General features: G+C 34.5%; 45 protein-coding genes (1 of these 45 running past the window's edge). 27 read left to right on the top strand and 18 right to left on the bottom strand.

Annotation, left to right across the window (positions count from 1 at the left end; genetic code table 11):
• From KO493_RS00695 to KO493_RS00670, 6 genes are all read left to right on the top strand, one after another.
• On the top strand, positions 1-1,033 hold the end of the coding sequence (locus KO493_RS00695) for a translocation/assembly module TamB domain-containing protein (RefSeq protein WP_216066035.1). Its footprint begins 3,365 nt before the window's first position; 1,033 of the gene's 4,398 nt are visible here — the last part of the coding sequence; the start codon falls outside the window, past its left edge; its stop codon occupies positions 1,031-1,033.
• Positions 1,034-1,179: 146 nt separating this feature from the next.
• Positions 1,180-2,166 carry a 6-phosphofructokinase gene (gene pfkA / locus KO493_RS00690; RefSeq protein WP_216066034.1) on the top strand — a complete coding sequence of 329 codons (987 nt, stop codon included), beginning with the start codon at positions 1,180-1,182 and terminating at the stop codon, positions 2,164-2,166.
• A 17-nt stretch (positions 2,167-2,183) separates the two neighbouring features.
• Positions 2,184-3,188, top strand: coding sequence for a type I glyceraldehyde-3-phosphate dehydrogenase (gene gap, locus KO493_RS00685; RefSeq protein WP_216066033.1), 1,005 nt, complete (start codon positions 2,184-2,186; stop codon positions 3,186-3,188).
• A gap of 81 nt (positions 3,189-3,269) precedes the next feature.
• Complete coding sequence (locus KO493_RS00680) at positions 3,270-4,130, top strand: N-acetylglucosamine kinase (RefSeq protein WP_216066032.1); 861 nt, start codon at positions 3,270-3,272, stop codon at positions 4,128-4,130.
• 27 nt (positions 4,131-4,157) lie between these two features.
• Positions 4,158-4,367 carry a hypothetical protein gene (locus KO493_RS00675; RefSeq protein ID WP_216066031.1) on the top strand — a complete coding sequence of 70 codons (210 nt, stop codon included), beginning with the start codon at positions 4,158-4,160 and terminating at the stop codon, positions 4,365-4,367.
• A gap of 78 nt (positions 4,368-4,445) precedes the next feature.
• Entirely contained in the window at positions 4,446-5,378 is a 933-nt protein-coding gene (locus KO493_RS00670) for an ABC transporter ATP-binding protein (protein WP_216066030.1), read from the top strand.
• A gap of 1 nt (position 5,379) precedes the next feature.
• Here the strand turns inward: KO493_RS00670 and KO493_RS00665 are convergent, their stop codons facing one another.
• Entirely contained in the window at positions 5,380-6,420 is a 1,041-nt protein-coding gene (locus KO493_RS00665; RefSeq protein WP_216066029.1) for a GMP reductase, read from the bottom strand.
• Positions 6,421-6,571: 151 nt separating this feature from the next.
• Here KO493_RS00665 and KO493_RS00660 point away from each other — a divergent pair, with 151 nt between their 5' ends.
• A complete protein-coding gene (locus KO493_RS00660) occupies positions 6,572-7,960 on the top strand; it encodes a response regulator (RefSeq protein ID WP_216066028.1) in 1,389 nt (462 codons plus the stop codon).
• Positions 7,961-7,983: 23 nt separating this feature from the next.
• Here KO493_RS00660 and KO493_RS00655 read toward each other — a convergent pair whose 3' ends face one another.
• Both KO493_RS00655 and KO493_RS00650 read right to left on the bottom strand, forming a co-directional pair.
• Positions 7,984-8,367 carry a Rid family detoxifying hydrolase gene (locus KO493_RS00655; protein WP_216066027.1) on the bottom strand — a complete coding sequence of 128 codons (384 nt, stop codon included), beginning with the start codon at positions 8,365-8,367 and terminating at the stop codon, positions 7,984-7,986.
• A 29-nt stretch (positions 8,368-8,396) separates the two neighbouring features.
• Positions 8,397-11,165 carry a putative LPS assembly protein LptD gene (locus tag KO493_RS00650; protein WP_216066026.1) on the bottom strand — a complete coding sequence of 923 codons (2,769 nt, stop codon included), beginning with the start codon at positions 11,163-11,165 and terminating at the stop codon, positions 8,397-8,399.
• A 200-nt stretch (positions 11,166-11,365) separates the two neighbouring features.
• Between KO493_RS00650 and KO493_RS00645 the strand changes: the two genes are divergently transcribed.
• From KO493_RS00645 to bshA, 10 genes are all read left to right on the top strand, one after another.
• The gene (locus KO493_RS00645) at positions 11,366-12,496 is read left to right on the top strand and encodes an N-acetylmuramoyl-L-alanine amidase family protein (protein ID WP_216066025.1); all 1,131 of its coding nucleotides are present in this window, start codon (positions 11,366-11,368) and stop codon (positions 12,494-12,496) included.
• 51 nt (positions 12,497-12,547) lie between these two features.
• A complete protein-coding gene (locus tag KO493_RS00640) occupies positions 12,548-13,483 on the top strand; it encodes an MlaD family protein (protein WP_216066024.1) in 936 nt (311 codons plus the stop codon).
• Positions 13,484-13,489: 6 nt separating this feature from the next.
• Positions 13,490-14,797 carry a (Fe-S)-binding protein gene (locus KO493_RS00635; protein WP_216066023.1) on the top strand — a complete coding sequence of 436 codons (1,308 nt, stop codon included), beginning with the start codon at positions 13,490-13,492 and terminating at the stop codon, positions 14,795-14,797.
• A 169-nt stretch (positions 14,798-14,966) separates the two neighbouring features.
• Positions 14,967-15,758 carry a (Fe-S)-binding protein gene (locus KO493_RS00630; RefSeq protein WP_216066022.1) on the top strand — a complete coding sequence of 264 codons (792 nt, stop codon included), beginning with the start codon at positions 14,967-14,969 and terminating at the stop codon, positions 15,756-15,758.
• A 42-nt stretch (positions 15,759-15,800) separates the two neighbouring features.
• A complete protein-coding gene (locus KO493_RS00625; RefSeq protein ID WP_216066021.1) occupies positions 15,801-16,286 on the top strand; it encodes an ABC transporter ATPase in 486 nt (161 codons plus the stop codon).
• A 140-nt stretch (positions 16,287-16,426) separates the two neighbouring features.
• Positions 16,427-17,644 (top strand): imelysin family protein, encoded by a 1,218-nt coding sequence (locus KO493_RS00620; RefSeq protein ID WP_216066020.1) that lies wholly within the window; start codon positions 16,427-16,429, stop codon positions 17,642-17,644.
• Positions 17,645-17,739: 95 nt separating this feature from the next.
• Positions 17,740-19,146, top strand: a complete 1,407-nt coding sequence (locus tag KO493_RS00615; protein WP_216066019.1) for a di-heme oxidoredictase family protein — start codon at positions 17,740-17,742, stop codon at positions 19,144-19,146.
• Position 19,147: 1 nt separating this feature from the next.
• Positions 19,148-20,209 (top strand): imelysin family protein, encoded by a 1,062-nt coding sequence (locus KO493_RS00610; RefSeq protein WP_216066018.1) that lies wholly within the window; start codon positions 19,148-19,150, stop codon positions 20,207-20,209.
• Between the two features lie 174 nt (positions 20,210-20,383).
• Positions 20,384-23,299 (top strand): glycoside hydrolase family 3 N-terminal domain-containing protein, encoded by a 2,916-nt coding sequence (locus KO493_RS00605; RefSeq protein WP_216066017.1) that lies wholly within the window; start codon positions 20,384-20,386, stop codon positions 23,297-23,299.
• 51 nt (positions 23,300-23,350) lie between these two features.
• Positions 23,351-24,490, top strand: a complete 1,140-nt coding sequence (gene bshA / locus KO493_RS00600; RefSeq protein WP_216066016.1) for an N-acetyl-alpha-D-glucosaminyl L-malate synthase BshA — start codon at positions 23,351-23,353, stop codon at positions 24,488-24,490.
• Positions 24,491-24,574: 84 nt separating this feature from the next.
• On the opposite strand, the gene KO493_RS00595 is transcribed toward bshA, so the two are convergent.
• The 4 genes from KO493_RS00595 to KO493_RS00580 form a co-directional block, all read right to left on the bottom strand.
• Entirely contained in the window at positions 24,575-25,312 is a 738-nt protein-coding gene (locus KO493_RS00595) for a hypothetical protein (RefSeq protein WP_216066015.1), read from the bottom strand.
• A 194-nt stretch (positions 25,313-25,506) separates the two neighbouring features.
• Positions 25,507-25,878, bottom strand: a complete 372-nt coding sequence (locus tag KO493_RS00590; protein ID WP_216066014.1) for a VOC family protein — start codon at positions 25,876-25,878, stop codon at positions 25,507-25,509.
• A 108-nt stretch (positions 25,879-25,986) separates the two neighbouring features.
• Complete coding sequence (locus tag KO493_RS00585; RefSeq protein ID WP_216066013.1) at positions 25,987-26,955, bottom strand: hypothetical protein; 969 nt, start codon at positions 26,953-26,955, stop codon at positions 25,987-25,989.
• A gap of 139 nt (positions 26,956-27,094) precedes the next feature.
• Positions 27,095-27,550, bottom strand: coding sequence for an outer membrane beta-barrel protein (locus KO493_RS00580; protein ID WP_216066012.1), 456 nt, complete (start codon positions 27,548-27,550; stop codon positions 27,095-27,097).
• A gap of 128 nt (positions 27,551-27,678) precedes the next feature.
• Between KO493_RS00580 and KO493_RS00575 the strand changes: the two genes are divergently transcribed.
• Positions 27,679-30,591: an FAD-binding and (Fe-S)-binding domain-containing protein gene (locus KO493_RS00575; protein WP_216066011.1), complete on the top strand. Its 2,913-nt coding sequence runs from the start codon at positions 27,679-27,681 to the stop codon at positions 30,589-30,591.
• Positions 30,592-30,593: 2 nt separating this feature from the next.
• Here the strand turns inward: KO493_RS00575 and KO493_RS00570 are convergent, their stop codons facing one another.
• A complete protein-coding gene (locus KO493_RS00570) occupies positions 30,594-31,439 on the bottom strand; it encodes a UDP-2,3-diacylglucosamine diphosphatase (RefSeq protein ID WP_216066045.1) in 846 nt (281 codons plus the stop codon).
• A 188-nt stretch (positions 31,440-31,627) separates the two neighbouring features.
• Between KO493_RS00570 and aroC the strand changes: the two genes are divergently transcribed.
• Positions 31,628-32,689, top strand: a complete 1,062-nt coding sequence (aroC, locus tag KO493_RS00565; RefSeq protein WP_216066010.1) for a chorismate synthase — start codon at positions 31,628-31,630, stop codon at positions 32,687-32,689.
• Between the two features lie 167 nt (positions 32,690-32,856).
• Here aroC and KO493_RS00560 read toward each other — a convergent pair whose 3' ends face one another.
• Positions 32,857-33,159: a HigA family addiction module antitoxin gene (locus KO493_RS00560; RefSeq protein ID WP_216066009.1), complete on the bottom strand. Its 303-nt coding sequence runs from the start codon at positions 33,157-33,159 to the stop codon at positions 32,857-32,859.
• A gap of 323 nt (positions 33,160-33,482) precedes the next feature.
• Here KO493_RS00560 and KO493_RS00555 point away from each other — a divergent pair, with 323 nt between their 5' ends.
• Positions 33,483-34,808 (top strand): dicarboxylate/amino acid:cation symporter, encoded by a 1,326-nt coding sequence (locus tag KO493_RS00555; RefSeq protein ID WP_216066008.1) that lies wholly within the window; start codon positions 33,483-33,485, stop codon positions 34,806-34,808.
• A gap of 187 nt (positions 34,809-34,995) precedes the next feature.
• Positions 34,996-35,817, top strand: coding sequence for a sulfurtransferase (locus tag KO493_RS00550; protein ID WP_216066007.1), 822 nt, complete (start codon positions 34,996-34,998; stop codon positions 35,815-35,817).
• Between the two features lies 1 nt (position 35,818).
• On the opposite strand, the gene KO493_RS00545 is transcribed toward KO493_RS00550, so the two are convergent.
• From KO493_RS00545 to KO493_RS00525, 5 genes are all read right to left on the bottom strand, one after another.
• Positions 35,819-36,235, bottom strand: coding sequence for a thiol-disulfide oxidoreductase DCC family protein (locus KO493_RS00545; protein ID WP_216066006.1), 417 nt, complete (start codon positions 36,233-36,235; stop codon positions 35,819-35,821).
• Positions 36,232-38,397 (bottom strand): endonuclease MutS2, encoded by a 2,166-nt coding sequence (locus KO493_RS00540; protein WP_216066005.1) that lies wholly within the window; start codon positions 38,395-38,397, stop codon positions 36,232-36,234. The genes KO493_RS00545 and KO493_RS00540 overlap by 4 nt, the downstream gene beginning before the upstream one ends.
• A gap of 88 nt (positions 38,398-38,485) precedes the next feature.
• Positions 38,486-39,355 (bottom strand): zinc-dependent peptidase, encoded by an 870-nt coding sequence (locus tag KO493_RS00535; RefSeq protein WP_216066004.1) that lies wholly within the window; start codon positions 39,353-39,355, stop codon positions 38,486-38,488.
• A gap of 78 nt (positions 39,356-39,433) precedes the next feature.
• Positions 39,434-40,015, bottom strand: coding sequence for a tRNA-(ms[2]io[6]A)-hydroxylase (locus KO493_RS00530; RefSeq protein ID WP_216066003.1), 582 nt, complete (start codon positions 40,013-40,015; stop codon positions 39,434-39,436).
• Positions 40,016-40,063: 48 nt separating this feature from the next.
• Positions 40,064-42,598 carry a DUF559 domain-containing protein gene (locus KO493_RS00525; RefSeq protein WP_216066002.1) on the bottom strand — a complete coding sequence of 845 codons (2,535 nt, stop codon included), beginning with the start codon at positions 42,596-42,598 and terminating at the stop codon, positions 40,064-40,066.
• A gap of 201 nt (positions 42,599-42,799) precedes the next feature.
• Between KO493_RS00525 and KO493_RS00520 the strand changes: the two genes are divergently transcribed.
• From KO493_RS00520 to KO493_RS00510, 3 genes are all read left to right on the top strand, one after another.
• The gene (locus KO493_RS00520; protein ID WP_216066001.1) at positions 42,800-44,488 is read left to right on the top strand and encodes a histidinol-phosphatase HisJ family protein; all 1,689 of its coding nucleotides are present in this window, start codon (positions 42,800-42,802) and stop codon (positions 44,486-44,488) included.
• Positions 44,489-44,886: 398 nt separating this feature from the next.
• Positions 44,887-46,848 (top strand): M1 family metallopeptidase, encoded by a 1,962-nt coding sequence (locus KO493_RS00515; RefSeq protein ID WP_216066000.1) that lies wholly within the window; start codon positions 44,887-44,889, stop codon positions 46,846-46,848.
• Between the two features lie 49 nt (positions 46,849-46,897).
• The gene (locus KO493_RS00510) at positions 46,898-47,809 is read left to right on the top strand and encodes a patatin-like phospholipase family protein (protein ID WP_216065999.1); all 912 of its coding nucleotides are present in this window, start codon (positions 46,898-46,900) and stop codon (positions 47,807-47,809) included.
• Between the two features lie 231 nt (positions 47,810-48,040).
• On the opposite strand, the gene KO493_RS00505 is transcribed toward KO493_RS00510, so the two are convergent.
• The 3 genes from KO493_RS00505 to KO493_RS00495 all read right to left on the bottom strand — a co-directional run bounded on the left by KO493_RS00505 (position 48,041) and on the right by KO493_RS00495 (position 52,485).
• Positions 48,041-48,562, bottom strand: coding sequence for a hypothetical protein (locus KO493_RS00505; protein WP_216065998.1), 522 nt, complete (start codon positions 48,560-48,562; stop codon positions 48,041-48,043).
• 9 nt (positions 48,563-48,571) lie between these two features.
• A complete protein-coding gene (locus KO493_RS00500; RefSeq protein ID WP_216065997.1) occupies positions 48,572-50,146 on the bottom strand; it encodes an FMN-binding glutamate synthase family protein in 1,575 nt (524 codons plus the stop codon).
• A 293-nt stretch (positions 50,147-50,439) separates the two neighbouring features.
• The gene (locus tag KO493_RS00495) at positions 50,440-52,485 is read right to left on the bottom strand and encodes a hypothetical protein (RefSeq protein WP_216065996.1); all 2,046 of its coding nucleotides are present in this window, start codon (positions 52,483-52,485) and stop codon (positions 50,440-50,442) included.
• A gap of 211 nt (positions 52,486-52,696) precedes the next feature.
• Here KO493_RS00495 and KO493_RS00490 point away from each other — a divergent pair, with 211 nt between their 5' ends.
• From KO493_RS00490 to KO493_RS00480, 3 genes are all read left to right on the top strand, one after another.
• Entirely contained in the window at positions 52,697-54,229 is a 1,533-nt protein-coding gene (locus tag KO493_RS00490) for a hypothetical protein (RefSeq protein ID WP_216065995.1), read from the top strand.
• A gap of 79 nt (positions 54,230-54,308) precedes the next feature.
• Positions 54,309-56,645: an ATP-dependent helicase gene (locus tag KO493_RS00485; RefSeq protein WP_216065994.1), complete on the top strand. Its 2,337-nt coding sequence runs from the start codon at positions 54,309-54,311 to the stop codon at positions 56,643-56,645.
• Positions 56,646-56,728: 83 nt separating this feature from the next.
• Positions 56,729-57,349 carry an L-threonylcarbamoyladenylate synthase gene (locus tag KO493_RS00480; protein ID WP_216065993.1) on the top strand — a complete coding sequence of 207 codons (621 nt, stop codon included), beginning with the start codon at positions 56,729-56,731 and terminating at the stop codon, positions 57,347-57,349.
• A gap of 178 nt (positions 57,350-57,527) precedes the next feature.
• On the opposite strand, the gene KO493_RS00475 is transcribed toward KO493_RS00480, so the two are convergent.
• On the bottom strand, positions 57,528-57,671 hold a 144-nt coding region (locus tag KO493_RS00475), incomplete at its 5' end, for a transposase (RefSeq protein WP_216066044.1).

Genomic DNA, 57,671 nt, shown 5'->3' with positions numbered 1-57,671 from the left:
TTTAGATGTGACCGAAGATGCAGAAGTGCAGCTTATTATCGATAAAAGCACAGGCCACTCTTTAAAAGGTAGAGGGCGAGGAGGTTTACTTGTTGAAATTAACACCAATGGTAAATTTGATATGTGGGGGGATTTTTCTGTGTTTGAAGGCGTTTACAATTTTGCGTATGGTGGTTTAGTTCAAAAAGAATTTATAGTGCAACCTGGTGGAACCATAGCTTGGGAAGGAGATCCTTTAAAAGCCCAAATTGATATGTTGGCAACATATAGAACTAGAGCTAACCCATCTCCTTTATTAGATACACCAATTAATAGGAGTATTCCTGTTGAACTAAACATAGCTTTAGTTGGTGATTTAGAGCAGCCAGAACCAGAATTTAGTTTTGAGTTTCCTAATGTAAATTCAACTGTAAAATCCGAGTTGAATTATAGATTGCAATCTAAGGAAGATAAACAAAACCAAGCCTTATATTTATTGTCTACCGCATCGTTTTCTTCTGGTTTAAGTGATCTTAATTTTTCAGGAACAATTGCTGAAAGGTTAAATGGTATTATTAATGGATTATTTACTGGTGGTGATAGTAAGTTAAATATTGGATTAAATTACGAATCTGGACAAAACAGACCTGATTATCAAACCGATGATCGCTTTGGGGTAACTTTACAAACTCAAATTAGCGACCGCGTTATAATTAATGGAAAGGTAGGGGTTCCTGTAGGAGGAAGTGGTGCGACACAATCTGTTGTTGCAGGTGATGTTGAAATTGCTTTTCTTCTAAATAAAGATGGGAATTTAACGGCAAATGTGTTCAATCGAGAAAATAGCATTAGAAATTTTGGAGAAAAAATTGGATATACTCAAGGTATAGGCGTGGCATATAGCGTAGATTTTGATACCTTTAGAGAATTGATTCAGGAAATTTTACGAAAATCTGACGCTATAGAGATTGAAGATGAAGATGAAAATGCGATAGATAAAAAAGAAAATGCCTTGCCTAATTACATTTCTATTAAAGGGAATTCCAATAATTAAGGGGAGTAATAAAAGTCATTTTTGAGATTCTAATATTTTTGTGGTTAACTAAAACGTTGTAGTTTTAATTGTATGCTAAAATGTGATTTATGTTATAGAAATATGGTTTTTGTTTCTTAATTTTACAAGAACAAATAAGAAAATGAATGCCAAATACAATTAAAAAAGTAGCCGTTTTAACCTCGGGAGGAGATTCCCCAGGTATGAACGCAGCTGTACGTTCTGTAGTTAGAACTTGTGCTTATCACCAAATAGAATGTCTTGGTGTTTACCGTGGCTATGAAGGTCTTATTGAAGGTGACTTTTTAGAGCTAGATGCTAGAAGTGTAAAAGGGATTATTAATAAGGGAGGAACCATGTTAAAATCTGCACGATCTAAAAATTTTAGAACTAAGGAAGGGCGTAAGCAAGCTTATAAAAGCTTAAAAGATAAAAATGTAGACGGCCTTGTGGTTATTGGAGGAGATGGATCTTTCACAGGAGCACTTATTTTTAATCAAGAATTTAATTTCCCTGTTATGGGAATTCCAGGAACGATCGATAATGATATTTTTGGAACAACACATACTTTAGGTTTTGATACCGCTTTAAATACGGTGGTTGATGCTATAGATAAAATTAGAGATACAGCAAGTTCACATAACAGACTGTTTTTTGTTGAAGTTATGGGGCGTGATGTTGGGCATATTGCATTAAATTGTGGTATTGCTGGTGGTGCTGAGGAGATTTTAATACCTGAAGAAGATTTAGGATTAGAACGTTTGGTCGAATCTTTAAATAAAAGTAGAAAGTCTGGAAAATCTTCTAGTATTGTTATCGTTGCGGAAGGTGATAAAATAGGTAAAAATATTTTTGAACTAAAAGACTACGTTGATGAGAATATGGAAGGTTATGATGTAAGAGTTTCTGTTCTTGGCCATATGCAACGTGGAGGTGCACCATCTTGTTTCGATCGTGTATTAGCGAGTCGAATGGGAGTAAAAGCTGTTGAAGCTATGCTAGATGGAGAGAGTAATTTTATGGTAGGACTTAAAAATGGTAAAATGGAATTAACACCATTAGATAGTGCTATAAAAGGTAAAACAAAAATAAATTTAGAATTATTGCGTGTCTCAGATATCATGAGCACTTAACATTTATATATACGATTATGTCAAAATTAAAAATTGGAATTAACGGATTTGGTAGAATAGGTAGAATTGCTTTTAGAGTTGCAGTTACTAGACCTGATATTCAAATAGTAGGTATTAATGATTTGTTAGATGTTGATCATTTAGCTTATTTATTAAAATATGATTCTGTACACGGGCAATTTGATGGAACTATTGAAACTAAAAACGGAAATTTAGTAGTAAACGGAAATGAAATTAGAATTACTGCTGAACGTAACCCAGAAGATTTAAAATGGGATGCTGTTGAAGCAGAAGTTGTTTTAGACTGTACTGGTATTTTTACAACTTTAGAAGGTGCACAAAAGCACATTACTGCTGGAGCTAAAAAAGTAGCTATTTCAGCACCATCTGCAGATGCACCAATGTTTGTAATGGGAGTAAACCACAAGCAAATTACTGCTGCTGATACCATTGTATCTAACGCATCATGTACAACTAACTGTTTAGCGCCTTTAGCTAAAGTAATTAACGATAAATTTGGAATTGTAGAAGGTTTAATGACTACCGTTCACGCTGCAACAGCAACACAATTTACTGTTGATGGACCATCTAAGAAAGATTTCAGATTAGGTCGTGCTTCATTAAATAATATCGTACCTGCTTCAACTGGGGCTGCTAAAGCTGTAGGTAAAGTAATTCCTGAATTAAACGGAAAATTAACTGGTATGGCTTTTAGAGTACCAACTGTAGATGTATCTGTAGTAGATTTAACTTGTCGTATCGAGAAGAAAGCTTCTTGGGATGAGATTAAAGCTGCTTTAAAAGAAGCTTCAGAAAATGAATTAGAAGGAGTTTTAGGATATACTGAAGAAGGTGTAGTTTCTCAAGATTTCGTGTCTGAGCCAAAAACAAGTACATTCGATGCTAACGCAAGTATGGCATTAAATGATGGTTTCATTAAATTAGTATCTTGGTATGATAATGAGTTCGGTTATTCAACTAAATTAGTTGATTTAGCACAACACATTGCATCCGTAAAATAATTTATATTTTTTAATAATAACTCCACAGAGTTATTGTGTATCTAGCACAGTATTTTGTGGAGTTTTTTTATACCTAAACTTATGATTTTAATTGTTGATAGTGGCTCTACAAAATCTGATTGGATAGCAGTAGATAGTAATGGAAACCAATTGTTAGAAAAAATTCGTACGAAGGGGCTTAATCCTGCTATTTTACCAGAAAAGAAACTTTTTAAGATAATTAAAGGAGCCAAGGAGTTAAAAAAACATAAGGGAGAAGTCACTCATGTATTTTTCTATGGTGCAGGTTGTGGTACAGAAAACCCTAGAAACTTACTAAAAGGTGTATTGCAAGACATATTTGTTAATGCTCAAATTGAAGTAAATGAAGATACTTTAGCAGCGGTTTATGCGACCATAAATACACCAACTGAAGCTGCTGTAGTTTGTATTATGGGAACAGGGTCTAATTGTAGTTATTATGATGGGCAACACCTTCATCAACGTGTAAACTCATTAGGTTATATCTTAATGGATGACGCTTCTGGAAATTATTACGGTAAACAATTAATTAGAGACTATTATTTTAATCATATGCCTGTTACTGTTAAACATGCGTTTGATACGAAGTTTAATTTGGAATCAGATTATATTAAATACAATATTTATAAACAACCAAATGCTAATGCTTACTTGGCAAACTTCGCAGAGTTTATGTTTTTAAATAAAGATTCAGAATACATCGTTAACTTGATTAAAGACGGTATTCGATTATTTGCGAAAAACATGATTTTTCAATTTAAAGAAGAGCTTAAAACCGTACCTGTTCACTTTGCGGGATCAATAGCCTTTTTTGCTCAAGATGAAATTAAAGCAGTAGCAGAAGAAATGGGCTTTAAAGTTGGAAACTTTGAACGTAGACCCATAGAAGGTTTAGTTCCTTTTCATACCAAAGATTTATAAGACTGTATCTTAAAAAAATCTTTCAATATGCTGGCACCTCATATCGCGCTTTATGTTTCAAATAAAGAAGATAAAGGTCAAGTTATTGAAAGTATTCAAAATGGTGACCTAGATATTAATTTTAGCAAACTCAACGGTGCTTTATTCTCCGAAATTACTTTAAATAAATTCATTCAAGAAGAAGTTCGTCACGAACAGTTTGACGTTGAAACCATTCATAAAAATAGTTTAAAATAAGCTTCTGAAGGGGAGCGAAAAAAAGCGCTTCTTAAACATATTATTAGTCTAAATCCTGAATATATTATTGTAGATAATGTGTTTGATAGTTTAGATGTTGAATCTCAATCAGCTATTTCTCAAACACTGTTTCAACTTAGTAAGACAGTGGCCATTGTTCAAATTTTATCGCGTAAGCGTGATTTACTAGCTTTTATAGAAAATATTTTTCAGTTAAAAAATAAAATTTTCGAAAGGGTTAAATACATTGAAACTACTTCAGCACATACCAATTTAATAAAAGATTTACCAAAACCTGAAAAATTAGTTGCGGCAGATTTCAATTCTTTAGTCAAATTTAATATGGTTACTATTAAATATGGCGCACGTGTTATTGTAAAAGACATTTGTTGGGAAATTAAACCAGGAGAGTTCTGGCAGTTAATAGGTCCTAATGGATCAGGTAAAAGTACACTTATCACCTTAATAACAGGAGACAACCCCAAAGCCTATGGACAAGATATTGTTCTTTTCGGAATGCAGAAGGGAAGTGGTGAACGTGTTTGGGATATTAAAAATAATATTGGTCATTTTTCAGCCGAAATCTTGCGCGGATTTCGACGTTTAGATTCTATAGAAAAAATGATACTTTCAGGGTTTTATGATTCTATTGGTTTGTATACATTTCCAACGGAAAGACAAAAATTTATAGCTCATGATTGGTTGAAGTTAATTGGCTTATTTGAAGTTAAACACAAAGATTTTCTTTCTTTATCGGTTGGGCAACAGCGCTTGGTGTTAATAGCACGGGCTATGGTAAAACACCCGCCTTTGCTTATCTTAGATGAACCGACGAATGGATTGGATGATGCCGATGCGCAGATATTTTCAGAATTTGTTAATAAAATTGCTTCAGAAAGTAACACAGCTATTCTTTATGTTTCACATCGAAAAGAGGAAACACTTTTAAATCCAGATTATATTTTTCAGTTAAAACCAAGTATATTAGGGTCTACTGGCAATGTGTTTTAAATTAACTATTATAAACCCTGTTTTCCTGTTCATTCACTCTAATAAAAGTAGTACGTTTAGTCAGTTCTTTTAGTCGTGAAGCGCCAACATAAGTACAGGTACTTCTCAGGCCTCCTAAAATATCTTGAATGCTGTTTTCAACCGGCCCTTTGTAAGGTACTTCCACCGTTTTACCTTCACTTGCACGATATTCAGCAACACCACCAACGTGTTTTTCCATAGCAGTGGCAGAGCTCATGCCATAAAACTTTTTAAAAACTTCTCCGTTTTTTTCAATAATCTCACCGCCACTTTCATCATGACCAGCTAACATTCCGCCTAACATTACAAAATCTGCTCCAGCACCAAAAGCTTTTGCAATATCTCCAGGTGTGGTACACCCACCATCACTAATAATCTGCCCCCCTAATCCGTGTGCAGCATCTGCACATTCAATAATTGCTGAAAGTTGTGGGTAACCAACTCCCGTTTTTACACGAGTTGTACACACAGAACCAGGTCCGATACCTACTTTTACAATATCTGCTCCTGAGATTAATAACTCTTCTACCATCTCACCTGTAACCACATTTCCTGCTATAATAATCATATTTGGAAACTGTGTTCTAGTCTTGCGAACGAATGCTGTAAAATGTTCCGAATAGCCATTGGCTACATCAATGCAAATAAATTTTAATTCAGGAAAAACTTTAAATACTTCAGATAATTTTATAGTATCTTTTTCACTTGTACCAGTGCTTACGGCAATATAGTTTTCGATACCGGTTGGAGCATTAGAGATAAAGGCTTTCCAATCGTCTATAGAGTAATGTTTGTGAATAGCAGTAAATAGATGCTTTTTAGATAAAGCTAAGGCCATTTCAAAAGTACCTACGGTATCCATATTAGCAGACATTATTGGAACTCCAGACCATGTAAAAGGACTATGAAGAAATTTGAATTCTCGCTCCAGGCTTACTTCAGAGCGACTTTTTAAAGTAGACCTTTTAGGTCTTATCATAACATCCTTAAATCCTAATTTAATATCGTATTCAATTCTCATTTGTTCTATTGTATGAAGTTATTAACCTAAAATAAATTTAACAAATTTTAGCATATAGCGTCAATTTAATAGGCTTAAATCGTTTTGTTTATTTATAAATTATAGATATGTTTGTTAAAAGCCATGCTGTATGAAGGGTTCCCCAAAATTCTTGAAATCTATTAAAAGTAGATATAAACTATCTTTTCTGATTTCTTTAAGTATTATATCTATTCTCGTTATTGGCTTTCTCTTTCTCGAAAAAAAAATATACATAGAAAGTGCTGCAGGAGTATTGTTCTTAATTGCTGTTTTTCAGGTGTTCGGACTTCAATATTTTTTTAAAAATCAATTAAAAAATGATGTGATAAAGTCTAATTTAGAATTTCGTGTTGATGAATTAAAACGAAATTTGGATGTTGCTGAAACAGTAGCCGATCAAAAATCTATTTATTTGGCCAATATGAGTTATGAAATCCGTACGCCATTAAATACGGTTCTTGGTATGTTAAACATGTTGAAGCAGTCAAATTTAGAGGCTGACCGATTGGCTGAAGTTGAAATTGCTGAATATTCGTCGCTTCATATTTCTCAACTGGTAAATATGATTGCTGATAATGCTGTTGTTGAACGCGGAAAATTTAAGCTAGATCTTAAAGCAATCGATTTAAAAGCCGATTTGCTGAAACTATTAAAAGTTTTCGAATTTCAAGCGTTAGAGAAAGGTTTGGATTTTGATTATAAATTTTTGTCGGAAAATAATGATAAATTTTTAATGCTAGCTGATTCCGCTAAAATTCAACAAGTATTAATTAACTTAATTAATAATGCCATTAAATTCACTAATTCAGGGAAAATTAATGTTACAATAGACCAAACTATAGGTACTGATGACAGTCTTTTTCTAACTTTTTATATAAAAGACACTGGCGTTGGAATGAGCACCGAGGAAGTTAAATTTTTATTCAATAATAAGAACGACCTTTCTAAATCTAATTTATTGCGAGATTATCGAGGTGGAGGCATCGGACTTTCAGTTTCACATCAACTCGTTGAACTTATGGGGGGTGAATTAAAAATAGAAAGTAAGGAGAATGAAGGTTCTACTTTTTATTTTAGTTTACAGTTAAAGAAAACGCTAAATATTAAAAGCGATTTGGTTGAAACAAAACCTATTATATTAAACAGGTTAAATGTATTGGTTGCTGAAGATAATAGAACAAATCAAAAGGTAATAAAAGCGCTTTTGGAGCGCCATGGTGCCGATTGTACTTTCGTTAAAAATGGATTGGAAGCTGTAGAATTGTATAAAATTTTAGATTTTGATATAATTTTTATGGACATTTACATGCCAGATATGGATGGTTATGAAGCGACTCGACTTATAAAAACTACCGATAAATATGCTGAAAGAAACACGCCAATTATTGCGGTTTCGGCTAGCGCTTTTGAGGAAGATATTATAAAAGCAAAAGAAGCAGGCATTGATGATTTCTTAGCAAAACCAATCGAAGTTGATAAACTTAAAGAGTTATTGGTAAGTTATTCTAGTATTAAATAATTAAAAGAGTAACTACTTTGCTGTTATGACTTGATAGCAATAACACTAATTTCCACATTTACATTTTTTGGTAAACGAGCCACTTGAACAGTTTCACGTGCTGGTGCAGTCTCATCATCAAAAAAACTGCCATAAACTTCGTTTATTTTTTGAAAGTCGTCCATGTTACTTATAAAAATAGAAGATTTAATAACGTTCGAAAAATTCATATCAGCAGCTTCCAAAATAGCACCAACATTTTTCATGACTTGCCTTGTTTCAGATGTTATATCTTCCAAAATAAGTGCTCCAGAAGTTGGGTGAATCGCAATTTGACCGGATGTATATAAAGTGTTTCCAGTTAATATGGCTTGATTATATGGCCCAATAGGGGCAGGGGCGTTTGGAGTAGTAATAATTGTTTTCATATGGAAGTGATTAACAGTTATAAAACGTATTATAAGTTGATATCCGGTTGTCTACGTTTTTCGTATTTAAGATCTTGTAAGATACTAGATTTAATACCAATAAAGAAATTCCATGATTTGTAATCTCCAAATGGTGTCCAGCTAAAATTCATACGCCAACTTAATAAATCACGTTCAAAACGTAACTGTGTTGGTGTAAAACCTAGGTTTTTAAAGTCGTAACCAGATGACGCTCCTATGGTCCAATTCTCTGATAATTGTATATCTCCAGAAAACATCAAGGAATGTGATGATATTTCATTTTGCCTTTTCGAATTGGAATAGTTTACTGCATATGCAAGCCTTAAACTCCAAGGTATTTTATGGTGATAAAATTCATTTGGTTTTTCTTCTTTCTCCTTATCTGTAGACTTTTGTTCTTTAGCAAAATCTTCAGAAACACCAAACAAATCATCATCACGTCCACCACCACGTAAATTTTCATCAATGTTTTTATCGGTTAAACCATCTTTAGCAGCACCTTTACCTTTGTTCGAAAGTGACCAACTAGCTGTTAAATTACCGCTTGTTAACCTAAATAAACTACCGCCGTTATCTATATTGAATTTTTCAATTCGATTATTGTTGTTATCAAGAGCGTAAGGATCTAGTGTGGCTCCAAAGTTAATGCTAAGTTGGTTTTTAAAAAGTTGTGTACCACCACTCATACGTACTGGACTCCATTTTAGGGAATCTCCAGCAACATTATAAGATGTTGAGAAATTTAAGTTGTTTAATAATACGACTTTTTTTGCCTCTGTTGCAGTACTGTCTCTATCACGTACTTTTGCTTCTAAATTGTTAGAAAGCGTTAAACCTACGGCACTTGAAAATGTTTGATTAGGCTGACCAAAAATACTATTTTCAAATCGGGTATATTCAACGTCGGCACTTGTGTTACCATCGGCATCAACAACCTCATAAGAGTCATAATAATTATCAAAAGAAGGATTGATGTTATAACTCACAGATGGTCTCATAACATGCCTAATAGCCTTAATTCTCCGGTCTTGCCCTTCCTTTTCAAAATTAAACATACCATAAACAGTTGTTCCCATGCTAGTACTAAAATTGTAAGTTCTATAGGAATCAAAACCATTAACGGTTTCTTCAACTTCTTCTTCGTTTACAGAATCGTAGTATTTGTTTACCGTTTTAAATGTCCAAACTTCATTATAACTTGACCCTGCGCTTAAGCTAAAATATTTAAATAATTTGAAATTTGTCGTTAAAGGTATAGTGTGCTGAAATCCAGCTCTAGCTTCGTCCCACATTTCCTTTTTGAAAAATAAAGAATCTGTTGTCTCAATTCTATTTTCCCCTCTTAAATTGTATTGTAAGTTAATATTTTGAATTAAACCTTTCTTTGATCCTGATTTTGAGGCAAACGGATACATTCGGCCCACACTACCTTGAAATGTAGGTAAGGTCATGTTTATAACTTCGGTTTGTGAATTTTGTGAATGTGTTGCAGTAACACTATAATTTACTTGTGGCTCACCTTGGAAAGTTTTTGAATATGAAACCGAAGATGATAATGTATTATTTAAACGATTACTTACATTAACTTGGTTGTTTGATATTTGGTAATATTGACTACTACCTAAGTTAACGGAAGCTGAAAATCGAGAGCTTGGATTGGCCTTAGCGTCTTGACTATGGGACCAACGTAAGTTGTATATTTTACTACTAGAATAATCAGGAAAACCACGTTCGCTTATTATAATGTTTTCATAACGAAAGCCAAAACTACCTCTGTATCGGTAACGTTTTGCGTAGTTGCTTTCTAATCGAGCTGCATAACTACCATTTGTATAATAATCCCCTAATACCGTTAAATCGATATAATCACTTACAGCAAAATAATACCCCCCGTTTTGTAAAAAATAACCGCGGTCATTTTGTTCTCCGAAAGTTGGAATAATAACTCCTGAAGTTTGCTTTTCACTTTGCGGAAAAAAACCAAAAGGTAAGCCTACAGGTGTTGGTACGTTATAAATAAAAATATTAGCCAAGCCGGTTACAATCTTTTTCCCCGGTACTATTTTAGCCTTTCTTAATTTTATGTAATAATCAGGATCTTCAAGGTCCTCGGCAGTAGTGTACTTAGCATCTTTTACAAAATAAACAGAATCGTTTTCCTTTTTAGTAATTTTAGCAATTACGGTGCCTTCCCCTTGTTCGGTTTTAGAGTTGTAAATAAGGGCCTTTTTAGATTTCGTATTAAAAAGTATGGAGTCTGGTTCAACTACATTAGTGCCTTGAGTAAATACTGGTTTTTGCGTATAACCTCCTATTGAATCAGTTATACCTTTAGCATAAACCGTATTTTTAACATAATCAATAGTAATATCACCAGCCAGAATGTTCATGTCTCCATAAACAATTTTAGCTTGGTTATATAAATATAATTTATGTTCTTTTTGATTGAATGTTGTGGAATCTTCGGCGTGATAAGTAACCGTATGTTCTAAAAAATCTTTTTTAGGAGTTATGGAGTCTGTTAATGTAGAATCTTGAGATTTTTCGGAAACTTCAGTTGTGGCAAGGCTATCGGTTGAGAGTAGAAAGGAATCCCTTTCGGCTGGATCGATAACTTTTCGGTCAATCTTTCGTTCCTTATTAGGAATGTCTTGAGCGAAGCTAAACGTGTTGATAAACACTGTAAAACTTAGTGCAAAAAGTATTTTAAAGTTGTTTGTACGCAACGCTTTTAAATGTATTTTTGTAACGGATTGGCTCAGTTTTTGAAAAGCCAAAATTACATATATTTTTTTGGGATTGATTTAATTATCAATTAAAAATTAAAAATTAAAAAAGTTGCTCAATACATTTGAGCAATAAATTTTGATTAATAATTGTTAAAGCTAAATAAAAGACATTGTATTTGAGTTTATTAGATATTAAATTATTATTTATTTGCTTATTAATACCAGTTAGTGAAAATAGGATTTATCAGATGAAAACGCATAAAATATTACATTTCGTATTTATAATTATAGGTTTAACATGTACCTCTTTTGCTCATGCAGATAACGATAAACCCGTTAAAAAGTTTGTTGTTGTTTTAGATGCTGGTCATGGTGGCTCCGATTCTGGTAATACAGGGAGTGGTTATTTAGAAAAGGAGATCGCCTTAAAAGTGGTGCTTAAAGTTGGTAAACTATTAGAGAAAAACTCAGATATTAAGGTTATTTACACCAGAAAGAGCGATAAATTTATTGATCTGTTTGTTCGCGGAAAAATAGCAAACGAGGCAAACGCCGATTTATTTGTATCTGTTCATTGTAATGCACATGGCTCTTCAGCACACGGAACAGAAACTTTTGTGCTAGGTACTCATAGAAATAAAACAAATTTTGAAGTGGCAAAAAAGGAAAACTCCGTGATATTTATGGAGGATGACTATGAGAAGAACTATGCCGGCTTCAACCCTAATTCTCCTGAATCTGTGATGAGTATTTTATTAAGTCAGGAAGAATATTTAGATCAAAGTATCATGTTAGCTAGTCTAATTCAAAATGCTTTTACAAATAATTTAAAAAGAAAAAATCGCGGAGTAAAACAAGCTGGTTTTATTGTATTACATCAAACTGTAATGCCAAGTGTTTTAGTTGAAATTGGTTTTTTAAGTTATAAAAAAGAAGGTGCTTATTTGAACTCATCAAAAGGCCAACAGCAAATTTCGGACGCTATTTTTAAAGCCATTTTAGAATACAAAAAAGGATTGGATAAAAGTGTTCAGGGCTATATACCTGTAGAAAATGTGATAGAAGAAACTTCTTCACAAGTCATGGAAAGTAAAGAGATACCTGAAAATAACACAAACATTGTATTTAAAGTACAAATAGCAGCAAGTTCTAAATTTATAGAAAGTAAGCCTTATAATTTTAATGGGTTGCAATCAATATCAAGTATAAAAACGGCAGGCTTATATAAGTATTATTACGGTAATACTTCTAGTTATGAGAAGATTAAGAGCTTTCAATCTGAAGCTAAGAAGAACGGATACCCTTCAAGCTTTATTGTTGCATTTAAAGATGGGAATAAAGTCCCTTTGAGCGAAGCTTTAAAATCAATAAGCAATTAGAGCAGTTCTTCATAAATATATACTAAATTTGTTGCACCAAATACATTAATTTTGAAGATATCAAGAGAAGTAAAAACAGCCATACTGGTAATCGTAGGAATCGTCCTTTTTATTTTTGGATTCAACTTTCTAAAAGGACACAATTTACTCGACTCCTCAAAAACCTATTATACGGAGTTTAAAAATGTAGAAGGTTTAGTGCCATCAACACCAGTAACCATTAGTGGTTTAAATGTAGGTAAAGTTTCAGATATAAGTTTTAAAAATGACGGATCAGGAAATTTGGTTACAGAACTTTTAATTGAAAGCGATTTTGTGTTTTCAAAAAATAGTACTGCCGAACTTTACGACACTGGACTACTTGGTGGTAAGGCAGTTGCTATAATTCCGGCTTTTGATGGCGCAGAAACGGCACAGAGCGGTACGATTCTAAAAAGTCGCGTAAAAGAAGGCATGATTGATTTGGTTGGCGAAAAACTAGAACCGATACAAGAACAGGCTAAAAAAATGATTACCAATATGAACGTCTTAATTGGTAGCTTAAATGAAGTTTTGAATCCTGAAGCTAAAGCAAGTCTAAAAACAAGCATTGCAGAACTAAGTCAAACCATGAGTGGCCTTAAAAAAACGTCACAATCCTTAAATCAAATTGTTTCTGGTAATCAAACCCATTTAAATCATGTGTTAGCCAATGCAGATGAAATTACTGCCGATTTAAAAGGCGTATCCAATGCACTTGCAGGCTCTAATATTGTTGGAGATTTAGAATCAACTCTTAAGCGGTTTGATATGTTAATGAATAACTTACAAAACGGCAAAGGGAGCATGGGTAAATTATTGAAAGATGAGGCTTTATATAATAATCTTGAAGCAGCGACTAGCGAATTAGAGGAACTTATTAGAGATATTAAACTTCACCCAAACAGGTATACTAGAATCTTATCTAAAAGAGAAATTCCATACCAAGAAAACGAAGAAACTAACTAATTTCATATGCAGTATTTGCCAAACATAATATTCGCTATTGCCCTAATTTTGGGTTTTGGGTATTTTGCAAAAAATGTAAAAAAGCTCATCCGTAATATCAAATTAGGTCAGGATGTAGATGTTAGTGATAACAAATCAGAACGTTTTAAAAACATGGCACGCATTGCCTTAGGGCAAAGTAAAATGGTGCGTCGTCCAGTTTCTGGATTTCTCCATGTTATTGTTTACGTGGGCTTTATTATTATAAATATTGAAGTTTTAGAAATTATTATCGATGGTCTTTTTGGTACACATCGTATATTTTCATCACTAGGAGCGGCTTATGGATTTTTAATTGGTTTTTTTGAAATTCTAGCCGTATTGGTTTTTGTTTCTGTCACTATTTTTTGGTTAAGAAGAAACGTTATTAAAGTAGCTCGCTTTTGGAAAAGCGAAATGACCAGTTGGCCAAAAAACGACGGAAATTTCATTCTGTATTTCGAAATGGTACTTATGACGTTGTTTTTAGTCATGAATGCAACCGATGTGCATTTTCAAGCTATGAATTCAGGAAATGTTATCAGTCAATTTATAGCACCTCTATTTGGCGGCCTTACCGAAACAACCTTACACTTTATTGAAAGAGGCGCATGGTGGTTACATATTTTAGGAATTTTAGTATTCTTAAACTACCTGTATTTTTCAAAACACCTGCATATTTTATTGGCCTTTCCAAACACCTATTATGGTAAATTAAAACTTAAAGGTGAATTAAACAATTTAGAAGCGGTTACCAATGAGGTAAAAATGATGATGGATCCTAATGCAGATCCTTTTGCTGCTCCAGAAGAAGGAGCCGAAGAAGATGTACCTGCTAAATTTGGAGCCAGCGATGTTCAAGATTTAAATTGGGTCCAATTATTAGGTGCTTATACCTGTACCGAATGTGGTCGTTGTACATCGTCATGTCCTGCAAATTTAACCGGAAAAAAATTATCACCTCGAAAAATCATGATGGATACCAGAGACCGTCTAGAAGAGGTTGGTAAAAATATCGATGCCAATAACGGCGAATTTAAAGATGATGGCAAGCAGTTATTAGGCGATTACATCACAAATGAAGAACTTTGGGCTTGCACGACCTGTAATGCATGTGTAGAGGAATGCCCTGTAAGTATCGACCCCTTATCCATAATATTAGAAATGCGTCGTTATTTGGTTATGGAGCAATCGGCAGCACCAACAGAACTCAATAATATGATGACTAATATTGAGAATAATGGAGCCCCTTGGCCATACAATCAAATGGATCGATTAAACTGGAAGAACGAATAAATTAGTAATTTGGGCGTTACCCGAAAAGGGTCGGGCTTTCCGCTATATCTTTTTTGCTTTTCATGGCAAAAAAGGATGCCGCTACAATCCCTAACGCACAAGCCAACATAAAACAATATGCCTACAAGGTTTTAAACATAGTAGGTGTTAAACTTTTAAACTCAAAAAGATGAGCGATTTACTCAAAGTGTCAACCATGGAAGAATACATGGCTCAAGGGAAACAACCAGAAATATTATTTTGGGTGGGTTCTGCGGGTAGTTTTGATGATAGAGCTAAAAAAATAACAAAAGCCTTTGTTAAAATTCTAAACAAGGCGCATGTAGATTTTGCCGTACTTGGAACCGAGGAAAGTTGTACAGGAGATATCGCTAAACGTGCAGGAAATGAGTTTTTATTCCAAATGCAAGCCGTTACCAATATTGAAGTTTTAAATGCTTACGAGGTTAAAAAAATAGTAACCTGTGACCCTCATTCATTTAATTGTTTAAAAAATGAATATCCAGGATTAGGAGGTCATTATGAAGTTGTTCATCATACACAATTTATAAATGATCTTATCACTTCTGGCCGATTAAAGGTAGATGGTGATCTTTACAAAGGAAAGAAAATCACTTTTCATGATCCCTGCTATTTAGGCCGTGCTAACAATGAATACGATGCGCCAAGAAACGTTTTAAAAGAAACGAAAGCCGATATTGTAGAAATGAAAAGGCATAAACGTACCGCATTATGCTGTGGAGCTGGTGGAGCACAAATGTTCAAAGAACCCGAAAAAGGAGATATGGATGTTAATGTGCTTAGAACCCAAGATGCACTGGAAACCAAACCAAACATTATTGCAACTGGTTGCCCATATTGCAACACGATGATGACCGATGGTGTTAAGGTAAAAGAAAAAGAAAACGAAGTACAAGTTTTGGATATTGCAGAACTTATCGCAAACGCCCAAGGTCTATAATTTCAGAAGTAAAAAAATAGTAAACGTAATTATTCATATACCATGTTAGTAGATTTTAACACATTACCAGAAGAATCTAGAGTTTGGATTTATCAAGCAAACCGTTCGTTTTCTGAACAAGAACTTGAAGAAATTCAAGAAAAATTAAATGTGTTTATTCAAAATTGGACCGCTCATGGTAGTGATTTACATGCTGGATATACCATCAAATACAAACGTTTTATCGTTCTAGGACTTGATCAAGGCGTTGCCAAAGCCACTGGGTGTTCTGTTGACAGTTCTGTACATTTTATTCAGCAATTAGAAAAAGATTATAATGTTGATCTTATGGATAAAATGAACGTATCCTATAAACAAGGGGAGTACGTGGCCTATAAAACACTTACCGATTTCAGAAAAATGGCCAAGAACAAGGCTGTTTCAAAAAACACTATTGTTTTTAATAATTTGGTAGCAACAGTTGCAGAATTTAAAGAAAACTGGGAAGTTCCTGCTAGCGAAAGCTGGCATGCGCGTTTTGTTAAATAGAAATAATAGCTTCACATAAGTTGACTTTATAAAATATTCTTAACTTTTTATTAAGATTTAATCTAAATAAGTTTTGTTTTTTCATAAAAGAAAATATATTTGCACCTCTATTTTTAAGAAGTCTAAATAAAAACAATCAAATGAAACTTAATTTAACCAAACCATTTCAACTATTAATTCTTGTACTATTTGTCACATCATGTTCTAGTGATGATGATGGAATTAACAATTCAAACAGCACCAAAAAAACTGAATTTATTGAAACTTATGCTAAAATAGCATCGGCCAACTATAAAGATACATACGAAACTGCGGTTGTCATGCAATCAAAAATTGATGCCTTTATCGCTTCACCAGATGCCACAACTTTAGAAGCTGCCAGAGATGCATGGTTGTATGCTAGAGATTTTTATGGTCAAACTGAAGCTTATAGAGAAGCTGATGGTCCTATTGATAATGAAGATTTATTAGGAACAGAAGGTCAAATTAACGCATGGCCATTAGATGAAAGCTTTATTGATTATGTTGCTAATGGAGCTGGAGGTACTGTTCAAAATGGGTTAATAGGGGATACTAGCTTCGACTTAACAGAAGAAAATATTATTAACAAGAATGAATCAGGAAAAGACGATAATATTTCAACAGGGTGGCACGCCATTGAGTTTTTACTATGGGGACAAGATTTAAACTACGATCCCATTAATGGAACTTACGATAATTATTCAGTTTCTGGAGAAAGACCTTTTACAGATTACACCACAGAAAATTTTTCTGAAAGAAGAAAAACATACCTACAAATTGTAACAGATTTATTAATTAAGGATTTAAAAGATTTAAATGATACTTGGGCTACAGGTGGGTCATACCGTATGACTTTTGAAGCTTTAAATAAAGATGAAGCTTTAACAAATATTTTGAATGGTATCGGTTTCATTTCGAATGGAGAAGTGGCTGCAGAAAGAATATATCCTGCAATTGATGAAGGTCAAGAGAATGAACATTCTTGTTTTTCAGATAATACAAACCAAGATATGTGGGCAAACGTTAACGGTATAAATAATATTATAGTAGGAAGCTATACAACGGAAAACGGAACAGTAATAACGGGGTTATCATTAATCGATCTTGCCGCTGAAGTAAATTCGGAAGTTGCAAATAATTTAAAAGATAGTGCATCTCAAACCATTATTAAATTGAATACCTTACTTGGTTTAGGTAAAAATTTCGATGAAATTATTAGTGAGGAAACTTTAGGGTCTGATGGTCCCGCTGGACAATTGGCAATAGCATTAATCGCGCAGAGTAAAGAAATTGCCGAGTCTGCAAATACCTTGGGTATTTCTATAACTATAAACTAGAAATTATACAATCAAATTTTTTTTAAAATTCAAAAAACTGAAGTCATCAGGTGTGGCTTCAGTTTTTAGATTTAAATATTTTATCATAAAAACATATGAAATACGCATTATGTATTTTGTTTATAGCCTTATTTTCTTGTCAATCAGACGGGTTTTCTGAACAAGAATATATCGATTTAACTTACGAATTAGATGAAGAAAATTTAGTTTCTCATTTATCGATTGAAGGCTATACGGCCGATAAAGCATTTGGAAGAGGTATTCCAGAATTATCAGATTTAGAACTTTCTTTCTTTGGTATTGGAAACGCCATGTTCGATCAAAGTTGGGTCTCTTCACCAGCAACCACAACCTCAAGAGATGGCTTAGGGCCGCTTTTTAATGCAAGAGCCTGTAGTGGCTGCCATTTAAGAGATGGTAGGGGGAAACCGCTTTTGGAAAATGGCGCCGATTCCGAAGGGTTTTTAATCCGGCTAAGTCATGGAAATAACCAAATCACGGGACCAATTTCATTGTTTAATTATGGTGGTCAATTACAAGATGATTCCAACTTAGGAATTCAGAGTGAAGGACAAATAGAAGTTGATTTTGAAATTATTACAGGTAATTACCCCGATGGATCTCCTTTTGAATTGAGACAACCAAAGTATCGTATTGTTAATGAAAATTACGGGAGTCTTGGTAACGCTGAACAATCACCTAGAATTGGGCAGCAGGTTATAGGCTTAGGGTTTATTGACGCGCTAAGTGAAGCGAGTATTTTAGAAAATGAAGATATAAATGATGCCGATGGCGATGGCATTTCGGGTAAGGCGAATTATGTTTGGAATGTAAAACAAAATAAAAACACAATTGGTAAATTTGGATGGAAAGCGAATCAACCTACTTTAGAACAGCAAGTTGCAGGAGCGCTTAATGGTGATATGGGGCTTACAACAAGTATTTTCCCAAATGAAAACTGTCCTGATGGTATAGATTGTTCAACCCTTCACAATGGTGTGAATACTGGCGACACAGTAGAGATTCCAGATGAACAATTTAGCAGACTTATGTTATATCAAGCTGCAATATCGGTACCTAAACGTAGGGATTTTAAGAATGTAGATGTTTTAAAAGGGAAAGAATTATTTTCCGCCTTGGCATGTGTGTCGTGTCATGTAAATAGCTTTACGACAAGTGATTATCCTTTGTTGTCGCAAATAAGTGAAGTTACAATACGTCCGTATTCAGATTTTTTATTGCATGATATGGGAGACGCTTTAGCAGACAATCGAGGCGACTTTCTAGCAAACGGAAACGAATGGCGTACACAACCATTATGGGGATTAGGTATGATAGAATTGGTAAATGACCATACTTTTCTGTTGCACGATGGTAGAGCCAGAAATATTGAAGAAGCTATTTTATGGCATGGAGGTGAGGCCGAGCAGTCAAAAACGGACTTCATGAATTTGTCCAATGAAGAACGCCAACAAGTATTAAGGTTTTTAAATTCTTTATAATATGAGAAAATGTATCTTTTATTTAGCATTAATAGTTGTCCTTATTTCTTGTGATAAAGATGATAGTGTTGCCAGTCCGATGGATACCTTACATGAAGATTATTTCAGTGAAAATATCCAACCTGCTTTAAATGATTTTAAAATTCAAATAGAGAAACAAATTGAACTTTCAGAAAATTTTAAATTAGAAACAACAGCGTCAAATTTTAATAAATTACAAGATCAGTGGTTAAATTGTGCAAAAGCTTTTTCAAAAACTCGTGTTTATAATTTAGTAGCCGTAAAAGCAAAATATTTTGATCTTCATATTTATAATTTTCCAATCAATCCAGATCAAATTGAAAATAATATAAATGAACAAACAGTTTATGATTCAACCTATTTTACGTCAAAAAGTACCGTTTCTAAGGGGTTAGGAGCTGTTGAATTTCTATTTTTTAATAATCAAGACCCAAATTTAGCGTTGTTATTATTTCAAAAGGATACATTTAGAATACATTATTTATTGGGGGTTTCTCAAGAAATTTTAAGACAAACAGATTTATTAATAAATTTTTGGGAGCAAGGTTATAAAGAGACTTTTTTAAGTGCCCGAAATGTTTCATGTGTAGAAAATGCACGCTGTCTAGCCTTTAATCAATTAATAAATGTCTTAGACGTTATACGAGTAACAAAAGTGGGAAAGCCTGCGGGACTGGAAAACAGTAGTAATGCTTCTTTAGAATCTCTGGAAGCTTATAGAAGCGAAAGTTCATTAGCGCTTATTCGTAGTTCCATTGAGGAAGTGCAATATGCTTACACATTAAGTCATGCTAATTTTGCAACTATTATTGAGGAGATTTCAGGTTCAAAAGTATTGACAAATGAGATAGATAGTGCTTTTCAATCTGTTTATTCAAATATCGATGCCATAGATACAAGTTTATATGAAGCCATTTCAACGAATAATCCTAGAGTTGAATTACTTTATAATTCATTATTTGATTTGGTGAAATATTTTTCAGTGGATGCAGCAAGTATCTTGTCTGTAACTGTTTTACCAACAGATAATGACGGTGACTAGTTAAGTCCTGCATATCCCTACGGAATGAGCACTGGTTTGGAAAAGTTTGGATGAGTTAAGTCTAGTTTACAAACTTCTTTATAATTCTATCTTAAAGTCTTTTCATCTTCTTTTTAAAAGTGGTAATTTGGCTTGATTTTTTATGGCTACTAATCCCTTATAATGATCTCTTATATGCGTCATACACTTTTTTTTAGTTTTTTTTGTTTAGTTACACTTTTTAGTTTCTCTCAAAACACAACAAATCCGCTATTATCTAAGGATGTTCAATCTCAAAAAAAATGGGTTGATAGTGTTTATAATTCGATGACTCTAGCCGAAAAAGTAGGGCAACTATACATGGTTCAAGTCATGTCTAAACAAAGTGCTGCAAGCAAGAAAAAAGTATTAAATGATATTAAAAAGCACCACATTGGTGGTATTATTTATTCTTCAGGCGGACCTTACCGTCAGGCAAAATTGGATAACGAACTACAAGCGGCTTCAAAATTACCCATGTTAATAGGTATGGATGCAGAATGGGGCTTAAGTATGCGTTTAGATTCAACTTATGCTTTTCCCTGGAATATGACTTTAGGCGCTATAAAAGACAATAAATTAGTAGAGCGCGCAGGAAAACATATTGGAGAGCATTGTAAGCGTTTGGGTGTGCATTTTAATTTTGCACCAGATGTTGATATCAATACCAATCCTAAAAATCCAATAATTGGAAATCGCTCTTTTGGTGAAGATCGCGATAATGTAACAGAAAAAGCAGAAGCTTTTATGAAAGGGATGCAAGGTGCAGGTGTTTTAGCCAATGCCAAACATTTTCCTGGTCATGGCGATACCTCTCAAGATTCACATAAAACCTTACCAACGATTAGTTTTAGTAAAAAGCGAATTGATTCTATAGAACTATACCCCTATAAGAAACTTATAAAAGAAGGGCTTGCTAGCGTTATGGTTGCACATTTAAATGTGCCAAGTCTGGAGAAACGCGAGAACTACCCATCATCACTATCTAAAAATATTGTAACTAATATTTTAAAGGAGCGTTTAGGGTTTAAAGGCTTAATTTTTACCGATGCTTTAACCATGAAAGGTGCAGCAGACTTTAGTGAAACTGGAGATATTGATTTAGCAGCTTTTCAGGCGGGGAACGACGTGATGCTGATGTCTGAGAATGTTGGTATAGGTGTTTCAAAAATCATGGAGGCTTATAATAAAGGTGATATAACAAAGGAACGTTTAGAACTTTCGGTTAAGAAAATACTGCAAGCAAAATATAAAGTTGGATTAAATAATTATAAGCCCATTTCATTAACAAATTTATCAAAAGATTTAAACCGTCTAGAAGACGACATGCTTTATGAGGAGTTAATGGAAAACGCGATTACTATTGTAAAAAATGATGCAGATTTATTGCCAATACAAGAGCTAGAAACAAAATCAATTGCCTATGTGAAATTAGGTGATGACTCAGGTGCTGTGTTTTTTAATGAACTTAAAAAATATACTAAAGTACATGCGATAACTGGCGGTAATCTTGGCGATTTATTAGGGAAACTTCAGGCTTATAATACGGTTGTCATTGGTTTTCATAGGTCTAATGGAAGTCCATGGAAGTCTTATCAGTTTAGCGAGGTAGAAACTATTTGGATTGAAGAAATAGCGAAAAGACATACCGTTATTTTAGATGCTTTTGTAAAACCATACGCACTTGCAGATCTAAAAAGTATAACTAATATTGAAAGTATTGTGGTGAGTTATCAAAATAGCGCTATCGCTCAACAAAAATCTGCACAGTTAATTTTTGGTGCTTTAGCTTCGAAGGGAAAACTTCCTGTAAGTGTTGGAGATTATTTTCCGGTAGATTTTGGATTCCAAACGCCAAATATCAAAAGATTAGGTTATACGATTCCAGAACGCGTTGGTGTGGATTCTAAAAAATTAGCAAAAATTACTGACGTTGCCGAGTATGCTGTAAAAAAAAAAATGACGCCAGGAATTCAGCTATTAGTCGCTAGAAAGGGAAAGGTTATTTATAATAAAAATTTTGGAAAACACACTTATGGAGGTAAAGAAAAGGTAGGTTTTGACGATATTTATGATGTGGCCTCGCTCACCAAAATATTAGCGACATTACCTTTGGTTATGGAAATGGAAGAAGAAGGTTTAATTAGTTTAGACACCAAACTTTCTGAAGTTTTACCCGATTACAAAAATTCAAACAAGAAGAATGTTACGTTTAAAAGCATGCTATCTCATTATGCACGGTTAAAACCCTGGGAACCATTTTACTACCATACTTTAGATGAAACGAAACATCCAAGTGAAAAATATTATAGGAAAATAAGAAGTGATAGTTTTAATGTTGAAGTCGCAAAAAATCTTTTTATGCGTACTGATTATCAAGATTCTATTCCTAATATTATTAGAGATTCAGAGCTATTGAATAGACTTAGTTATCGTTATAGTGACTTTCCTTATTACATTTTAAAGAAATATATTGAAGGTCATTACGACAGAACACTTGACCAGTTAACAAGTGCGCATTTTTATGGACCTATAGGGGCTAATAATACTTTGTATAATCCGTACCATAGTATAAGTAGTAAAAAAATTGTTCCTACCGAAATTGATGATTACTTTAGGTATCAAACGGTTCATGGCTATGTTCATGATATGGGAGCAGCTATGCAGAATGGTATTGGTGGGCATGCAGGTGTTTTTAGTAATGCTAATGATGTTGCCAAAATGATGCAGATGTACTTGCAAAAAGGTTTTTATGGTAATAAACGGTTCTTCAAAGAAGAAACTTTCGATAAATTTAATACGCGTTATTATTTAAATAAAGAAAATAGACGTGCCATTGGTTTTGATAAACCGCAAATTTCAGGGAGTGGACCAACTTGTGGCTGTGTACCTATGAGTAGTTTTGGACATTCTGGGTTTACAGGAACTTATGCTTGGGCAGATCCAGAAAAGGAAATTGTATATATCTTTTTAGCGAACAGGACGTATCCTAAATCAGATTCAAATTTGTTGTTACGAGCAAATATTAGGACAGATATACAAAAATTGATTTACGAAGCAATTGAAGATTAATACTTAAAAATTTAGGCACAACCACATGGTGAATGGTTAAAAATTGAAAACATGAAAATAGGTATAGTTTGTTATCCAACTTTTGGTGGTAGTGGTGTTGTAGCTACCGAATTAGGTATTGAGTTGTCTAAACGCGGACATGAAATTCATTTTATAACTTATAATCAGCCCGTACGTTTGGACCTGTTGAGTAATAATGTACATTTTCATGAGGTTAACGTGCCCGAATATCCTTTATTTCATTATCAGCCCTATGAATTGGCTTTATCGAGTAAGTTGGTAGATATGGTTAAGCTTCATAAAATAGAAATTCTACATGTACATTATGCCATTCCTCATGCTTATGCCGCTTATATGGCTAAAAAAATGCTGCAAGAAGCAGGTATTTATGTGCCTATTGTAACGACTTTGCATGGAACGGATATTACATTAGTTGGGAGTCACCCTTTTTACAAACCTGCAGTAACCTTTAGTATTAATAAATCGGATGCGGTTACAGCAGTTTCTCAGAGCCTAAAAGAAGATACCCTACGTTTATTTGATATAAAGAATGAAATTAACGTGGTGCCCAATTTTATAGACTTAGAAAAATATAAAATGCATGGTATGCCGGATTGCCAACGTGGTATGATGGCCAAGGATAATGAAAAAATTATAACACATATAAGTAACTTAAGGCCCGTAAAACGTGTGCATGATGTCATAAGCGTATTTAATAATATACAGAAGGAAATGCCCGCGAGACTTATGTTTATTGGTGAAGGACCAGAAAAAGAAAATATAGAACAGCAGTGTAGAGAACTAGGCATTGCCGATAAAGTGGTGTTTTTCGGTAAGAGTAACGAAATCGATAAAATTCTATGCTTTAGCGATTTATTTCTTTTACCATCACAAACCGAAAGTTTTGGTTTGGCTGCGTTGGAAGCCATGGCTTCGGGTGTGCCTGTAATTTCTAGTAATTCTGGAGGAATCCCAGAAGTTAATATTCACGGAAAATCAGGTTATTTAAGTGCCGTTGGCGATGTGGCCGATATGACTAAAAATGCCATTCATGTATTAAAAGATGAAGAACGCTTAAAAACATTTAAGGAAAATGCCAGAATAGAATCTTTAAAATTCGACTTGCATACTATTGTGCCTAAGTATGAAGCTATTTATCAGGATACTTTAGCCAAATGTATATCCCAATAGGTTTAATAAATAAATATGAGCAATTTTAGTAAGGGGCTAAGGAACAAAATTAACTTGTATTTAGGCACTTTTTAAACCTCTGTTTTATAGTATTTTAACCGCTTTTTCTATAAGCACATCATAAACATATCCTGCACCAAAGTCTTTATTTAAAATAACGCTTCCTTTTATTGTCACAATTTCGCCTAATTTAAATTCCTCGTTAGTGGTTATGGTTATATCGTATTGGCCATTTCCTGTAGTACCATCTTGCAAATGCACAAAATTAACCTGCATTATTCCATTGTTTACTTTTACAACTTCCCCTTTAACAATAACTTCTTTGTTTAAATAAGCTTGAGGGTTTTCAAAAAGATCGGCTATTCGAATGCCATTTGGAGCTTTTTCAATGTTAACGACCTTTGTTTTTCCTTTTTGAATTGGTGTTTTTTTGTCTTGCTTCACACCATTACTATGCTCTCGAATACCTTCGGAAAAAATGACGCGTTCAAAAATGCGATTTAATGTTTTGCTTTGGAAATTTTTCATCTCCATGCCTCCCTCATAATAATATGTAGAACCAATTTCGATATTTCTATCTGGTATGGCCATCCAGTATGTTTCGTCTTTTTCTGAGACATTAAGGTATACATAGCCTCCAGATGAAATTTTTTCCTTAACAACAATTTTATGGGTGTTTTCAGCTGGTTGATTCTCTGAATTGGTTGTTTGAATGATCTTTTCAGAGGTTTTTTTTTCTTCCTTAGATTTTGTTTTTCCTGAGTCTTTACAGCTTGCTAGTAAACATAATGTCGTTAAGGAAAGGGCAATAATTTTTTTCATTATCATAACGTTTGATTCTAGGTAAATTTAATTAAATCATTTAACGTGTAGGAGGTGAAATATCATTTTTATTGTTCTTTTTAGGCTGAAGTGTTTTTTTAGGAAATCGGTTTTTTCAATGCCAAATATTTGTGAAAAGTCTATGTTGTATAATTAAAGAATCGTACCTAAAACTCTTAAAAATATGCCACGAGCTAAATATGTTGGTCTATTAAAATAAGATTACCATCTGGGTCGGTTAAAATAATATTTGCTGGCCCAGTCGTGTTATTATCGGCTTCACTATTTAACGAGATATTTTTACTTTTTAAATGGTCCTGAATGCTTCTTACATCATCATAATCTTTTAAAGGGGTGGCATTTTCATCCCATCCAGGATTAAAGGTCAAAATGTTATTTTCAAACATGCCTTGAAATAAGCCTATTAAGGCATTGCCATTTTTCATTATGAGGTAATTCATTTCTAAATTACCAGCAAAGATAGCAAAGCCTAAATTTTCATAAAAAACTTGTGAGACTTTAAGATCTTTTACGTTTAAACTCATAGAGAAAGCACCTAGTTTCATGATGATTAAGTTTTAATTTTAATAAAGATAATCATAAAATTTTAATGGCTTTTTCGCATAAAAAAAGCGCCATAATTATGACGCTTTTTTAGTGTTAAGTGTTTTTTATTAGAATTCTGAAACGTTAGTCATTTCAAATTTTTTTCCAGCCTCACCGTTTACCAACTTGTAACTCACTTGTTTAGTGCCTTTATCTGTAGGAAAACGTTGCCCTAAAGTAGTTTCAACTAAAGAAAATTCATCTTGACCATTATAACCTTCATTGATTTTAGCATTTTCACTCACTGGTGGGAAATATACCGGAATCATAGAATTCTTATTAAGAGTAGAAAATGCAACAACACTACCAAAACCTTCAGATTCTGTGAAAACAACAAGTTCAGGAGAACCATCAGCGTCTAAATCTTCTACTTGGGCATCAACAATATTTCCTTTAAAAGTAACAACTTGCGGATTACCATGGTTTTCCTTTAAACCAAAAGCGTTCACGGTTAACTCAGTTTCACCATTTTTTTCAACAGCAGAAATGTTAAACCCAACATCCTGTAACATTAATACTTTTGAATATAAGGTTTTATCGATTTGAGAGGCATCAAGTTCACCGTTTAATTTAGAGTAATCACCAGCAAAGGTTGCTCCTCCAGAACAGTAAAAGAAAAGTGCGGCTTCATCAGCAGGATTCTCAGTTGCAATATTTAGATTTCCATTTTTAAAAGTAAAAAGCACTGTTTTTCCGCTAACATCAGCAGCATATGTGGCATCATCTTTTTTGTTAGCTTTTGTGTCAAAAGTACAAGTTCCTCTTTTTTTATCGGCCCTAGACCTAACTTTTACATTAATTGAATGGTCACTAACTTGATTAATGATTACAGCTACCCAATCATAACCTTCATCGCGTTTGTTGTAATCATCTGTTACATAGTTTCCAGATACATCCTGGTTACTTGCTGTTTCTGTAGATTCTACTCCAATAACTTCAGTAGTTTCTTTTGTTTCTGTGTTTTGTCCCTTATTATCTTTACAGCTTGAAAAAGTTATTACGGCTAAAAGTAGAATCAAAAATTTGTTTGCATTCATTGTTTTAGTGTTTATTACTATGGTTATTTTAAATAAATATATGAATATTTAACTATATGATGTGGTTATTAAAGTTGCATTTTTATAATTTGAAAACTATAAGACAACAAATTATTTCATTTGAAGTTATGAAATTCTACTATAATTTCATAGTTACTCCAATTGAAGGCATAGCACCAATGGTGTGACCACCGCTTATTTCGGCGAATACACCCCATTTCTCATTCCAGAACCATCGACCTCCAACTTGTAAACCAGCATCAAAACTGCTGTGGTCATGGTCATGACCATTATCATGATCGTGGTCATGGCCGTTGTAAATGGCATAACCAGCATTAATACCTCCGTAAACATCCCATGCTTCATCAGTGATTTCAAAAAGGCTATCGAAATAGTAATTCGCTTTTACGCCAAGGTTAATCCAATCTAAATCAAAATCGATGGCTACAGCAGGAGCTATAGTGATGTCTTTATGTACAGGGATTTCATAATTGACACCAATTAAGCCAAAGTTTAATTCTTTTCTTGCTTGTCCAAATACACTTGATACACTTAGTATGAAGGTAAAAAGAAATAATAATGTAAATTTTTTCATAAATTCTTAAGTTTAATTAATTAAGATAAATATACTTAATTTCAGTATATTTCTTAACTGTTATACGTAATTCCTTGTCTTTATAACCTTGGGTTTACCGTTGTAACGACACTATATTCTATATCTATATGACATTAAGTACTTTAAAAACGGAGTTGTCCGGAGAACTATTTTTTGACGATTTAATTAAAGCCATTTATGCCACCGATGCTTCTGTATATAGACGATTGCCACAAGCAGTCGCTTATCCTAAAAATGCTGATGATATTAAAAAACTGATAGCTTTTGCAAAGGATACAAACAGTACACTAATTCCTAGAACAGCGGGAACATCATTAGCAGGGCAATGTGTTGGAGATGGAATCGTGGTTGATGTCTCAAAACACTTTACAAAAATTATAAGTGTTGATGAAAAAGAAAAAACGGTAACGGTACAACCTGGGGTGGTAAGAGATGAGTTAAACTTGTTTTTAAAACCTTACGGATTATTCTTTTCGCCAGATACATCTACTTCGAACCGTTGTATGATTGGTGGTATGGTTGGAAATAATTCATCTGGAACAACCTCCATACAATTTGGTGTTACGCGCGATAAGGTTTTAGAATTAAAAACCATTTTAAGTAATGGAGATGATGCTATTTTTGGAGCATTAACAACTGCAGAATTCAAAGAAAAGCAAGCATTAAAATCTTTAGAAGGAACCATTTATAAAACTATTTATGAGGAATTATCAGGTGAATCCGTTAAAAAGCAAATACACAATAATTTTCCTAAACCAGAAATACACCGAAGAAATACAGGCTATGCTTTAGATATGTTGATTGATTCTGAAGTTTTTGAAGCTTCTAACAAACCTTTCAACTTCTGCAAATTACTGTCAGGGAGTGAAGGTACGCTTGCTTTTACAACCGAAATCACTTTGAAATTAGATGTTTTACCACCAAGTGAACGCATTATGGTGGCAGCGCATTTCAGGTCCATTGAAGATTCGTTAACCGCTGTGACTACCTGTATGAAGCATCATTTATACATGTGTGAAATGATGGATAAAACCATTTTAGACTGCACTAAAAACAATTTGAAGCAGCAGGAAAACCGACAGTTTATTGTTGACGACCCCGAAGCCATTTTAATGTGCGAGCTTAAAGCTGATAACCGAGAGGACGTCCTTAAAGCTGCTAATAATTTGGTAAACTCCCTTAACGAAGAAGGCTTAAGTTATGCGAACGTCATTCTTTTTGATGAAGATATCGATAAAGCCATTGAACTTAGAAAAGCAGGCTTAGGATTACTTGGAAATATTATTGGCGATACAAAATCTGCTGCCTGTATTGAAGATACCGCGGTGACTTTACCTGATTTTGCCAATTATATTAATGATTTCACGGCCATCATGGATGGTTATAACCAAAAAGCCATTTATTATGCCCATGCAGGAGCGGGGGAGTTGCATTTGCGACCTGTTTTAAACTTAAAAGTTAGTGAAGATGTTAAGCTATTTCGAAAAATCACCACCGATGTGGCGCATTTGGTTAAAAAATATGGAGGCTCTATGTCTGGTGAACATGGTGATGGCATTGTTCGTGCGGAGTTTATACCACTAATAATAGGTGAGGAAAATTATAACATTGTAAAACGTATTAAAACCGTTTTCGATCCTGAGAATATCTTTAACCAAGGTAAAATAGTAGATGCTTTTCCTATGGATGAAGCTTTACGATACGAAACCGATCGTAAAGAACCAGAAATTGAAACCCTTTTAGATTTTTCGCATTCAGAAGGTATTTTACGTCAAGCGGAAAAATGTAATGGAAGTGGCGATTGCCGAAAAGCTCCAGAAATGGGCGGTACTATGTGTCCCAGTTACAGAGCTACTCGAAATGAAAAAGACAGTACACGTGCCCGTGCCAATGCCTTGCGTGAGTTTTTAACAAACACCGAAACTGGTAAAAACCCATTCGATCATGAGGAGTTAAAAGAGGTACTCGATTTGTGTTTAAGCTGTAAGGCGTGTTTGAATGAATGTCCGAGTACGGTGGATATTTCAGTGATGAAGGCAGAGTTTTTATACCAATATCAAAAGGAAAACGGAACAGATTTACGAACTAAATTGTTTGCATATAACAATAAAGTGAATCAATATGCTTCTCGATTACCAGGTTTAACCAATTTCTTTTTTGAAAATAAGATCACGTCAAGTTTAATAAAAAAGACTTTAGGAATTGCGCCAGATAGAAGTATGCCTTTATTATCACCTAAAAGTTTAAATCACCATATTAATAGCCTTAAAGTAGAAATATCATCAAAAAAATATATTAAAACAGTCTATTTATTTGTCGATGAGTTTACCAATTTTTTAGAATCTTCAATTGGGGTTGATGCTATTCAATTGTTAGAAGGCTTAAATTATAAGGTTGAATTTGTAAAACATGATGAATCGGGGCGCGCTTTCATTTCAAAAGGATTTTTAGATCAAGCAAAACAATGTGCTATCAATAATGTTGCTGCGTTTAAAGATTTAATTTCAGAAGAAACGCCTTTACTAGGGATAGAACCTTCAGCAATTTATACTTTTAAAGATGAATATTTAATGCTAGCTGATGATGTTGAAGCAGCAAAAAATATAGCCCAAAACACCTATATCATTGAAGATTTTCTACTTCAAGAACTTGAAAAAGGTCATATTTCAGTAAAACAATTTAATTCAGATTCTAAAAAAGTTAAAATTCATTCGCATTGTCATCAAAAAGCTTTGAGTAATCAAATGTCAACCTTCAAATTATTAAATCTTCCAGTAAATTATAAAGCAACAATAATTCCTAGTGGTTGTTGTGGTATGGCGGGGAGTTTCGGATTTGAAAAAGAGCATTATGAGTTGAGCATGCAAGTCGGCGAGCAAACCTTGTTGCCAGCGGTTCGAAAAGCTTCAGCAGATGTTATTATCGCTGCAAACGGCACCAGTTGCAGACATCAAATTAAAGATGGCGCTCAACGTGAAGCGAAGCACCCAATTACCATATTAAAAGAAGCGTTAATTTAAAGCTAGAATTTTACCTTTTCATCCTGACCAACAATAGTAATAGCCGCAATGAGGTCTTTGACTTCCATTTCAGCAAAATCATCATGAACTATAAAGGGTGCTAGCTTGTCTTGACTAAAATTATAGATTTTCCAACGTTTAAATTGATATTCTAAAGCGGTAAAGTTTTCTACCCAATCGCCAGAATTTAAATAGGTGGTATTACCTAGTTTGGTTTCTATATATGACATTTTCGGTTGGTGTATGTGTCCGCAAATCACATAATCATAACCATTTTCAATAGCAATTTCAGAAATCACTTTTTCGTAGTCATTAATATATTTAATGGCACCTTTTACGCCGTTTTTAACCTTTTTAGATAAAGAATAGCGTTCTTTTCCGCATTTTTCCAAGTACCAGTTTACCAATTTGTTAAGTAAAGTGAGCAGGTCGTAGCCATAACCACCGAGTTTGGCTAACCATTTTGCGTTTTGAATCGAAATATCAAACACATCGCCATGAAAAAACCAAGCTTTTTTTCCGTCGAGTTCTAAAACCAATTTATCAACAATAGAAATGTTTCCAATAGTCGTATTGCTAAATTTTCTTAGCATTTCATCGTGGTTTCCGGTAATATAAATCACTTCAACGCCGTTAGCGGCCATAGACATGATTTTTTTAATTACTTTTAGGTGCGGTTTAGGGAAGTAGCGTTTGCTAAATTGCCAAATATCAATAATATCGCCATTAAGGATGAGTTTTTTTGGTGCAATACTATTTAGGTAGGTAAGTAAGTGCTTGGCGTGGCAACCGTAAGTGCCTAAATGGACATCGGAAATAACTGCAATTTCTATTTTTCTTTTAATAATCAACGGAGTTTAATTTATTTACATAAATAAAATACTTTAGTGTTACTTGGGTATTACCACATAATTATCTAATTATAAGTATATTGTTAAGCTATTGTTACGCAATTTTTTGCAGGAATCAACGGTCTTAGTGCTTTTTAGTTTTCGTATTTCTAAGAATAGATTTACTTTAGCAAAAAATATTTATTATGGCTGGTAATTCCTTCGGAAAACTATTTAATTTAACGACTTACGGTGAATCTCACGGACCTGCATTAGGAGGTGTAATTGACGGCTGTCCTTCTGGAATCAAATTAGATTTAGAAGCGATACAAAATGAATTAAATAGACGTAAACCAGGGCAGTCAGCCATTGTTACGCAACGTAAAGAGCCTGATACGGTTAAATTTCATTCAGGAATCTTTGAAGGTGTTACTACTGGAACCTCAATAGGTTTTGTGATTGAAAACACCAACCAGAAATCTCACGATTACTCACATATAAAGGACAGTTACCGTCCAAGTCACGCCGATTATACTTACGATAAAAAGTACGGTATTCGTGATTACCGTGGTGGCGGACGCAGTTCTGCACGTGAAACCGCATGTCGTGTGGTGGCAGGAGCTATCGCCAAACAAATGCTAGCAAACATTGAGTTCACCGCCTATGTTTCTGGGGTTGGTGCTATGAAATTAGATAAGCCTTATAATGAGTTAGACCTTACAAAAGTAGAATCTAACATTGTGCGTTGTCCAGACCAAGATATGGCTGCCAAAATGGAAGGATATATTAAGGAAGTTCGCGGAAAAGGCGATACCGTTGGTGGTATTGTAAGTTGTGTGATTAAAAATGTACCTGCTGGTCTTGGCGAGCCTGTTTTCGATAAATTACATGCCGAACTAGGTAAAGCCATGCTTTCAATCAACGCCGTAAAAGGTTTTGAGTATGGAAGCGGATTTGAAGGAAGTACCATGTACGGAAGCGATCATAACGATAAATTCAACAACGACGGTTCTACAAAAACGAACTTTTCAGGTGGTATTCAAGGGGGGATAAGCAACGGCATGGACATTTATTTCAGCGTCGCTTTTAAGCCTGTAGCAACCCTAATTCAGAAATATGAAACCATCGATAAAGAAGGAAACACCGTTGAAATGCAAGGTAAAGGACGTCACGATCCTTGTGTGGTGCCACGCGCCGTACCTATTGTTGAAGCCATGGCAGCCTTAGTGATAGCCGATTTCTTCTTAATTAATAAAATGTATCATTAGAAGCTATTTCCCGCTTTACACTATATCTTTTTTGTGCTGATTTTGTTTAGTACTAGACTTTATGTGTCTGCTAATAACTAAAGTCAGTACTTCATTCGAGTTTCGGAAAAGGCACAAAAAAGGATGCCGTTTCAATCGGGGCTAGGCTTGTTTGCGAATTTTGAGCCTTAAGCCACGTTTTTGCTATCGTGCTGTTTGATGTCGTTTAATTCTGCTTGCTTTTTGAGCTGTTCTTCTTCAATGTCATAGTCGTCTTGAAGTCCGAGCCAGGATTTAGCTGAATTACCAAAATATTTACTCAGGCGCAGTGCTGTATCAGCGGTAATTCTTCGTTTTCCTTTTATAATTTCCGAAATTCTAGTTTGCGGTATTTTTAAATCTTTTGATAGGCGGTAAGCCGAAATTTCAAGAGGTTCAAGAAATTCAAAGTTCAAAATTTCACCAGGATGTATGTTATTTAGTTTTTTCATGTTCTTTTTTAGAGATTGGTAGTTTTTGTTTGCTTTAAGGTAAAAAAAATATATAAATATTAGGTTGTTGATTAATAGATGATTATATCGTTTTTGTGTCACCCTGAAACGAGTTCAGGGTGACGTTTGTACTGGTAACAAGACTTAGCGATTGTTCTTTACGTTTAATTACTTTTTGCTATTCTAATAAATAGGTGAATTAAACCTAATTATTCTTTCAATTTAAAACCAATTCAACCCAAATTCATAGATTTATTAGGTTTAGAATTCTAAAATTTTGAAAAATACTTATCTTCGGGCTTGTTAACGCACTAAAATAGCCCATGAAAAAATTAGCACTGCACTGGAAGATTATAATTGGTATGTTTTTAGGAGTCATTTTTGGCTTTATCATGAATTCCATCGATAGTGGTAAAGGTTTTGTTACCGATTGGATAGCGCCTTTCGGGACCATATTTATCAATCTACTTAAGCTCATCGCAGTACCTTTAATTTTGGCGTCTTTAATTAAAGGGATTTCAGATTTAAAGGATATTTCCAAAATAAAATCAATGGGTTTACGCACCCTAGGTATTTATATCGCAACCACTTTAGTGGCTATTGTTATCGGTTTAAGTATTGTAAACCTGGTAAAACCAGGAAACGGTATGCCTCAAGACACTATTGAAAAAATTAAACTGAAATACGAAAATGATGCAGGAGTTACCGATAAGTTAATGAAAGCCAATGCTCAAAAGGATGCTGGTCCATTACAAGCGCTAGTTGATATTTTTCCGAGTAATATTTTTAAGTCTTTCGCTGAAGCTTCTATGCTTCAAATTATTTTTTTCGCGCTATTCGTAGGGATTTGTTTGTTGCTTATAGGCGAAAAGAAAGCCAAACCTTTAGTTGACTTCTTCGAATCACTTAACGATGTTGTCATGAAAATGGTCGATTTAATCATGCTTTTTGCGCCTTATGCAGTATTTGCATTATTAGCAAACGTTATTATTGCTTTTGATGACGTCGAAATACTTATTAAACTGCTTTTTTACGCATTTTGCGTCATAGGTGGATTATTACTTATGATTTGTTTCTACCTTCTTTTAATAGGTGTTTACGTAAAAAAATCGCCAATGTGGTTTTTAAAAGAAATAAGTCCGGCGCAATTATTAGCCTTTTCAACCAGTAGTAGTGCAGCTACTTTACCTGTAACTATGGAGCGTGTTGAAGAGCATTTGGGTGTCGATAAAGAAGTATCTGGTTTTGTTTTACCTGTTGGTGCTACCGTAAATATGGATGGTACGAGTTTGTACCAAGGGATTGCCGCAGTGTTTATTATGCAGGTCATTTGGCCTGAAGGTTTAACTTTTTCTAATCAATTGGTGATTATCGCTACGGCATTATTAGCTTCTATTGGAAGTGCTGCAGTGCCAAGTGCAGGTTTAGTAATGCTAGTGATCGTGTTAGAATCTATAGGGTTTCCTGCTGAATTATTACCTATTGGAATTGCATTAATTTTTGCCGTTGATAGACCTCTAGATATGCTAAGAACGGTTGTGAATGTTACTGGTGATGCTACGGTATCTATGTTGGTAGCGAAATCTTTAGGGAAATTACACGACCCGAAACCTGAGAATTGGGATGATGGGTATGAATCTGTAAAGTAGTAAAGTAGAATAGGAGTTAAGAAGTTAAGGAGTGGAGTAGCTTTGTTTATAGAAGTAGTTAAGTAGTGGATTAGTTATATGAATAGTAGGAGTTAAGGAGTTAAGTAGTTGGGGATCTGTATATAAAAGTAGTTTAGTAGTTAAGTAAAGGGAGTGAAAAAGTAGTTAAGTGTTAATACATTAAATTATGTCTGATAAAATAAATAACCCAGAGCCTGTTGTTTCTGTGGATTGGTTGCGTGAAAATTTAGAGGCGCCTAATCTTGTTGTTTTAGACGGGACGATTGCGAAGGTTTTTGATGAGAGCTCTGAGCAAATTCTGGGGGCTCGATTTTTTGATATTAAACAGAAGTTCAGCAACGTGGCCGATCCTTTTCCTAGTGCGTTTCCTTCTGAAGCTCAATTCCAAGTAGAGGCACGTCAGTTGGGTATCAATAACGACTCTGCTATTGTGGTTTATGATGATAAAGGTATTTATTCAAGTGCCCGGGTTTGGTGGTTGTTTAAAGCTTTTGGTTATGAAAACGTAGCGATTTTAAATGGTGGTTTTCCTGCTTGGAATGCGGCTAATTACCCCGTTGAAAAAGCACAATTTTATCAAGGAACTTCAGGTGATTTTAATGCAGAATTACAACCTGGTTTTATGCAGTTTTTTAATGATGTTAAAATGGCTTCAGAAAACAAATCGCATACCATTATTGACGCGCGGGCTTCCGAGAGATACCAATGTAAAGTACCAGAACCTAAAGAAGGTTTGCGCATGGGGACCATTCCTAATTCGGTGAATTTGTCTTTTACAGATTTGCTTTCCGAAGGGAAATTAAAATCTAAGGCAGACATAGAAAAAGCTTTTCAAAAATTAGTTAAAAAAGATGAACCTATTATTTTCTCTTGTGGATCGGGTATTACGGCCTGTGTTTTGGCATTAGGAGCTACCATTTCGGGGTATGAAAATATTTCAGTTTATGATGGTTCTTGGACCGAATGGGGGAGCTTGGTAAGCGAATAGTCTATTCCAAAAACTTGCTTTTTAATTCAGGCGTAGGAATCATACAAGCTTCTTTTTTACCATACCATTTGTAGCGGTTTTTGGCTATAAAATCATAAACCCAGTTTCTAATAAATGCGGGAACAATCAAAAATATACCCATTAAATTTCTAGGAAAACCAAGCTGTGTAGCGATTTTTAAGGCTGCCGTAGATTTATATTTAACACCAAATTCGGGTGAATACAGTAAAATGGAATCGGTTTTATTCACATCAATATTATAGGCATCAATAATTTCTTTTCCAACAGCGCTTTGTAGCGCCGTATACAAAAACTTGTTTTCGCGATCGTGTTTTATAACGTATTGCACCGAGCTGTCGCAAAGGTTGCAAACCCCATCAAAAAGTATCAGTTGTTTATGTTTTGGTAAGTCTATCATTTTTTTGCTTCAACCAGTTCTAGTTGGTCCATACTAACGTTAGTCGTAAAAATGCCGTAATTCACAACAGCTTTGTTTTTTTCAATCTTATCTATAGTACCAATGGCGCGTCCGTCCTCCATGCGAACACGGTCTCCTAGGTTTAAAGTAGGCTTTGGTTTAGGGGCGGCAATAGCTTTTTGTTTCGCTACTTTTTTCTTTTCACGAATCACTTCAACTTTCTTTTCAGCTTCTTGTTTTACCTTTTGTTCTTTGGCTTTAATAACTTTTTTCTGCTTGGCTGTAACCTTTTTACGTTTCGAGTTTTCTATTTGAACCACTTTAAAAAGCTCCGACATGAGTTCACGCTTTTGTTTGTTTTCGAAATACTTTTCAGCAATATCATTAACTTTTTGTCCGAGATAAATCAAGCGCTGATTGCTATCATACAATTCTTGATAGCTTTCAAGTTTCTTTTGAATTTTAGCGTTTATTTCTTCTAACTTATCAGCTTCTTCAAGCTTCTTCTTTTCATTTTGCTTTAAAGATTGTCCTGTTTTTTCAAGCTTAGAGCGTTCTTTTTGAAGTTTGGCAATGGTAGCGTCAAAACGGACTTTACTGCGCTCAATTTTCTTTTTTGCACGGTTTATCAATCCGTAAGGAATACCATTTTTCTGAGCAACTTCAAAGGTAAAACTACTTCCGGCTTGACCGATTACCAATTTAAAAAGCGGTTCTAGTGTACGTTCATCAAAAAGCATGTTCGCGTTAAGCATGTTAGGCATTTCGTTAGCCAGAATCTTCAAATTGGAGTAGTGGGTGGTAATAATTCCAAAAGCTTCACGATGGTAAAACTCTTCTAAAAAAGTTTCTGCTAAAGCGCCACCAAGTTCAGGATCTGAACCGGTACCGAATTCATCAATTAAGAAGAGTGTGTTTTTATTACACTTTCTTAAGAAGTAATTCATTTGTTTTAAACGGTAACTGTAAGTGCTTAAATGATTTTCAATTGATTGATTGTCGCCAATATCACTTAAAATGCGGTCGAATAAGCAAACTTTACTACGTTCGTGCACAGGAATGAGCATGCCACTTTGAAGCATCACTTGGAGTAAACCAACTGTTTTTAAGGTGATACTTTTTCCACCGGCATTGGGTCCTGAGATTACAATGATGCGGCTATCTTCTTTTAATTTAACAGTCTGCGGAAAGGTTTTTTGCTTCTTTTCTAAATTACTTAAATATAAAATAGGGTGGTAGGCATCACGTAAGTACATGCTTTTTTCTTCTGAAAACTCAGGAAGAATGCCGTTCATGGATTGGGCGTATTTCGCTTTCGCGGAAATCACATCTATAGCAACCAAAAAGTTCTGGTAGTCTTCTAATAAGGGTAAAAACGGACGAATATAATCGGTGACCTCCTTTAAAATACGAACAATCTCTTCATGCTCTTCGTATTCTAAATTATTGAGTTCACGGGTATGCTGTAAAGTGGTTTCAGGTTCAATATATACAATACTCCCCGTTTTACTGCCACCCATAATAGCCCCTCTAACTTTACGGCGATACATGGCTTTTACGGCTAATACACGTTTGTTGTCCACTACAGACTCTCTAATGTCATCAAGATACTCGAGACTGTGATAGGTATTTAAAGCAGTGCTGAAACTCGCATTAATTTTGCCCTTTACTTTATTAAGAGACTGGCGTAATTCAAATAATAAAGTAGATGCGTTGTCTTTAATATCTCCAAAACGGTCTACAATAGCGTCTACTTTTTCAATTAGAAGTTTAGTAACTTCAATGTGTGAAGCAAATTGATATAGATTCGGGTAATATTCTTCAAATTTCTTTAAGAAAACAACAATGTCATTCACAGTTATGGACATAGCGACTATTTTCTTTAAGCCATGAACTTCTAAAAAAGTATTTTCAATGTTTAAAAGCTGTAACTCTTTAGTAATGGCATCGAAACTGTGATTTGGTATGCGGTTATCGTTGTAAAACGATGATATGTACTCATTGGTGAGTTGTAAAGAAAAAAGTAGTGTTTCTTTGTTTTTATATGGTGAAATTTCTAAGGCTTTTTGATGACCGAGTGGCGTAATACAGTGCTCACTAACTTGTTGTAAAACCGTTTGAAATTCTAAATCTTGTAATGTTTTTTGATGAATATGAATCATGCTTTAATATAGCCTCTAGGATTTGAGAATTGCAAAGTTAATCAATCTGTTTGAGATGGATTGGAGGAAAATAATGCCTTGTATACTTTTATTTACCACAGCATTTCTTGAATTTTTTACCGCTATTACAAGGGCAGGGAGTGTTTCGATGTGTTTGATATACTTTCTTTTGTAAGTTTCTGGATGCCATATCTTGATTGAATATTTTTTCCAAAAGGGCATACAACTCAGGGTGTTTTCTTTTAAGTAGTTTAGGGCGTTCAAAAAAGTACTCACTAATTACAGAAAAAAATTCGGCTCTATTGGTACCGCCGTAAGGGTTAATATCTGATGTGCCCTTGTAGATCTCTTCAATTTCTTTGTTGATTAGGTCAATCCATGGGATAGCAAACTGTTTTTCCATAAGGACCGATGGAACACCATCAATTGGGCCTCCTGTTTTATCAATTAAATGGACAAACTCGTGGATGGCCGTGTTTTTCTTGTCTGTATCGTTTTTAAAACCTTGATGTAAAGCTTTTTTTGAAAGAATCATTATGCCATTCATAGCGCCTGTACCAACCATGCCTAAAACAAATCTATTTTCACCCTCTATTTTATAATCTTTATTAAAGGAATTGGGATAAATAAGTACTTCGTTTATACTGGTATAGGTCCAATGGTCAAAACCAAAAACAGGGATAACAGCACTTGAAGCTACCAGTATTTTATCGGTGATATCAACTGTTGTTTTTATACCGGTTACTTTACAGTTTAGTAAGAATTCTTGGATTTGATATTCAAATTTTGTTTGCTCACTAGTATTCAACGCATTGTAAAAATTTACTTTTTCAATTAATATTGGTCGCCATGCTTCAGGAAATGATGTTGTGGGCTTTTGCCATTTATTCTTGTTTTTATGTTTCCAGACGAAAAACAGGATGATAGAAATCACAACAAAAGATATTATTAGAGTCATAAAAATGCGCTATTTTTAATAGTGTTCCTGAAGTATAAAGGATTGTTATGTTGTTTTTAATGCGTTGAAAAGACTTAATTACCCGTGAATGGTTTCGCTCTTTCCGTAATTCTGAATCACTTTAGCTTCAAATTCAATAAGTTCCTTCCAACGTGTATCAACATCGACATCTTGACCATATTGACGTGCAAATTTCAGGAATGTGGTGTAATGTCCAGCCTCACTTATCATTAAGTCGTGATAAAATTTTGAAAGTTCAGGGTCTTTTATACGTTTAGAAAGTAATTTAAAACGTTCGCAACTCCTAGCTTCAATCATAGCCGAGAATAAAAGTCGGTCCACCATGCTTTGTACGCGGTTTCCGCCTTTATTCATGAATTTATAAAGCTCGTTTACATAGCTGTCTTTTCGCTCTCTACCTAAGGTGTAACCACGTTTTTTAATGATTTCGTGTACCATCTGAAAATGCTCTAATTCTTCTTTAGCGAGCTCTAAAAGTTCGGTCACTAAATCGGTGTGTTCAGAGTTTAAAGTAATGATGGTAATCGCGTTAGTGGCAGCTTTTTGTTCGCACCAAGCGTGGTCTGTGAGGATTTCCTCAATGTTAGACTCTACGATATTGACCCATCTTGGATCTGTTGCTAATTTTAAACCGAGCATGTGTTTCAATTTTTTGTAAAAGTAGTTATAAACGCTGTATTTAAGGAATTAGCTAATGTAATTCCAGATGTTTTTAAACTTGGTAAGCTGTTTATAGGTGTTTAAAACGACTTGATGTTCTTGGAATGCTAATTTTGGATCGGTTTTGAGGATGTTTTTAGCGTGATATCTTGCATGTTGAAGGATGTCATTGTCTTTTATAATATCGGCTATTTTAAGGTTTAATACACCACTTTGTTGGGTGCCCATAATATCACCGGGTCCGCGTAAACGCAAGTCTACTTCAGCAATTTCAAAACCATCGTTTGTTCTGGTCATGGTTTCTAAGCGGGTTTTACTGTCGGCACTTAACTTATGTCCTGTCATTAAAATGCAATAACTTTGTTCGGCACCACGTCCAACACGTCCTCTTAATTGGTGTAATTGTGATAAACCAAAGCGTTCGGCACTTTCAATGATCATCACAGAAGCATTAGGGACATTCACGCCCACTTCTATAACGGTAGTAGCGACCATGATTTGAGTTTCACCTTTTATGAAGCGCTGCATCTCAAATTCTTTATCTGTTGGTTTCATTTGTCCGTGGACTATTGAAATTTGATATTCTGGCATTGGGAAGTCTCTAGAGATACTTTCATAACCATCCATCAAATCTTTATAATCCATTTTTTCGCTTTCCTGAATTAAAGGATAAACGATATATACTTGTCGGCCCTTAGAAATTTCATCACGAATAAATCGAAACACATTCAAGCGATTTTTATCAAAACGATGCACCGTTTTTATAGACTTCCTTCCAGGGGGTAATTCATCAATTATTGAGATGTCTAAATCACCATAAACCGACATGGCTAAAGTACGCGGAATAGGTGTTGCTGTCATTACTAGAATGTGGGGTGGGATAGCCCCTCTAATCTCCCCAGAAGGGAGACTTTTTAGCTGCTTTTCAATATAATATAAAACATTGTCAATGTCGCCAGTAATTTGTTTATTGGTAAATCGAATGACCTTAAAGCCAATTTCGCTTAAAATTTTGGTTCGTAAATCATCAGCTTCTTTTTGTTCGATGGTATTATGATAACCACCATCAACTTCAATAATTAAACTTTTTTCTATAGAAACAAAGTCAACAATAAACTCGTCAATGATATGCTGTCTTCTAAATTTTAAATCGAGTTTTTTTCCTCTTAAACATTCCCATAAAACTTGTTCTGCATGGGTGCTATTTTTTTTATTTTCAACCTGTAATTCTTTTAATAATTTGTAGGTCGATGGGCGAGCGGTCATGTATTTTTTTCGGACTGCTTTGGCGTTCTCTCCATGGGAGGATTGAGGAGGGCCTTTCTTCCATAATTTACTTCTTTGGGCGACGCCAAAACGATGCTGCTCATCGATAATAGCGAGGCCTAAATTTTGAAATTTCACCTTGTCTTCAAGTAGTGCATGTGTGCCAATTAAGATCTGTAATTTGCCATTTTCGAGTGCGTCGTGAATTTTTCGCCTTTCTGAAGTTTTACTTGAACCAGTTAATATTGAAATACTGATATTTAGTTTGTTACACATTTCAAGTAATCCGTTGTAGTGCTGGACTGACAAAATTTCAGTAGGCGCCATTAAGCAGGCTTGAAAACCGTTGTCAAGTGCCATAAGCATTGACATGAAAGCTACAATGGTCTTTCCAGAGCCCACATCTCCTTGTAAAAGGCGATTCATTTGGGCATTGCTACCTAAATCGGCACGAATTTCTTTTAAAACCCGCTTTTGAGCACCGGTTAAATCGAAGGGTAATTGTTCTTTGAAAAAGGTGTTAAAATAGTTTCCAACGGTATTAAAAGGGAGTCCTTTTATCTTCGATTTATGGATTAAATTTTTAATAATTAATTGCAGTTGAATATAAAATAATTCTTCAAATTTAAGTCGGAATTGTGCTCTTGAAAGTAGCTCTGGACTCTTCGGAAAATGCACGTTAAAAAGTGCCGATTGTTTACTTATTAATTTCAATTCTGAACGTAAATTATCGGGTAAAGTTTCCGCAAATTTTCCGCCAGAATCCATAAATAATTGCTGCATGATTTTGCATAAAACCCGATTGCTAATTCCTCGGTTTGCTAATTTTTCAGTAGAAGGATAAATAGGTTGTAAAGCCGATCTTAAATTTTTTTCATGGTCTTCTAGTAATTCTACATCAGGGTGTGCGATGTTAAATTTTCCGCCAAAAGCGGTCGCTTTACCAAAAACCACATAAGGCGTATTGGCTTTTAAGCGCTCTCGAATCCATTTTTGCCCCCGAAACCAAACCAGTTCCATCGTACCAGTATCATCTTGAAAAGTAGCAACCAAACGTTTACCACGTTTTTGAGCGACTTCTTTAAAGCCCGTGATTTTTCCAATAATTTGAACATCTGCATTATTAGGCTGTAACTCGTTTATTTTGTAGTAACGCGTACGGTCGATGTATCTGTTTGGAAATAAATTGATTAAATCTTGATAAGTATGAATGCCAAGCTCCTTGCGTAGTAAATCGGCTCGACTGGAGCCTACACCTTTTAGGTAATCTATGGGAGTTTGTAGGTTAATAGACATAATGGGCGAATTTAAACATTTCCAATAAAAATTAAACGTTTATTGAATTCTTAATATCTTCTTTGGTTTTGAAAATTATTAACGATAATTAGGAAGTCTTTATGAAATTTAGCTAAAAGCATTAAGTTTTAGTTAATAATTCTATTGCAATGGTTAAATTTGTTGTTCTTAAAAATAGACGATTTAAAGTTATATTGATTGATGAGAAAGCTCAACGAATTTATATGGGAAACGCATGGTATTCATGCTGGTACCGAACAAGATCATGTTAAACATGGTATCGATAAGTTAGAAGATATTATTGATAAAGCCATTGAGGCGCATAACCCGAGTATTACTTTTATTATTCACTCGCCACGTTTAACAAATTTTAGATATACGGCTGAAAAAGATACGAACGTAAAGTTTATTCGCGGTAATAGATCGTATTTAAACTACCCGAAGCGTATTGCTAATTTGCGTAAAAAATATGCAGGTAAGATTAATATCAAATTTGGTGTTGAGTTAGAGTGGATGGGGCCTGAAATAGGTTTGCAATGGAGTCGTTCTAAGATTTTTCAAGCTGAAGATGCCGATTACGTTATTGGTTCTGTGCATTTTGCTCCTGAAGGATTACCATACGATGGCTCTAAGGAAGAAGCGCAAGAATTACTGAAATTAAGAGGTAGTTTGGAAGCGTATTGGGATGGTTATTTCAATGAAATGATCCAAATGATTGAAAGTTTTGGTGATATGATTCAGATTATTGGTCATATTGATTTACCTAAACTAAATGTTGATATGCCGGAATCTTTGGTTAATTTTGAAACCAGCTCACATCCTTTAGCTAATAAATTTAGAACACTTTTAGAGCTTATTGCCGATAGAAATTTGTCACTAGATGTTAACATGGCAGGTAAGTTTAAAGGTGTTGGCGTGTATCCGGTGCAAAGTATTTTACGCCGCGCGCATCAGCTTCAAATTCCTGTTTGTGTTGGTACAGATACACATCACGTGCGTTATTATGGATTAAATTATAAAGAGAGTTTAGAATATATTCAGGAAGCTGGTTATGAGAGCTATGTGAGTTATTCAAAATTAATTCCTGAAAACCGTACCATTTATGACGATCATGAATTAAAAGTGAAATATACGGTTTTAAACAAAGGGATTGAGCTGTTAAATCAGCGTTTAGATGAAACTGAAAGACGTATTATTCCAGATTTTTCGTTTGGAGGATCTTTTTCAGAATTTGTTGATTTATATAAGAATTCTACTGGAATGGGCGATTATAACGCCATTCGTATCAGAAAATGGGGTAAATCTATAACCGTAACCGATGAAATTCCTAAAATATCAGGAAGAAAAGTAAACGGATTGTTTTCTGAGCATTTAGATCAGCCAGGGGTGATTTCTTCGTTGTTTAATACTTTGGCTTCCGAAGGCATTAATGTAGAAACAGCACGTTTAAAATCAAATAAAAACGGTACTGCAGAAGCTTTTTTATCACTTAGCGAAGACAACGGAAATGTTAAAAGTGCTATCGATTTTATTAATGGAACCGATTCAGGAGTCTTTAGTAAACTTATATACCAAGAGAATGCTGAATTGCCAAACTATTACAGTAAAGGTGTTTATTTATTAGAAATGGATGGCGTTGCTTTAAACTTGGCCTTAAGTGAAAAAGTGATTCTTACTAAGCATAGAAATTCACCTGGAGTCTTACTGATTTTGCTTTCAGCATTGGCTTCAAAAAACATTAATATTGCCGATTTAAGATTAGGGAAACTTAATGATATTGGGTATTCAGCTATAGCAGTAAAAGGCGATAGTCATGTGATTAAAAACTTGTTAACCAAACTTGGTGATCAGTACTTTGAAGCGAATTTAATTGAGTTTAATAGTTTTTAAAGTTTATTCAATATAAATTAGGAGACATCTCATACTTCTACTAAAACACTTTCATCTCATTTTTCAATTTGATGAAAGTGTTTTTTTTGTTTTAAGTGGGTTCTTGCAGTGCTAGCGCTCGTTTTTAACGAGTGCCGTCAAGAAAAGGAAAATAGAACTCAATTTATTGTGTTGAAAATTTATTTTGGAAGTCAGAGTTTCAGATTCGAACTAGCGGAATGACAAATGTCTAGCAGTAATTTCTCGGGTTTTCAGAAAGAGACCCTTCAGGTTTTGAAAACCTGAAGGGTCTGCCAAAATGTTCTAAGGTTTTTTGAGGCGGTATCAGCTGTTTGATGTATCTCCTTAATATTCTTGAAATTTTATGTATTTTGGTATTTCTTTGAGCCTTCAAATTTATGAATAGAATCCTACTAATTATTTTTTGCATAAGCAGTTGTTTGAGCTTTTCTCAGCAGACTAACGACGTGGACTTCAAAACGGCAAAGGTTGATGTTTCATTTGGTGATTTGTTAGCCAAAGAGGTAACAGGCACCGTGGTTTACGAGTTTGATGTTTTGCGTGATGTCGATTCTATTTTTGTTGATGCTCAAAATTTCACAACGATTTCTACTGTATTAGACGAAAACTCAAGATTAGGGGCTTACAATGGAAAACAGCTTGTAATTAAACAAGCGTTCAAGGCCAATACCACACATCAATTAAAAATTAACTGGAAAGCACAGCCTAAAAAAGCGCTTTATTTTATCGATTGGGAATACATTCAAGGGCGTCGGCAAATCTGGACGCAGGGGCAGGGGAAATACACCAGTAATTGGATGCCTAGCTTTGATGACATGAATGAAAAGGTAGAATTTGATTTAAGTATTACGTTCGATAAGAATTATGAGGTCATCGCTAACGGAAAACTGACCAGTAAAATTATTTCGGGAGATAATGCCACATGGCATTTTGATATGCATAACCCCATGTCTAGCTATTTGGTGGCTTTTGCCATTGGTAAGTATGCTAAAAAAACTAGAATTTCTAATAACGGCGTGGCTTTAGAAATGTATTACTATCCAGAGGACCCTGGTAAATTTGAACCTACTTACAAGTACATGCAGCAGATGTTTGATTTCTTGCAGCAAGAAATTGGTGTGCCATACCCGTGGCAGAACTACAAACAAATCCCCGTAAAGGACTTTCTTTACGCAGGGATGGAAAACACAGGCACTACCATTTTTTCGGATGCCTTTTTAATTGATGAAACGGCCTTTGTTGATAAAAACTATGTAAACGTGAATGCGCATGAACTGGCGCATCAATGGTTTGGTGATTTGGTTACCGAAACCTCAGGAACACACCATTGGCTTCAAGAGGGTTTTGCTACTTATTACGCGTTATTAGTGGAGCGCGAAGTATTTGGTGAAGATTATTATCAATATAAACTTTACGAATATGCTCAAGAGTTGTTAGATCAAGATAAAGCGGGAAGAAGCACAGCGCTTTTGGATCCGAAATCGAGTAGTACCACATTTTATAAAAAAGGCGCTTGGGTGCTCACGTTATTGTATGATAAAGTAGGAGAGAAAGACTTTAAAAAGGGTGTAAAAAACTATTTGAATACACACCAGTTTAAAAACGTGGAAACAAACGATTTTATTGGTGAAATTGAAGCGTTTAGCGGAAAGAACTTGTCCGATTTTGTTGATGTATGGCTTAAATCAGATAAATTTCAATATGAAATCATTGAAAACTATATGAGAAATCATTTTAAGAACTATAAAGCGTTTTTGAAATTGAATTGTGAAGCATCAATGGAACCGTGTAAAAAGTTTTTAGAAGATTCTGATAACCCTTATATCAATGCTGAAGTGATAAGAATGCTGAATGGTGATATTTCTAAATCGGTTTTCAACCTAAAATCTATAAAGGAGCGTCAAGCTATAGCGCAGTCGGTATCGTCGATTCCTTCTGAAATGAGAACAGATTATGAGTCTTTATTAAAAGATAAATCCTTTGCCACAATTGAAGCTGCCTTGTATAATTTATGGAGTAATTTTCCGAATGATAATAAATTGTATTTAAAGCAAACCAAAGGCGTTGAGGGTTTTAATGATAAAAATGTGCGTATTCTGTGGTTAACACTAGCTTTAATAACAGAAGATTTTGAACCTGAAAACAATACCCGTTATTTTGAAGAACTTACTGAATATACGAGTCCGAAATACGGTTTTGAAATTCGTCAGAATGCGTTTGCTTATTTAAACCAAATTCGAGCTTGCAAGGCGATGTGTCAGAAAAACTTAAAACAGGCTGAAACGCATCATAACTGGCAATTTTCAAAATTTGCAAAACAACTATTAAAGGTAGAATAAATTATTTTATTTCATTCATAATTATATATTTACAAATAAACACATCAATTTGAAAGCATTAGTAATTTCTGGAGGAGGTAGTAAAGGCGCATACGCAGGTGGTGTGGCAGAGTATTTAATTAAGGAAGAAAAGCGTAATTACGATTTATATCTTGGTACATCTACAGGTAGTATGCTTATTCCGCATTTAGCCGCAGGTAAAATTGATGAAATTCATGAGGTTTTTACCAATGTGAATCAGCGTAATATTTTTAGTGTTAACCCCTTTGTAGTTCGTAAAAAGGGCGATCGAGAGTTTGTATCCATCGATTTTATAAACTCTTTATGGCAATTTATAAAAATGAAGCGCACCTTTGGGGAGAGTAAGGCTCTAAGGCGATATTTTAGAAAGCATTTTTCTGTAGAACACTATAATCAAATTAGAGCTACTAAAGAAGATGTAGTCGTAACAGTTTCAAATTTATCAAAGAATATCGTAGAATATAAATCGATAAAAGACTTTACTTATGAGGAATTTTGCGATTGGGTTTGGATCTCTTGTAATTACATACCATTCATGTCCTTGGTAGAAAAAGATGGTTTTGAATATGCCGATGGTGCCTTTGGTTGTGTAGTACCTATCCGAGAAGCTATTTTACGAGGTGCTACAGAGATTGATGCTATAATATTAGAGTCTGAAAATATGCAATACAATAAAGTTCTGGGTAAAAATCCTTATTCACTTATGCTAAATCTTTTTGGACATTTACTGGATCAAGTGGAGCGCAGTGATATCCTAATCGGAAAATTAGCTGCCAAAAACCGTGATGTTAAATTAAACCTATATTATACGCCTTCACGCCTTACAGAAAATTCATTGATTTTTAATAAAAAACTCATGACAGAATGGTGGGATAAGGGGTATAATTACGCTAAGGAAAAGTGTAAAGAAGCACGATCTAACGAGCTTCGAATGGAGTAGGTTTTTTAAATTGACTATTGACTATTGACTATTGACTATTGATTATTGGGGTCATGTTAAAGTTTGGACACTCGTTTGTTGGCTGTTTATTTGTTTAACTGTTTAACTGTTTAACTGTTTAACCGTGTGCCTGAGACTGAAAACTGCGACTCAATTTGAAACTTTAACAACTTCTAACCTTTAATGTTTAACTTTTTCAACCATCAATTAACAACCAAAACAAACCAATATCTACCACAAATCGGACACTTCACTTTTTATAAATGAAAGTGCGGCATCACTAGGCGAAGGGCGTTCCATCATTTCAGTTAAAACAACTTCTCTTAGTTTGTTTGCGGTGTCTACTTTTTCAGACATGTTTGCCTTTCTAATCATTTGAATCGTCGCGTTTTTAGCGGTAGTAATAATATTCCAGCATTTATCACTAATATAAATTTGTTGCGATAAGTTATGTTCAAATTCCTGTTCGATGCTTTTTATAAGTAAAGATTCATATTCATCCTTATTAATTGTTAAAGGGGTAATTCTTACTAATAAATTATTAGGTGAAATTCGTTCTAGAAACAAGGCCATACGCTCATAAGCTTGCAGGCGTAAAGGAATTGTTTCTACCTGTAAATCTTTTTTTAAAAGAAAGCGTCTTCTCCCATCTTCGTTTTTGGTATGCTCTTTAAAAAAGTAAAAAGCAATACATCCTGTGATAATTGACGGTATAGCAAATAAAAATAGGTCGATAATTCTTGAGACTTCCATAAAATTTGGTTAGTTTTTGAGTTGTGATTTAGGATGATTGCCCAAATATAAACAATCTTTTAAATTTTGCATCCCTAAAAAAGGAACCGTCGTTTTTTCATACGAAAATGTAGAGTGGAGTTTATTAGAAAGACTGTGGTCGTCTATATTCATTTCAATATCACTCATTGTAAATTGGCAAGGGTGTTCATATCCTGATGCATGCGTGATTTCTATCAATTCCTTTCTAAAAGTTTTAAAATATTGTGCTAATCGTTCCGATTTTAAGGTTGGATCAATACCGCTTTGCAGCCACTTATTTTGCGTTGCTACACCACTCGGGCAACGGTTTGTATGGCAAACTTGTGCTTGAATACAACCAATACTCATCATGGCTTCTCGAGCTACATTTATGCAATCTGCTCCCATAGCGAATGCCATGGCGGCTTTGGCAGGAAAACCTAATTTCCCACTTCCAATAAAAACAAGTCTTTCAGAAAGGCCTTTGTTTTTAAATAATTTGTATAAATCACTAAAACCATAAACCCATGGTAATGAAACATGATCGGCAAAACTTGGAGGGGCAGCCCCAGTACCACCTTCACCGCCATCAACTGTAATAAAATCAGGTCCTTTCCCTGTAGTAATCATAATGTCGGCTAATTCTTCCCATTGTTCTAACTTTCCGATAGCAGCTTTTATTCCTACAGGTAAACCGGTAGCTTCTGCAATTTTTTCAATAAAATCAACCATTTCAGGAATATTAGTGAAAGCTTTATGGTTTGGTGGTGATAGTACGTCTTTTCCAACAGGAACCCCACGAATTTCAGAAATCTCTTTGGTAATTTTAGCGCCTGGTAAAACACCTCCTTTTCCTGGTTTAGCACCTTGAGAAAGTTTAACTTCAATGGCACGAATAAAGGGATTACTTTCCACGAGTTTTATCATTTTGTCCATTGAAAATCCGCCATGTTCATCACGTACTCCGAAATAACCAGTACCAAAATGAAAAATGACATCACCGCCATGGCTATGGTGTGGCGATAAGCCACCTTCCCCAGTATTGTGGTAGGCTCCAGCTATTTTAACGCCTTTGTTTAACGATTCTATCGCTTTCGCGGAAAGGGAGCCAAAACTCATCGCCGATACGTTAATTACAGAAGCTGGTCGAAAGGGCTTACGTCTTTTATGAAATTCACCCATAACTTTAGCACAAGGTAAAAAGGTTTTATCTGCTTTATTCGGATGGTTTTCAGGTGGGTTATAGGGCATCATGGCATTATTAATAAAAATATGCTGATGCTGGTAAATATCCCGATCGGTACCAAATCCTTCGTAATTATTTTCTTTTTTAGCTGAAGCATATATCCAACTACGTTCAATGCGATTAAAAGGTAATTCTTCACGATTATTGGCTACAAAATATTGACGCATTTCAGGGCCAATACTTTCCATAAGATAGCGCAAATGACCCAAAATAGGGTAGTTGTGACTTATAGTATGTTTCTTTTGGAAAAACACGTCGCGAATAGCTACTATAGCAAGACTAATTAATACCCAGCCCCACCAACTGATGTTTGATAAAAAATCTAAAAATGAATTCATTGTTAAAAATTTAAGTTAATCGTGTTCGTTTTTAGTAATGTTAAAATTCGGCAATTAATTATTATTTAGCTCAAAATTGTTAAACAATTTTGAATACAAATTATTAAAAGATCAAGTTTCTTAAAGACTGTCCGAAGGTTTTGAAACTTGATAAATTCTACAGGTATAACTGGTTTGTTATTAATAATAGGTTCTATATATTTTGTCAAGTTAACCTTTAAAAAAGAAAACAGCTATTTAAAAGGTATATGAATTTCCTTTTAAACAGCTGTTTTAAAAATGTAGTGGTGCTTTTAATTCCTTCTTCTAGGACTTGGAGCGGGTCTACTTCTACTAGGGGTTGACGGTCTAGCCGTAGGTCTCGTTGCAGGTCTTGGCGTAGGACGATAACTAGGAGTAGGTCTAGTTGAAGGTCTTGTGTTAGGCGTGTTACTAGGTCTAGTGTTTGGCCTCGTTGAAGGTTGTGTACTGGGTCTGGTACTAGGCCTCGTTGAAGGTTGCGTGCTTGGTCTGGTGCTAGGTCTCGTTGATGGTTGCGTGCCTGGTCTTGTACTAGGTCTAGTATCTGGACGTTGAACAGGTCTAGTATAATCCTTAATTCCGTCCCTATCTTTATAAATAGGGTGTGTTGGTTTTGGTCTAGAAGGTCTATTACCACCATGGTTTGGTGGTCTTTGATGCGGTGGTCTATGATATGGTGGTCTGTAATAAGGAGGTCCCCAGTGGTGACGATGGTAACCCCAATATGAATGACCGTACCAACCATAAGGAGACCCAAAGCCAAAGCCAAAACTCCATCCATTCCAAGGATTGTATCTTATAGAAAACCCATAAGTATAATGACGTGGGTAGTAATATCCTCTATACCATGGGTTATAATAGAAACCAGTTCCATAAACAACAGTTGGACCATATGCATAACTCCCGTAGTATCCAGGAGTATATCCAACATAAACGACAGTAGGAGAAGTTTCATAAATATACACGTACTTTGTGTTGAACTTTGGGTTTTCTGCTGGTATTTTTTCAACTTCAGAAGGCCTCTCATCGGCAACTTGCCAGGGACCGTTAGGAGATGATGATTTAAACCAAACAGCATTATCACATAAATAATAAGTGCTACGATCTTTAAATACATCACTTTCTGTATTTACCGCATACTGCAATTTTAGGTTTTCTATGTTTTTAAACTCAGGCGAGCCATTATAAGTAACCTTAGAGGCCTTAGTGTCTCTTTGCACAGCGGCTGTCTGAGGTATTTGTGCATCATATAGAGCATTTTTCGCTTCTTTCGTTCCTGCAACACTACTTAGTACTTCTCCTTTTTTACTATCGCTTTGTATTTTTTTAAAATCTGCTGGAAGTTTTTCTGAAGACAAATACGACCAATTGCCTTTTAAATCTTTAGTTGTAAACCATCTTCCAGAAAGCAAAATGAAATAGTTTTGGTCTGTAATATTCATAAAAATATCGCTGCCTGTGTTTTCAACAAACAACAAATTTGTTTTTTGCAATGGTGTAAATTTAGGTTCACCCTCAAAAACAATCAACTCTGAAGGAGGATTAGCTACAATAATTTTTGGAGCTTTACCTGTATATGTATCCGAGCTGTCATCTTCATTTAATTCTGCTTTTTTAGCAATTTTTTTTATTTCAGAAGGTACCTTTTCTGCAGTATCCCACGGACCCATAGCTTGTTTGGAGCTATACCAAAATTTGCCCCCTTTTAAATAAAAAGTATTTGTTTTGGATTCTTTAATAATAAAAGTATCACTATTTTCTACTATTTCATAACCCGATACTGCAGCTTTCAATTTTGGTTCTCCATCTATCAATATTAAAACAGCTGGTTCATTAGAAAAAATAATGGATGGAGCTTCGTTTTTTAATTCAGCATTGTTGACACTAACCTCATCTAATTCTTCTAACAATTCATCTAAAGAAAATTCAATATTCCATTTAGGGATTTCATTATTTATAAGAGTTTCAAATGCTTTTTTATCGCTTTGCGAAATTTCGACTGGAAGTTTTACTTCATCTATTTTTAAAGAAGCAATAGATACCATTCTAGTTGCTCTGTCTACATCAAGTAAAGATGTAGCCCAAAGCATTCCAAATACAGGTTCTTCTTTGCCTTTTTTTACAGAAAAAGCAAAATTAGAAATTAGTTTATTATCTAAATAGCTTTCATTTTCTGGATTGTATAGCTTAACAATATAATCACCCGATTTTATTTCCTTTGGCCAATTGGAATATTTGCCTTGTGCATTAATTACGATAGTAAATAAGATAAATAAAACAAATCCAATTATTTTTAATTTTTTACACAAATTTCTCATCAAAAATATTTTTTAAAAACTTTACCAAATATACAATATATAGTTATAGAATATTCTAAGTTAACACCTGGTATCTCACTTGCAGGAACAATTTGTCGCTAAAAGTGGTTTAATGATAAAACCGTCATTTTTTCAAATCAGAGGATTTACTAATTTAAAAGGTATTTAAAAATATTGTTTTTCATATGAATTGAATATATATCTTTATAACATGAAATTTAAATATATAGGACTTTTAGTCTTTATCGTTATTTTAGGCCTTATAATAGTGCCCGTATCCAATTATATAGTAAAAGGGAAAATTGAAAAGGCATTGAATAATTTGCCAAAACATGTAAGCGTTAAGAGCGAAACTATTTTTGTAGATGTTACTTCAGGGACTGTAGAGTTTAAGAATATTGTTATTTCAGTAAATAATAAAATTTCAAAGAAAGCCGATTTAGCTCTTAGCTTAAAGACTATTTTAATAGAAGATATTGATTATATAGATTTTGTATTCAGTAATATATTAAACATTGACGAGTTGCGTTTGGATGGGCCCGAGATTACTTATTACAAGGAAGGAAAGAAAAAGAAACCGGATAGTGAATATAGCATATCCGAGACTCCTGAAGTTAATATAAAACTGGTAGAAATTTTAAATGGCCAGGTACAGGTTTTGGATCAAAATACTGATTCTCTATTGTTTGCGGTTAAACATTTTAAACTTAATTTAACGCATGTTAAACATGAACCAGATGTAAGTCATAGAATACCTCTAACGTTTCACAACTTTGATATTGTTGCAGACTCGATACAACTTAATGTAGGGAAATACGATCGATTATATATATCGGATGCTCACTTTAAAGAACATGAAGCGCTTTTTAAAGGGCTGCAATTGAAAACAATTTATTCTAAAAAAGAACTTTCAAAGCATTTAAAAACGGAAAGGGATCATCTCGATTTAAAATTAGATTCTCTAGAGCTTGATAAAATTGATTTTGGTTATAGAAATGATTCTATTTTTTATTTTCATACTAAAAAATCTAAATTACATAATCTTAACTTTGAGGTGTATCGAGATAAACTAGTGGCAGACGATCACACTATAAAAGCTTTATACGGCAAGATGTTACGGGACTTAAAATTTGACCTTAATGTTGACGAACTTATAGTTTCTAATGGTAAAGTAGCATATGAGGAACGTGTAAATCATCAAGCAGTACCAGGTAAAATTTATTTTACAGATTTTAATGCCATCATGATGAATGTTAGTAATACTTATCCTGAAGGCGGAAAAACCCAAATAAAAACAACGTCTAAGTTTATGGATGAGGCCACTTTGATTACCGATTGTGAATTTGATGTAAATAACATTTATGATCGATTTCTTTTTAAAGCCCAACTAGGGAAATTTCATGCAGCAAATATGAACCAGTTTTTAGTTCCTAATTTAAATGTGAAATTTGAAGGTATTTTGTATCAAACCTATTTTACCATTGATGGTACGGCAAATCACTCTTCAATTGATTTAAAAACAAAATTTGATGGTCTTCGTGTAAGTATATTAAAAAAACATAAGCACAAGAAAAATAAATTCTTATCGGCCATTGCTAATATTTTCGTTTCAAAAACAACAAGAAAAGGGGAGAGTGCTTACGCTGAAGCAGTTCGACACAATATAAAACGTGATAAAACGAAATCGGTTTTTAATTTTCTTTGGTTAAATGTAAAAGATGGGTTAATACATGCTAAAAACTAATTTGTTCATAATTATTATTTATTTCGACGTATAAAAACCCGAACAATGGTTAATTTCACGGCGTAAAATTGATGATGATTTGGAAAAATATTTAAGCCAGTTAAACGAAGCTCAATTAGAGCCCACAATACAAGTTAATGGCCCTATGATTGTTATTGCAGGCGCTGGTTCTGGAAAAACAAGAGTGCTTACATACCGTATTGCTTATATGATGAGTAAAGGGATAGATCCTTTTAATATTCTATCTCTAACCTTTACCAATAAGGCGGCTAAGGAGATGAAGGAGCGTATTGCTTCTATTGTAGGAGCGAGCGAAGCAAAGAACTTATGGATGGGAACGTTTCACTCCATTTTTGCTAAAATATTGCGTATTGAAGCTGATAAAATAGGTTTTCCTAGTAACTTCACGATTTACGATTCTCAAGATTCCGATAAGCTAATCGGTGCTATTATTAGAGAAATGCAATTGGATAAAGATGTTTATAAAGCCAAACAAGTGCGTTCTCGAATTTCCTCTTATAAGAATAGTTTAATAACGGTACGTGCTTATTTCCAGAATACAGAATTAAAGGAAGCTGATGCCATGGCTAGGCGACCAAGATTAGGAGATATTTATAAAGAATATGTAGACCGTTGCTTTAAAGCAGGGGCAATGGACTTTGATGATTTATTATTAAGAACCAATGAGCTACTAACACGTTTTCCTGAGGTATTAGCCAAATATCAAAACCGTTTTAAATACATATTGGTCGATGAGTATCAAGATACGAACCATTCGCAGTATTTAATTGTACGTGCTTTATCAGATAAGTTTCAAAACATTTGTGTGGTAGGAGATGATGCTCAAAGTATTTATGCCTTCCGTGGGGCAAACATTAATAACATTCTGAATTTCCAAAAGGATTATGACGATGTTAAAATGTTCCGACTAGAGCAAAATTACCGTTCAACAAAAAACATTGTAAATGCGGCAAACTCTATCATTGATAAAAACCAGACGAAGCTTGAAAAAATAGTTTGGACAGCCAATGATGAGGGCGGGAAAATAAAAGTACACCGCTCATTAACCGATGGAGATGAAGGACGATATGTGGCGAGTACCATTTTAGAGAATAAAACGAATCAGAATTTAAATAACAGCGATTTTGCGATTTTGTATCGTACCAACTCCCAATCGCGTGCCATGGAGGAAGCGCTGCGTAAACGTGGTATTCCTTACCGTATTTATGGTGGTTTATCCTTCTATCAGCGTAAAGAGATTAAAGATGTCTTGTCGTATTTACGATTAATTGTGAATCCGTCAGACGAAGAAGCCTTAAAGCGTGTGATCAACTTTCCGCCAAGAGGAATTGGTCAAACTACCGTAGACCGCTTGGTTGTTGCGGCTAATGGTTATAAACGCACCATTTTTGAAGTGATGAAAAATATCGATAAAGTCGATATTAAAATCAATTCAGGAACAAAAAATAAGCTTCAAGACTTTGTGACTTTAATAGAAAGTTATCAAGTTTTAAACCAAACAGCCGATGTTTTTGAATTGGCTGAATATGTAACGAGAACCAGTGGAGTCCTTAAAGAGTTTGGTAAAGATACTACGCCAGAAGGTGTAACACGAGTTGAGAATATCGAGGAGCTTATAAACGGGATGAAGGATTTCGTAGAAGGGCAAATTGAAGTTGCCGATGCCACAGGGTCTTTATCTGAGTTCCTAGAAGACGTAGCGTTATCAAGTGATTTAGATAACGAAACAGAAGATGATGATGAAGTTGCTTTAATGACCATTCACTTAGCGAAAGGTTTAGAGTTTTCTAATGTATTTATCGTAGGCCTTGAGGAAGATTTATTTCCAAGTGCTATGAGTATGAATACGCGTAGTGAACTAGAGGAAGAGCGTCGTTTGTTTTATGTGGCTTTAACACGTGCTGAAAAGCAGGCTTATTTAACCTATGCTTTGTCACGTTACCGCTGGGGAAAACTGGTAGACTCAGACCCAAGTCGTTTCATAGAAGAAATAGACGAGCAATACTTGGAAGTTTTAACGCCTATTGAAGAGCGTCGAATCAACCCGATGCTTTCTGCTGATATATTTGGGGATACTGAACCGAATAAAATCCGTTACAAACCTGCTAAGCAACCTGCTTTTTCGAAAAACAAAACACCTAAAAAAGCACCAGAAAAATATGTAGCACCAACGGCCAAAAAATTAAAACCTATGGCTAAGGCAGAAAGTGGCGCTCCTAATCTTTTCGATAATAAATTGGCAGTAGGGAATACTGTGAAACATATTCGATTTGGTACCGGTGAAGTTTTAAAAATTGAAGGGACTGGCGCCGATGTAAAAGCCGAGATTAAGTTTCAACACGGCGGTACTAAAAAACTACTCTTACGCTTTGCTAAATTAGAAGTTATAGGGTAGTTGGAAGGCTCGAAAGCGGAGTCATCTTTCATAATAAGAAATTTAATGCTTAATTTGTAGGGTAAAGCAATACATGATACACTATGGCCGATTTCATTAGAATATACGAAGAGAACCCTAATCCGAGAGAAATTGATAAGGTGATAAAGGTTTTAAAGTCTGGCGGACTCATCATCTATCCAACCGATACGGTTTATGGTTTAGGCTGTGATATAACTAATATAAAAGCCTTAGAGCGTATTGCCAGAATTAAAGGTGTGAAACTGGAAAAGGCTAACTTTTCTTTTGTTTGTCATGATTTGAGTCATTTAAGCGATTATGTTAAGCAAATAGACACTTCTACTTTCAAAATTTTAAAACGTGCTTTGCCTGGCCCTTATACTTTTATACTTCCAGGGTCTAAAAAATTGCCAAATCCTTTTAAGAAAAGAAAAACAGTAGGAATTCGTGTACCTGATAATGCGATAGCTTCAGAAATAGTTAGACAATTAGGAAATCCAATCATTTCAACGTCTATTCGTGATGAAGATGAGGTGTTAGAATATACTACAGATCCAGAGCTTATTTTGGAGAAATGGGATAATCTTGTTGATTTGGTTATAGATGGTGGCTATGGCGATAATGAAGCTTCTACGGTTATCGATTTATCTGAGGAAGAACCACAAATTATTAGAGAAGGGAAAGGGAGTTTAGAGATCTTTTAAAGCTGTTTAATTGGGTAATAAATCATAAATTAGGCATCCCTTAAAACAATACATTTTTAACTTTTTTTTAAATCAGGAACTTTTGTTATTCTCTTGTTGTATGAGACTTAAACATGTTGAGGTTTATGAGTTTGGCATTTTTTAGGGATCAAGGAATATTATTGGGGAGCTGTAAAAATTAGGCATATAATTTAGTTAGTCTAAACAGGAAAAACGGGATATCTCTAACACCTCTAAACATAGCTCTGAATTCTTTAATCTTGGCATTAAAAGATTCCGCCGACGCATTCGTACTTCTGTTATTAAAATAGTTCAATATAGG

It is taken from the genome of Pseudotamlana agarivorans (assembly GCF_018860245.1).
Lineage (GTDB): Bacteria > Bacteroidota > Bacteroidia > Flavobacteriales > Flavobacteriaceae > Pseudotamlana > Pseudotamlana agarivorans_A.
The sequence above is the reverse complement of the archived record's forward strand: the minus strand, read 5'-3'. Positions and strand labels throughout refer to the sequence as shown.

Bases quoted from the DNA above. Each gene is read 5' to 3' on its own strand.
- pfkA (WP_216066034.1), top strand. From the start codon at position 1,180: ATGCCAAATACAATTAAAAAAGTAGCCGTTTTAACCTCGGGAGGAGAT.
- gap (WP_216066033.1), top strand. From the start codon at position 2,184: ATGTCAAAATTAAAAATTGGAATTAACGGATTTGGTAGAATAGGTAGA.
- KO493_RS00680 (WP_216066032.1), top strand. From the start codon at position 3,270: ATGATTTTAATTGTTGATAGTGGCTCTACAAAATCTGATTGGATAGCA.
- KO493_RS00675 (WP_216066031.1), top strand. From the start codon at position 4,158: ATGCTGGCACCTCATATCGCGCTTTATGTTTCAAATAAAGAAGATAAA.
- KO493_RS00665 (WP_216066029.1), bottom strand. From the start codon at position 6,420: ATGAGAATTGAATACGATATTAAATTAGGATTTAAGGATGTTATGATA.
- KO493_RS00655 (WP_216066027.1), bottom strand. From the start codon at position 8,367: ATGAAAACAATTATTACTACTCCAAACGCCCCTGCCCCTATTGGGCCA.
- KO493_RS00645 (WP_216066025.1), top strand. From the start codon at position 11,366: ATGAAAACGCATAAAATATTACATTTCGTATTTATAATTATAGGTTTA.
- KO493_RS00635 (WP_216066023.1), top strand. From the start codon at position 13,490: ATGCAGTATTTGCCAAACATAATATTCGCTATTGCCCTAATTTTGGGT.
- KO493_RS00630 (WP_216066022.1), top strand. From the start codon at position 14,967: ATGAGCGATTTACTCAAAGTGTCAACCATGGAAGAATACATGGCTCAA.
- KO493_RS00625 (WP_216066021.1), top strand. From the start codon at position 15,801: ATGTTAGTAGATTTTAACACATTACCAGAAGAATCTAGAGTTTGGATT.
- KO493_RS00620 (WP_216066020.1), top strand. From the start codon at position 16,427: ATGAAACTTAATTTAACCAAACCATTTCAACTATTAATTCTTGTACTA.
- KO493_RS00615 (WP_216066019.1), top strand. From the start codon at position 17,740: ATGAAATACGCATTATGTATTTTGTTTATAGCCTTATTTTCTTGTCAA.
- KO493_RS00610 (WP_216066018.1), top strand. From the start codon at position 19,148: ATGAGAAAATGTATCTTTTATTTAGCATTAATAGTTGTCCTTATTTCT.
- KO493_RS00605 (WP_216066017.1), top strand. From the start codon at position 20,384: ATGCGTCATACACTTTTTTTTAGTTTTTTTTGTTTAGTTACACTTTTT.
- bshA (WP_216066016.1), top strand. From the start codon at position 23,351: ATGAAAATAGGTATAGTTTGTTATCCAACTTTTGGTGGTAGTGGTGTT.
- KO493_RS00595 (WP_216066015.1), bottom strand. From the start codon at position 25,312: ATGAAAAAAATTATTGCCCTTTCCTTAACGACATTATGTTTACTAGCA.
- KO493_RS00590 (WP_216066014.1), bottom strand. From the start codon at position 25,878: ATGAAACTAGGTGCTTTCTCTATGAGTTTAAACGTAAAAGATCTTAAA.
- KO493_RS00585 (WP_216066013.1), bottom strand. From the start codon at position 26,955: ATGAATGCAAACAAATTTTTGATTCTACTTTTAGCCGTAATAACTTTT.
- KO493_RS00580 (WP_216066012.1), bottom strand. From the start codon at position 27,550: ATGAAAAAATTTACATTATTATTTCTTTTTACCTTCATACTAAGTGTA.
- KO493_RS00575 (WP_216066011.1), top strand. From the start codon at position 27,679: ATGACATTAAGTACTTTAAAAACGGAGTTGTCCGGAGAACTATTTTTT.
- aroC (WP_216066010.1), top strand. From the start codon at position 31,628: ATGGCTGGTAATTCCTTCGGAAAACTATTTAATTTAACGACTTACGGT.
- KO493_RS00560 (WP_216066009.1), bottom strand. From the start codon at position 33,159: ATGAAAAAACTAAATAACATACATCCTGGTGAAATTTTGAACTTTGAA.
- KO493_RS00555 (WP_216066008.1), top strand. From the start codon at position 33,483: ATGAAAAAATTAGCACTGCACTGGAAGATTATAATTGGTATGTTTTTA.
- KO493_RS00550 (WP_216066007.1), top strand. From the start codon at position 34,996: ATGTCTGATAAAATAAATAACCCAGAGCCTGTTGTTTCTGTGGATTGG.
- KO493_RS00545 (WP_216066006.1), bottom strand. From the start codon at position 36,235: ATGATAGACTTACCAAAACATAAACAACTGATACTTTTTGATGGGGTT.
- KO493_RS00540 (WP_216066005.1), bottom strand. From the start codon at position 38,397: ATGATTCATATTCATCAAAAAACATTACAAGATTTAGAATTTCAAACG.
- KO493_RS00535 (WP_216066004.1), bottom strand. From the start codon at position 39,355: ATGACTCTAATAATATCTTTTGTTGTGATTTCTATCATCCTGTTTTTC.
- KO493_RS00530 (WP_216066003.1), bottom strand. From the start codon at position 40,015: ATGCTCGGTTTAAAATTAGCAACAGATCCAAGATGGGTCAATATCGTA.
- KO493_RS00525 (WP_216066002.1), bottom strand. From the start codon at position 42,598: ATGTCTATTAACCTACAAACTCCCATAGATTACCTAAAAGGTGTAGGC.
- KO493_RS00520 (WP_216066001.1), top strand. From the start codon at position 42,800: ATGAGAAAGCTCAACGAATTTATATGGGAAACGCATGGTATTCATGCT.
- KO493_RS00515 (WP_216066000.1), top strand. From the start codon at position 44,887: ATGAATAGAATCCTACTAATTATTTTTTGCATAAGCAGTTGTTTGAGC.
- KO493_RS00505 (WP_216065998.1), bottom strand. From the start codon at position 48,562: ATGGAAGTCTCAAGAATTATCGACCTATTTTTATTTGCTATACCGTCA.
- KO493_RS00500 (WP_216065997.1), bottom strand. From the start codon at position 50,146: ATGAATTCATTTTTAGATTTTTTATCAAACATCAGTTGGTGGGGCTGG.
- KO493_RS00495 (WP_216065996.1), bottom strand. From the start codon at position 52,485: ATGAGAAATTTGTGTAAAAAATTAAAAATAATTGGATTTGTTTTATTT.
- KO493_RS00490 (WP_216065995.1), top strand. From the start codon at position 52,697: ATGAAATTTAAATATATAGGACTTTTAGTCTTTATCGTTATTTTAGGC.
- KO493_RS00480 (WP_216065993.1), top strand. From the start codon at position 56,729: ATGGCCGATTTCATTAGAATATACGAAGAGAACCCTAATCCGAGAGAA.